The organism is Thomasclavelia saccharogumia DSM 17460 (genome assembly GCF_000686665.1).
GTDB classification, from domain to species: domain Bacteria; phylum Bacillota_I; class Bacilli_A; order Erysipelotrichales; family Coprobacillaceae; genus Thomasclavelia; species Thomasclavelia saccharogumia.
The window spans coordinates 1-57,671 of the sequence record NZ_JMLH01000007.1 but is presented as its reverse complement, the minus strand read 5'-3'; the positions used below and the strand labels follow the sequence as shown (position 1 = coordinate 57,671).

General features: G+C 31.4%; 54 protein-coding genes and 2 other annotated features. Of the genes, 46 read left to right on the top strand and 8 right to left on the bottom strand.

Translation table 11 applies throughout. The annotated features are described in order from the left end of the window. The first annotated feature begins 177 nt into the window (after positions 1 to 177). The 4 genes from eno (at position 178) to BR82_RS0103445 (ending at position 3,811) form a co-directional block, all read left to right on the top strand. Positions 178 to 1,467, top strand: coding sequence for a phosphopyruvate hydratase (gene eno / locus BR82_RS0103460; protein WP_027089039.1), 1,290 nt, complete (start codon positions 178 to 180; stop codon positions 1,465 to 1,467). 82 nt (positions 1,468 to 1,549) lie between these two features. Next, the gene (gene nrdI / locus BR82_RS0103455) at positions 1,550 to 1,897 is read left to right on the top strand and encodes a class Ib ribonucleoside-diphosphate reductase assembly flavoprotein NrdI (protein ID WP_027089038.1); all 348 of its coding nucleotides are present in this window, start codon (positions 1,550 to 1,552) and stop codon (positions 1,895 to 1,897) included. 429 nt (positions 1,898 to 2,326) lie between these two features. Next, positions 2,327 to 2,698, top strand: a complete 372-nt coding sequence (locus BR82_RS0103450) for a metal-dependent transcriptional regulator (RefSeq protein WP_027089037.1) — start codon at positions 2,327 to 2,329, stop codon at positions 2,696 to 2,698. A 114-nt stretch (positions 2,699 to 2,812) separates the two neighbouring features. Continuing rightward, the gene (locus tag BR82_RS0103445; protein ID WP_027089036.1) at positions 2,813 to 3,811 is read left to right on the top strand and encodes a C45 family autoproteolytic acyltransferase/hydolase; all 999 of its coding nucleotides are present in this window, start codon (positions 2,813 to 2,815) and stop codon (positions 3,809 to 3,811) included. Positions 3,812 to 4,188: 377 nt separating this feature from the next. On the opposite strand, the gene BR82_RS0103440 is transcribed toward BR82_RS0103445, so the two are convergent. Continuing rightward, the gene (locus tag BR82_RS0103440) at positions 4,189 to 5,487 is read right to left on the bottom strand and encodes an oligosaccharide flippase family protein (RefSeq protein WP_027089035.1); all 1,299 of its coding nucleotides are present in this window, start codon (positions 5,485 to 5,487) and stop codon (positions 4,189 to 4,191) included. A 67-nt stretch (positions 5,488 to 5,554) separates the two neighbouring features. On the opposite strand from BR82_RS0103440, the gene BR82_RS0103435 reads away from it, so the two are divergent. From BR82_RS0103435 to tyrS, 13 genes are all read left to right on the top strand, one after another. Further along, positions 5,555 to 5,845 (top strand): post-transcriptional regulator, encoded by a 291-nt coding sequence (locus BR82_RS0103435; RefSeq protein WP_027089034.1) that lies wholly within the window; start codon positions 5,555 to 5,557, stop codon positions 5,843 to 5,845. 38 nt (positions 5,846 to 5,883) lie between these two features. Continuing rightward, the gene (gene recJ, locus BR82_RS0103430) at positions 5,884 to 7,521 is read left to right on the top strand and encodes a single-stranded-DNA-specific exonuclease RecJ (RefSeq protein WP_027089033.1); all 1,638 of its coding nucleotides are present in this window, start codon (positions 5,884 to 5,886) and stop codon (positions 7,519 to 7,521) included. 71 nt (positions 7,522 to 7,592) lie between these two features. Continuing rightward, on the top strand, positions 7,593 to 8,111 hold the full coding sequence (locus BR82_RS0103425; RefSeq protein WP_027089032.1) for an adenine phosphoribosyltransferase: 519 nt from the start codon (positions 7,593 to 7,595) through the stop codon (positions 8,109 to 8,111). A gap of 43 nt (positions 8,112 to 8,154) precedes the next feature. Next, a complete protein-coding gene (locus BR82_RS0103420) occupies positions 8,155 to 10,380 on the top strand; it encodes a RelA/SpoT family protein (RefSeq protein WP_027089031.1) in 2,226 nt (741 codons plus the stop codon). Between the two features lie 303 nt (positions 10,381 to 10,683). Further along, positions 10,684 to 10,885: a binding site (T-box leader), on the top strand. Positions 10,886 to 10,922: 37 nt separating this feature from the next. Next, entirely contained in the window at positions 10,923 to 12,200 is a 1,278-nt protein-coding gene (gene hisS / locus BR82_RS0103415; RefSeq protein ID WP_027089030.1) for a histidine--tRNA ligase, read from the top strand. Further along, a complete protein-coding gene (aspS, locus tag BR82_RS0103410; RefSeq protein ID WP_027089029.1) occupies positions 12,193 to 13,944 on the top strand; it encodes an aspartate--tRNA ligase in 1,752 nt (583 codons plus the stop codon). Before hisS ends, aspS begins: the two co-directional genes overlap by 8 nt. Further along, positions 13,937 to 15,010 carry a M24 family metallopeptidase gene (locus BR82_RS0103405; protein WP_027089028.1) on the top strand — a complete coding sequence of 358 codons (1,074 nt, stop codon included), beginning with the start codon at positions 13,937 to 13,939 and terminating at the stop codon, positions 15,008 to 15,010. The genes aspS and BR82_RS0103405 overlap by 8 nt, the downstream gene beginning before the upstream one ends. Before the next feature lie 116 nt (positions 15,011 to 15,126). After that, entirely contained in the window at positions 15,127 to 16,437 is a 1,311-nt protein-coding gene (locus BR82_RS0103400) for a UDP-N-acetylmuramate--L-alanine ligase (RefSeq protein ID WP_027089027.1), read from the top strand. Between the two features lie 48 nt (positions 16,438 to 16,485). Beyond that, complete coding sequence (locus BR82_RS0103395; protein ID WP_027089026.1) at positions 16,486 to 16,776, top strand: DUF948 domain-containing protein; 291 nt, start codon at positions 16,486 to 16,488, stop codon at positions 16,774 to 16,776. A gap of 15 nt (positions 16,777 to 16,791) precedes the next feature. Continuing rightward, positions 16,792 to 17,268, top strand: a complete 477-nt coding sequence (locus BR82_RS0103390) for a YtxH domain-containing protein (RefSeq protein ID WP_027089025.1) — start codon at positions 16,792 to 16,794, stop codon at positions 17,266 to 17,268. Further along, a complete protein-coding gene (locus BR82_RS0103385) occupies positions 17,268 to 18,272 on the top strand; it encodes a LacI family DNA-binding transcriptional regulator (RefSeq protein ID WP_027089024.1) in 1,005 nt (334 codons plus the stop codon). The genes BR82_RS0103390 and BR82_RS0103385 overlap by 1 nt, the downstream gene beginning before the upstream one ends. Positions 18,273 to 18,523: 251 nt before the next feature. Beyond that, positions 18,524 to 18,754, top strand: coding sequence for a heavy metal-binding domain-containing protein (locus BR82_RS15065; RefSeq protein WP_471529592.1), 231 nt, complete (start codon positions 18,524 to 18,526; stop codon positions 18,752 to 18,754). Positions 18,755 to 18,802: 48 nt separating this feature from the next. Then, positions 18,803 to 18,997 (top strand) — a binding site (T-box leader). Positions 18,998 to 19,035: 38 nt separating this feature from the next. Next, entirely contained in the window at positions 19,036 to 20,262 is a 1,227-nt protein-coding gene (gene tyrS / locus BR82_RS0103375) for a tyrosine--tRNA ligase (RefSeq protein ID WP_027089023.1), read from the top strand. A gap of 48 nt (positions 20,263 to 20,310) precedes the next feature. Here the strand turns inward: tyrS and BR82_RS0103370 are convergent, their stop codons facing one another. Next, positions 20,311 to 21,051, bottom strand: coding sequence for a PP-loop family protein (locus BR82_RS0103370; RefSeq protein WP_027089022.1), 741 nt, complete (start codon positions 21,049 to 21,051; stop codon positions 20,311 to 20,313). Positions 21,052 to 21,149: 98 nt separating this feature from the next. On the opposite strand from BR82_RS0103370, the gene truB reads away from it, so the two are divergent. From truB to BR82_RS0103355, 3 genes are all read left to right on the top strand, one after another. Next, positions 21,150 to 21,992 (top strand): tRNA pseudouridine(55) synthase TruB, encoded by an 843-nt coding sequence (truB, locus tag BR82_RS0103365; protein ID WP_027089021.1) that lies wholly within the window; start codon positions 21,150 to 21,152, stop codon positions 21,990 to 21,992. Further along, on the top strand, positions 21,992 to 22,909 hold the full coding sequence (locus BR82_RS0103360) for a bifunctional riboflavin kinase/FAD synthetase (RefSeq protein ID WP_027089020.1): 918 nt from the start codon (positions 21,992 to 21,994) through the stop codon (positions 22,907 to 22,909). The genes truB and BR82_RS0103360 overlap by 1 nt, the downstream gene beginning before the upstream one ends. 69 nt (positions 22,910 to 22,978) lie before the next feature. After that, positions 22,979 to 23,836: a DMT family transporter gene (locus tag BR82_RS0103355; RefSeq protein ID WP_034864048.1), complete on the top strand. Its 858-nt coding sequence runs from the start codon at positions 22,979 to 22,981 to the stop codon at positions 23,834 to 23,836. Between the two features lies 1 nt (position 23,837). Here BR82_RS0103355 and BR82_RS0103350 read toward each other — a convergent pair whose 3' ends face one another. Then, positions 23,838 to 24,701 carry an NAD(P)-dependent oxidoreductase gene (locus BR82_RS0103350; RefSeq protein ID WP_027089018.1) on the bottom strand — a complete coding sequence of 288 codons (864 nt, stop codon included), beginning with the start codon at positions 24,699 to 24,701 and terminating at the stop codon, positions 23,838 to 23,840. Then, on the bottom strand, positions 24,702 to 25,370 hold the full coding sequence (locus BR82_RS0103345; protein WP_027089017.1) for a gamma-glutamyl-gamma-aminobutyrate hydrolase family protein: 669 nt from the start codon (positions 25,368 to 25,370) through the stop codon (positions 24,702 to 24,704). A 141-nt stretch (positions 25,371 to 25,511) separates the two neighbouring features. Here BR82_RS0103345 and BR82_RS0103340 point away from each other — a divergent pair, with 141 nt between their 5' ends. From BR82_RS0103340 to BR82_RS0103325, 4 genes are read left to right on the top strand one after another with little or no spacing between them, the layout of a single operon-like run. Next, positions 25,512 to 27,251 (top strand): septation ring formation regulator EzrA, encoded by a 1,740-nt coding sequence (locus BR82_RS0103340; RefSeq protein ID WP_027089016.1) that lies wholly within the window; start codon positions 25,512 to 25,514, stop codon positions 27,249 to 27,251. A 43-nt stretch (positions 27,252 to 27,294) separates the two neighbouring features. Next, positions 27,295 to 28,431 (top strand): cysteine desulfurase family protein, encoded by a 1,137-nt coding sequence (locus BR82_RS0103335; RefSeq protein ID WP_027089015.1) that lies wholly within the window; start codon positions 27,295 to 27,297, stop codon positions 28,429 to 28,431. A gap of 3 nt (positions 28,432 to 28,434) precedes the next feature. Next, a complete protein-coding gene (thiI, locus tag BR82_RS0103330) occupies positions 28,435 to 29,631 on the top strand; it encodes a tRNA uracil 4-sulfurtransferase ThiI (RefSeq protein ID WP_027089014.1) in 1,197 nt (398 codons plus the stop codon). A gap of 60 nt (positions 29,632 to 29,691) precedes the next feature. Continuing rightward, on the top strand, positions 29,692 to 29,910 hold the full coding sequence (locus BR82_RS0103325) for an alpha/beta-type small acid-soluble spore protein (RefSeq protein ID WP_024720830.1): 219 nt from the start codon (positions 29,692 to 29,694) through the stop codon (positions 29,908 to 29,910). A 95-nt stretch (positions 29,911 to 30,005) separates the two neighbouring features. Here BR82_RS0103325 and BR82_RS0103320 read toward each other — a convergent pair whose 3' ends face one another. Together BR82_RS0103320 and BR82_RS0103315 are read right to left on the bottom strand one after the other, a co-directional pair. After that, on the bottom strand, positions 30,006 to 30,314 hold the full coding sequence (locus BR82_RS0103320; RefSeq protein WP_024720829.1) for a hypothetical protein: 309 nt from the start codon (positions 30,312 to 30,314) through the stop codon (positions 30,006 to 30,008). Positions 30,315 to 30,327: 13 nt separating this feature from the next. Next, positions 30,328 to 30,777 carry a hypothetical protein gene (locus BR82_RS0103315; RefSeq protein ID WP_027089013.1) on the bottom strand — a complete coding sequence of 150 codons (450 nt, stop codon included), beginning with the start codon at positions 30,775 to 30,777 and terminating at the stop codon, positions 30,328 to 30,330. 617 nt (positions 30,778 to 31,394) lie between these two features. Between BR82_RS0103315 and BR82_RS0103310 the strand changes: the two genes are divergently transcribed. From BR82_RS0103310 to BR82_RS0103215, 20 genes are all read left to right on the top strand, one after another. Beyond that, a complete protein-coding gene (locus tag BR82_RS0103310; protein WP_024720827.1) occupies positions 31,395 to 31,613 on the top strand; it encodes an alpha/beta-type small acid-soluble spore protein in 219 nt (72 codons plus the stop codon). 150 nt (positions 31,614 to 31,763) lie between these two features. After that, a complete protein-coding gene (locus BR82_RS0103305) occupies positions 31,764 to 32,960 on the top strand; it encodes an acetate/propionate family kinase (protein ID WP_027089012.1) in 1,197 nt (398 codons plus the stop codon). 70 nt (positions 32,961 to 33,030) lie between these two features. Beyond that, on the top strand, positions 33,031 to 33,690 hold the full coding sequence (locus BR82_RS0103300; RefSeq protein WP_027089011.1) for a DNA alkylation repair protein: 660 nt from the start codon (positions 33,031 to 33,033) through the stop codon (positions 33,688 to 33,690). A 440-nt stretch (positions 33,691 to 34,130) separates the two neighbouring features. Beyond that, positions 34,131 to 35,069, top strand: a complete 939-nt coding sequence (locus BR82_RS0103295; RefSeq protein ID WP_027089010.1) for a DHH family phosphoesterase — start codon at positions 34,131 to 34,133, stop codon at positions 35,067 to 35,069. Further along, positions 35,062 to 36,726 carry a LysO family transporter gene (locus tag BR82_RS0103290; protein ID WP_027089009.1) on the top strand — a complete coding sequence of 555 codons (1,665 nt, stop codon included), beginning with the start codon at positions 35,062 to 35,064 and terminating at the stop codon, positions 36,724 to 36,726. The genes BR82_RS0103295 and BR82_RS0103290 overlap by 8 nt, the downstream gene beginning before the upstream one ends. Positions 36,727 to 36,822: 96 nt before the next feature. After that, complete coding sequence (locus BR82_RS0103285; protein WP_027089008.1) at positions 36,823 to 37,494, top strand: response regulator transcription factor; 672 nt, start codon at positions 36,823 to 36,825, stop codon at positions 37,492 to 37,494. Continuing rightward, complete coding sequence (locus BR82_RS0103280; protein ID WP_027089007.1) at positions 37,491 to 38,885, top strand: sensor histidine kinase; 1,395 nt, start codon at positions 37,491 to 37,493, stop codon at positions 38,883 to 38,885. Before BR82_RS0103285 ends, BR82_RS0103280 begins: the two co-directional genes overlap by 4 nt. A 2-nt stretch (positions 38,886 to 38,887) precedes the next feature. Beyond that, entirely contained in the window at positions 38,888 to 39,460 is a 573-nt protein-coding gene (locus BR82_RS0103275; protein ID WP_027089006.1) for a xanthine phosphoribosyltransferase, read from the top strand. A gap of 16 nt (positions 39,461 to 39,476) precedes the next feature. Continuing rightward, positions 39,477 to 42,422, top strand: a complete 2,946-nt coding sequence (locus BR82_RS0103270; RefSeq protein WP_027089005.1) for a chromosome segregation protein SMC — start codon at positions 39,477 to 39,479, stop codon at positions 42,420 to 42,422. 11 nt (positions 42,423 to 42,433) lie between these two features. After that, positions 42,434 to 43,417, top strand: a complete 984-nt coding sequence (gene ftsY / locus BR82_RS0103265; RefSeq protein ID WP_027089004.1) for a signal recognition particle-docking protein FtsY — start codon at positions 42,434 to 42,436, stop codon at positions 43,415 to 43,417. Positions 43,418 to 43,419: 2 nt separating this feature from the next. Continuing rightward, positions 43,420 to 43,749 (top strand): YlxM family DNA-binding protein, encoded by a 330-nt coding sequence (ylxM, locus tag BR82_RS0103260; RefSeq protein ID WP_027089003.1) that lies wholly within the window; start codon positions 43,420 to 43,422, stop codon positions 43,747 to 43,749. Between the two features lie 12 nt (positions 43,750 to 43,761). After that, positions 43,762 to 45,156 carry a signal recognition particle protein gene (gene ffh, locus BR82_RS0103255; protein WP_027089002.1) on the top strand — a complete coding sequence of 465 codons (1,395 nt, stop codon included), beginning with the start codon at positions 43,762 to 43,764 and terminating at the stop codon, positions 45,154 to 45,156. Between the two features lie 150 nt (positions 45,157 to 45,306). Then, on the top strand, positions 45,307 to 48,639 hold the full coding sequence (locus BR82_RS0103250; protein ID WP_051592727.1) for a glycoside hydrolase family 3 N-terminal domain-containing protein: 3,333 nt from the start codon (positions 45,307 to 45,309) through the stop codon (positions 48,637 to 48,639). Positions 48,640 to 48,762: 123 nt separating this feature from the next. Next, on the top strand, positions 48,763 to 49,035 hold the full coding sequence (gene rpsP / locus BR82_RS0103245) for a 30S ribosomal protein S16 (RefSeq protein ID WP_027089000.1): 273 nt from the start codon (positions 48,763 to 48,765) through the stop codon (positions 49,033 to 49,035). A gap of 2 nt (positions 49,036 to 49,037) precedes the next feature. Continuing rightward, on the top strand, positions 49,038 to 49,286 hold the full coding sequence (locus BR82_RS0103240; RefSeq protein WP_024720811.1) for a KH domain-containing protein: 249 nt from the start codon (positions 49,038 to 49,040) through the stop codon (positions 49,284 to 49,286). Positions 49,287 to 49,326: 40 nt separating this feature from the next. Continuing rightward, the gene (gene rimM / locus BR82_RS0103235) at positions 49,327 to 49,836 is read left to right on the top strand and encodes a ribosome maturation factor RimM (RefSeq protein ID WP_024720810.1); all 510 of its coding nucleotides are present in this window, start codon (positions 49,327 to 49,329) and stop codon (positions 49,834 to 49,836) included. After that, positions 49,826 to 50,545: a tRNA (guanosine(37)-N1)-methyltransferase TrmD gene (gene trmD, locus BR82_RS0103230; RefSeq protein ID WP_024720809.1), complete on the top strand. Its 720-nt coding sequence runs from the start codon at positions 49,826 to 49,828 to the stop codon at positions 50,543 to 50,545. The genes rimM and trmD overlap by 11 nt, the downstream gene beginning before the upstream one ends. Before the next feature lie 105 nt (positions 50,546 to 50,650). After that, positions 50,651 to 51,001 (top strand): 50S ribosomal protein L19, encoded by a 351-nt coding sequence (rplS, locus tag BR82_RS0103225; protein WP_027088999.1) that lies wholly within the window; start codon positions 50,651 to 50,653, stop codon positions 50,999 to 51,001. Between the two features lie 164 nt (positions 51,002 to 51,165). Beyond that, positions 51,166 to 52,236, top strand: coding sequence for a competence/damage-inducible protein A (locus tag BR82_RS0103220; RefSeq protein ID WP_027088998.1), 1,071 nt, complete (start codon positions 51,166 to 51,168; stop codon positions 52,234 to 52,236). A gap of 10 nt (positions 52,237 to 52,246) precedes the next feature. Beyond that, positions 52,247 to 52,498, top strand: coding sequence for a hypothetical protein (locus tag BR82_RS0103215; RefSeq protein WP_024720806.1), 252 nt, complete (start codon positions 52,247 to 52,249; stop codon positions 52,496 to 52,498). Between the two features lie 57 nt (positions 52,499 to 52,555). On the opposite strand, the gene BR82_RS0103210 is transcribed toward BR82_RS0103215, so the two are convergent. After that, on the bottom strand, positions 52,556 to 53,434 hold the full coding sequence (locus BR82_RS0103210; RefSeq protein WP_027088997.1) for a LysR family transcriptional regulator: 879 nt from the start codon (positions 53,432 to 53,434) through the stop codon (positions 52,556 to 52,558). A 159-nt stretch (positions 53,435 to 53,593) separates the two neighbouring features. Between BR82_RS0103210 and BR82_RS0103205 the strand changes: the two genes are divergently transcribed. Then, on the top strand, positions 53,594 to 54,871 hold the full coding sequence (locus tag BR82_RS0103205) for an adenylosuccinate synthase (protein WP_027088996.1): 1,278 nt from the start codon (positions 53,594 to 53,596) through the stop codon (positions 54,869 to 54,871). Between the two features lie 12 nt (positions 54,872 to 54,883). Continuing rightward, complete coding sequence (gene guaA, locus BR82_RS0103200) at positions 54,884 to 56,431, top strand: glutamine-hydrolyzing GMP synthase (RefSeq protein ID WP_027088995.1); 1,548 nt, start codon at positions 54,884 to 54,886, stop codon at positions 56,429 to 56,431. A 164-nt stretch (positions 56,432 to 56,595) separates the two neighbouring features. Here the strand turns inward: guaA and BR82_RS0103195 are convergent, their stop codons facing one another. Continuing rightward, complete coding sequence (locus BR82_RS0103195; RefSeq protein ID WP_027088994.1) at positions 56,596 to 57,174, bottom strand: helix-turn-helix domain-containing protein; 579 nt, start codon at positions 57,172 to 57,174, stop codon at positions 56,596 to 56,598. Between the last annotated feature and the right edge of the window lie 497 nt (positions 57,175 to 57,671).

Genomic DNA, 57,671 nt, shown 5'->3' with positions numbered 1-57,671 from the left:
AATATAGTTTATTATATGATTCTTGGGAGAAATTAAATTTTATCATATTTTGCTTGCAAAGAGGGTTAGATTGTGCTAACTTATTAGTAGTTAGATTGTTCTAACTTCATGTGAATAAATGATTTTTTCTATAGACTTAGTCACTCTATAAGAAAGAATCAAAGAGGAGGAAATTAGATGAGTAAAATTAAAACTATTTATGCTCGTGAAGTATTAGATTCACGTGGTAATCCTACTGTAGAGGTTGAAGTTACTACAGAAAAAGGTGCATTTGGTAGTGCAATCGTACCTAGTGGTGCATCTACTGGAATTTATGAAGCCGTTGAATTAAGAGACGGTGATAAATCTCGTTATTTAGGTAAAGGTGTTGCTAACGCTGTAAAAAATGCAAACGAGATCATTGCTCCGGCATTAGTAGGTGAAGATGTTTTTGAACAAAGAAAGATCGATCAAATGATGATTGATTTAGATGGTACTGATAATAAAGGGAAATTAGGAGCTAATGCTATTTTAGGTGTTTCTTTAGCTGTTGCTAAAGCTGCTGCTAATGAATTAGATGTACCTTTATATCGTTATATCGGTGGTTCTAATGCGCATGTTCTTCCAACCCCAATGATGAATATTATTAATGGTGGGGCTCATGCTGATAATAATGTGGATTTCCAGGAATTCATGATCATGCCAGTGAGTGCACCAACTTTTAAAGAAGCAATCAGAATGGGTGCAGAAGTTTTCCATTCTTTAAAAGCTGTTTTACATGGAAAAGGATTAAATACAGCTGTTGGTGATGAAGGTGGATTTGCGCCAAACTTAGCTTCAAATGAAGATGCAATCAAGACAATCATCGAAGCAATTGAAAAAGCTGGTTATAAACCTGGTGAAGATGTTAAATTAGCTATGGATGTTGCCAGCAGTGAATTTTATAAAGATGGTAAATATGTATTACCAGGTGAAAACAATAAATCATTTACTTCAAAAGAATTAGTTGATTTTTATGCTGAATTATGTTCTAAATATCCAATTATCTCAATCGAAGATGGTTTAGACCAAGATGATTGGGAAGGTTGGGATTACTTAACTGAAAAATTAGGTGATAAAGTACAATTAGTTGGAGATGATTTCTTTGTAACTAACACTAAACGTCTAGAACAAGGAATTGCTCGTGGTGTTGCTAATTCGATTTTGATCAAAGTCAACCAAATCGGTACTTTAACAGAAACATTAGAAGCAATTGAAATGGCTCAAAAAGCTAATTATACTGCTGTTGTTTCACATCGTTCTGGAGAAACAGAGGATACAACGATTGCTGATATTGCTGTGGCAACTAATGCTGGTCAAATTAAAACTGGTTCTGCATCAAGAACAGATCGTATTGCTAAATATAATCAGTTGATCAGAATTGAAGATCGTTTAGGTAAAGAAAGTAAATATTCTGGATTAGCTGGATTTTATCAATTAGATAAATAATAAAAAAATACTTGCATAATTGGTTAGTGTATGCTAACATATAGATAGTTAGTTAATGCTAACTAAAGAAAAGGAGAAGAGTATGAAAGTAGTATATGCCTCAAGAACAGGAAATGTGCAAAGTATCATCGATCAACTAGATAATGATTCTTTAGAAATCAGTTCTGGTGATGAAGTAGTAGAAGAACCATACATTTTATTTACTTATACTGATGGTTTTGGAGATGTACCTCCAGAAGTAGAATCATTCTTAGAAAACAATGGCCAAAATATTAAAGGTGTCGTTGTTAGTGGTGATCAAGGATATGGTGAAGCATACTGTAAAGCAGGTGATGTCATCGCTGAACAATACAACGTTCCTTGTCTATACAAAGTCGAGAATGCTGGAACAGATGAAGATATTGCAAAAATAAAAGAATTAGTTAAATAATATAATAAATCCATGTTTGATTAATATCCCAATGCCTACACAATAATTTCAAATCTTAGTAATATTAATCAGCTTAAATATATATCTAAAATATCTAAACTTACCTTTTTCTTGACATAAAAGATATATATATTCCCGTTGAAAATAGCATGAAATATTTGTGATATCAGTAGGCTTCTTGATTAACTTATTATGTTTTAACCTTCAAAAACATAATAGTAAAAAATAAATCATTTATAAATAACCTTCAAGTCTTATGATTTATTTTTAGTCAAATATGAACATAATTAGGATCCACATCCAATATATTGATATCAATAATTTAGCCATTATAATTATCAATTTCCTAATTGTTCATCGATAAAACCAGATCAATCTGGTTTTATTTTTTTCGATTTATTGGTATACTAATAATGGAGGTTGTTATTCATGCACGAATCAGGAGAAATGTATTTAGAAACAATATTAATTTTAAAAAATAAAAATGAATATGTTCGTTCAATAGATATTGCAAGACAATTAGGTTTTAGTAAACCTAGTGTTAGTCGTGGAATTGGTATTTTAAAAACTGATGGATATATTACAGTTAATGATAAAGGGTATATCGATTTAACAGACAAAGGAAGACAAAGAGCTGATTTTATTTATGAAAAGCATCAAATTTTAACTGAGTTTTTGATGAATACAGCAAGTGTTACTAAAGAAATTGCTGAAGGTGATGCTTGTAAGATCGAACATATTATCAGTGATGAGGTATTTGATGGAATCAAAAAATTTCTAAATACAGAGGATAAAACGTAAGAATTTTCTTACGTTTTATTGTGCTTAAATTAAATGATTGACAATAATTTTTTATTGATCTATTCTTGATTTATGAGTTACCAGCAGCTTTAAAAAAAGGAGTGAAAAATAACTATGTATCATGAAAGATTTAAAGGAACCCATTATGAAATAGGTATAAATTGGGGCAGCAGATTACTAAAAAATAATCATTGCTTTCTAGACAATGTTCCATTTGAAATAACAAAAGAAAGAAAAGAATTTGCTTTACAATGCTTGCCATTATATCAAAAATATTTTCCCGAAATCATTGAAGAAATCAAAGGGATCGTCGCTGGTCAGCAATGTTCATTTGAAGCAGTATGTGCAGTATTGTTCAGTATGTATTGTATCTTACCTGAAGCTCATTGTTCTTGTTTTGTAATAAAAAATGAACAGGAATTATTATTTGGACGAAATAGTGATTTTTTACCAGAAATCGAAAAATTATTTAGTAATTGTATTTATCGATTTAATGGTGATTCATATGCTTTTACTGGTAATACCACAGCATGTGTGGAGATGGAAGATGGCATCAATGAGCATGCTTTAGCAATCGGTCTGACTTCTGTTTATCCAACTGTTAAACAGCCTGGATTGAATGCGGGAATGTTATTGCGGTTATTTTTAGAAAAGTGTAAAACGATAGATGAAGTAATTGCATTGATCAAAACGTTACCCATTGCTTCAAGTCAAACTTTTACTTTGGCTGATGCCAGTGGAAAGATAGCTGTAATTGAATGTAATGCTGAAAAAATCGAGATTATTACCGATAGTAAGTATGTTTGGGCAACAAATTTATTTCATAGTGATAAAATGAAGCTTTATAATAATTATATTAATGATGATTGGGACGCTGAGCGTCGTTATTTAACGATAAGAAATGCTTTATTAAATGAACAAATTAAAACATTTAATGATGTTGCTGATCTATTGTCTGGAAAGTACGGTTTTATTTGTCAGTATGATCGTAGTATGAACAAAGATACAGTCTGGTCAGTAATATATGATTTAAAGAATAAAAAGATTTATCGCGTAGAAGGTAATCCATCACGTAAAAAATTTATTGAAGATAAAAGATTTAAATTGGATTAGAAACTACTCTATGCAGCTAGTATCATTTAAAACAGATAGTAATCTAGAAATAGATAGCTATCTGTTTTGATAAAAAGTGTTTATATTAAAAAAAGCTAAATTTGTCCTTTTTAAAAATACTACATATATGATGGTATTAAATAAAGATATATATAGGTAGTTTATTTACAATTACGCAGGTAGAAAAATCTTAATAATATTTTAATATGATTATTTATTATAAGTATAAAGATGATCAGATTAAAAATCGGTAAAGTAACATTGGGGATAAAATTCAAGACGCAAGGATAGTGATCAAATAAGCAATATTTTATTCATTTATCAGCGCTCTCAACTAATTTTAAATAATGATCGATATAAGCTAAATTATGCAGTTTTTAATTAGAGATAAATAAATATTTATAACAGGCAGCAGCACTAATGATCAAAGTAATCAATAACCCGACTAGTAAACTGATTGCGATACTGAAGACCCCTAAATAATGACTCAATACATATACTAATATTATTTCGCTGGTACATTCAATAATACTGCTGATAAACATTAGTTTATTACGATTTAGTGCTTGTAATAAAGCGCTAAGCGGGGTTTGAAGGTAAAAGATCGTAAAAGGAATAGCCATATATTTAAGATAATTAGCACCACTAGTCGTATTATATAAGAGCTTTAAACAGAATTCAGGAATAAAATAAAAAATCAAGGTAAAAGGGATACTGATCAAAAAACTTCCTATTAAAGCTAAAAATATATGTTTTCTAGCCAAAAATATTTTTTTATAGACAACATCATCAGTAATGATTGGTAAAAATAGCCGATAGACAACATTATTAAAAAAAGTCGGGGTAACCAATAAAGAAATAACATAACCACTAATAATTGCATATTGTTGATGAATAGTACTTTCACTTAGATTAAATTTAGTTAATACATAAACCAGGGTAATTGGCTCTAGAAAAGAAACAATACAGTGATATAGTCTGGAACCAGTTAACGGCATCGCAATATTCAACATATCTTTTATTTGTAAGTTATTAATAATGCTTTGTTTACTAAAAGTAGTGATTTTATGATTTTTTAAACGAGTTGAAAGATAAATAATCGAGCTTAATTCCCCCACTGACATAGCTAATGTGGCAAAACTTACTAAATAAGTATCTGCCAAAAAAGAGAATTGTTTGATCATTAAATAACTGAAGCTTAAACGGGCTATTTCTTCAATAAAACCAGCTTTTGCAACAAGGTAAACATTTTGCTGGGCTAAAAAATAATTTTTGATGATACCGCTTATTCCTACTAGAGGAATAAACAGGGCTAATGATAGTAAAGGATAAAAAGCATCTTCATTTTTTAATAAATTATGACTAATAAATTTTGAAGAAAATAACAGGGCACTCGTTACAATGACACATGTAAAAAGACAGATCGTAAAAGCAGAAATAACAATTTTTTTATTACTATATTTAGGATTAGCAACTAACCTAAATACAGCTGATGGGATACCTAACTGCCCTAAAGTAATACATAAAGATACTGTAGGCATAACTAAGATATATAGTGCCATAGCATCACTGCTTAATTGACGTGCTAAAACCATTCTATTAAGAATACTAAATAATTTTGCGATGGCAGAACTGGCGGAAAGAATGATAAATGAATTTATTAGTTTTCTTTTCATAAAGCACTTCCTTTCTGATGAAATTTGTCATATAATATGTAAGTGACTTTGAAATGGAGGGCTGTAAGTGGAATCGAGTAACGATTTTAAATTTAATAAACGTGATCTTAATTTTTTAATTAAATTAAAAGCCCGTGACTTTAAACAACAAAATATTCACAATATTTCTGAACAGCAAATAAAAGATTATTTGTTTGAACGAAAATGGAAACAAAGAGATGCTATTCCGATGTGTGAAATTATTGATGATATCATGAGTCTTGATTTTTCGGAAATATTTGATTATTTAAGTTTACAAGTAGTAAAAGAAGCATCTCATTTGAGTATAAATGATTTTTCGGATTTAATTTCAAAATAGTTGCTGATGCAACTATTTTTATTTGAGAGGAGAACTTTATGGAGTGGCAGGTCATAAATAATTTAGACTACAAACACTATATGCAGGAATATAATATAAATTCACTTTTAGCGAAGATTTTTGCTTATAAAAATTATTCTTCGCAGCAAATTGATGCAATGCTTTCAAATCGTTTGATATACCATGATTTTTCATTGTTTTCAGAAGCAGAGATGACATTAGAAAGAATTAATGAAGCAATTGCCAACAAAGAAAAAATTTGTATTTATGGCGATTATGACTGTGATGGTATTCTAGCGACATCAATTTTAGTAGATGCTTTTAGACAGTTAGGTATCGAAGTTGGTTTTCATATTCCTAGTCGTTTACAAGATGGATATGGTTTAAATAAACAGCGCGTTGAACAGATGGCAGCAAAAGGTTATACACTTATCATTACTGTTGATAATGGAATAAAAGCCTATGAGGCAATCGAAAGAGCCAATGAACTGGGGGTCGATGTAATCGTCACCGATCATCATAATTACGATGATCAATTACCAGATGCCTTTTCAATCATTCATGCTAAGATTTCCCCTGATTATCCTTATAAAGAAATATCCGGGGGATTTGTTGCTTACAAATTAGCTAGTGCGTTATTAAAAAAACATGATAAATATTTGTTTTGTTTAGCGGCAATAACAACTATTTCCGATATGATGCCTTTATTAGATGAAAATAGGTCTTTAGTTAAAAGAGCATTAGAATTTATGAAAGAAAATCAATATCCCCAATTAGAATTGTTACTTGGCAGTAATCAAAAATATAATGTAACTAGTATTGGCTTTATTTTAGCCCCTAAAATCAATTCGTTTGGACGCCTTAGTGAAATTATTAATCCTAATCATTTAGTTAAATATTTTCGCCAAGATGCATCAATTGGTATATTAAAAGCAGTAAGTTCGAAAGCTGTAGAAGTCAACGCAAAAAGACAAGAATTGACAAATAAGCAGTACCAGGAGGTTCTTGCCGCAGTTGATGTAAATGATAAATTTTTATATAGCTATCAAAATGAAGTTCATGAAGGCTTGATCGGTTTAGTGGCTGGCAAGTATACTCGTCAATATAATCGGCCAAGTTTTGTCATGAGTCTTGATAAGGAAAAAAATATGTATAAAGGCAGTGCTAGAGGAATCGAAGGCTTATCTTTAAGCAGTATTTTTAAGCAGGTTGAAGATGTTCTAGATAATTATGGCGGTCATGCTCTTGCGGGTGGTTTTAGTGTATCTGTTGATAATGTAGAAATTCTTAAATCTAAGCTAACAAGATATTTAGAAGAACAGTTAGAAAACTATCAGCCGCCGTTAGTTGAGGTATTAGAAGTTTCAGAAGATGAAATTAGTAAAAATGCTGTAAAACAGTTAGAACTTTTAGAACCCTTAGGTAATGGCAATGAAGAAGTCTGTTTCTATGCAAAGAACTTATCAGTTAAAAAAGTAACTCCTTTATCGAATGGGAAGCATCTTCGTTTTGATCTTGAATTACCAAAAGTACGGGGCCAAGCGTTATATTTTAATCATGGTGAATTGTATGAACAGTATAAAAATATTGAAAAAATTAATGTAGTTGGGAAGTTTAGTATCAATGTTTTTAATAATTTTGAATCTGTAAATATAATTATTGAGGGAATTAAATAGTTTTAATTAATGTATAAAAATGTTATAATTGAATATCATAAGGCATGGTTGTAAAGGAGAAGATATAAAAAATGGATTTAACTAAATATGTAGCTGATATAAAGGATTTTCCAGAAGAAGGAATTATTTTTAGAGATGTGACACCTTTAATGCAGGATAAAGATGCATTTAAAGAAACGATTGATAAATTTGTTGACTGGACTAATACTTTAAAGGCAAAAGTTGATGTTGTTGCGGGACCAGAAGCACGGGGATTTTTATTTGGCTGTCCGGTAGCTTATAAGATCAATGCAGGCTTTGTACCAGTTAGAAAACCTGGTAAGTTACCGCGAGAAACAATAAGTGAAACATATGCATTAGAATATGGAACAAACGAAGTTCATATTCATGCTGATAGTATCAAGCCAAATCAAAATGTTATTATTGTTGATGATTTGCTTGCAACCGGTGGAACTGTTGAAGCAACTGTTAAATTGGTCGAAAAATTAGGTGGTAAAGTAATTGGAATTGCATTTTTAATTGAACTGGAAGAATTAAAAGGACGTGAAAGATTGCAAGGTTATAATGTTTATTCATTATTGAAATATTAAAAAGAGCTTAGCTCTTTTTTAATAATTATGGGAGGTGTTATTTATGGCCGAATATAAAGGGGCAGGAGATGTTGTTTCAATAAAAGATGTTCTTGAGGTTTGTGGCAAATATATTACTAATCAAGAAAGTCTTACTTTGATTAATCAGGCTTATGATTATATTATGGAAAAGCATAAAGGGCAAAAAAGAAAGAGTGGGGAACCATATACTAATCATTTGATCTGGGTTGCTTATATTTTAGCAACTTTACAGACAGGACCTGCGACAATTACTGCTGGTTTGCTTCATGATGTTATGGAAGACTGTGATGTAAGTCGGGAAGAAATGGTAGAACGTTTTGGTGAAGAAATCACAACACTAGTTGAAGGAGTAACCAAGATCGGTAAGATGCCGTTTAAAGATGAAGCAGATGTTTATGCAGAAAATCACCGTAAAATTTATATTGCGATGGCAAAAGATATTCGTGTTATATTAATTAAATTTGCTGATCGTTTGCATAATATGCGAACATTGCAATATATGCCTGCTCATAAACAAAAAAGAATTGCTAGAGAGACGTTGGAAGTCTATACTCCAATTGCGCATCGTTTAGGAATCAATGATATCAAGACAGAATTAGAAGATTTAAGTCTTTCATATCTAGATCCTGTGGCTTTTAACGATATTTCTAATCTTTTAGCAGTAAAACAGGAAGAAAGAAAAGAATCGGTTGCTAAAATGATGGCATCAGTTGAAACAATGCTTAATGAAAATAAATATGAGTATCGAATCTTAGGCCGAGCTAAATCGATTTATAGTATTTATAAAAAAATGTTTGTTAAAAAGAAACGATTTGATGAATTGTATGATTTATATGCTTTACGGATCATTACTAAGGATAAGATGGATTGTTATAGTATTTTAGGATTGATTCATGATCATTATCGCCCAATTCCCGGACGGTTTAAAGATTATATTGCAATGCCTAAACCTAACATGTATCAATCTTTGCACACTTCGGTAATTGGTGAAGATGGTAATACTTTTGAAATTCAAATCAGAACTGAAGAAATGGATGAACTTGCAGAATTAGGAGTAGCTGCGCACTGGCGTTATAAAGAAAATAAAGGTTATTCATCGAAAAAAGAACAGCAGGAAATTGGTGAAAAGTTACAGTGGTTAAGAGAATTTATTTCTTTAAGTGAAGATATAAAAGATGGTGATGCTAAAGAATACTATGATTCTTTAAAAAGAGATATTTTTGAAGCTAATGTCTATGTTTTGACACCACAAGGAAAGATCGTTGAGTTACCTAATGGTTCGACCCCTATTGATTTTGCTTATCGGATCCATACCGAAGTTGGCCATAAGGCCGTTGGTGCGATAGTTAATAATGTGATGGTTCCGATCGATACAAAATTAAATACAGGTGATGTCGTAGAAATCAAGACAAATAAACAGTCACAGGGGCCTAGTGACGACTGGTTAAAATTTGTTCGTACTGCTGGTGCTCGTAATAAAATTAGACAGTTCATTGCTTCTAGAGAGGCTGAGACGAAAAAAGATGCAATCGAAGATGGGCGTAAGATTTTAAGAGATGAGCTTAGAAAAAGACAGTTAAATGAAAAGAAGTATCTTGATCCAGATACTTATAAGACTTTTTTAGGGTCATTTGGCGCACGTTCATTTGATGATATATTGTATTTTATTGGGAAAAAAAGTTTGCCGGCAATGACATTGATCGATCGTGTCGTTCCTAAAAAAAGCGGTTTTTTCGATAGTATTTCAAAAATGCTGCAAAGAAATAATCAGGTCAATGACCGTCAACAGGCAGCAAAGAGCAACTCTGGTGTAGTGGTTAAAGGAATCGATGGTTTAAAAATTCAGTTATCAAAATGCTGCAATCCTATTCCTGGCGATGAAATTTTAGGTTTTGTTTCTCAAGGGCAGGGAATTAAAGTGCATCGTAAAGATTGTCCAAATATCCAGGTTCCTGAAGTCAAAGCCCGATTGATTGATGTTTATTGGGATTTTGCTTCGATTTCAACGATGAAATTCCAGGCTGATTTAGAGATTACTGGTTTGGATCGAACTAATTTGTTAAACGATGTTATTACAGCTTTAGGACAGGCAAAGATCAATATTTTAAATATTCGTGCTGATGTGGTTGATATGAAAGCTATTATTAAGCTTAAGATTTCGGTTGAAGACGCATCTCGTTTACAACAGGCAATTGATAATATTGACCGGATTCAGGGTATTTTTGAAGTTAAAAGAGTTATTCATTAGTATTATTATTTATTGATAAAATATAAAAATGATTTATTTAAAGACATAAAAAGATCGTTTTCTATTAACTGATAATAGATGATGATCTTTTTGTTGTTTTAATGAAAGGGGAATGTTATTTGTGAATTTTCATGAGACAATATATAATATTTATACCATAGAATATTTAGTTTATATCTATATTTTATGCGTTTTTGAAAAAGCAAAGATAATAATAAAATTTTTAAAAAATCTTTTTTCATAAATAATCAATATTTATCCAATCAAATCATTGATTTTTTTTAAATAATCGAATATAATCATTTTAATCCAATGAACAAGATTAAACAGCTAAGTCTTTTCATAGAGAGAATACGGTTGGTGAAAGTATTTAAAAAGAAATGCTGTGGGACACTTGGGAGGAGTTACTTTGAAATTAGTAGGAGTAAACGTACGTCGCGTTAAGACAAGAGGGCATGTATAATTACATGAATTAAGGTGGTACCGCGTTTTTAACGTCCTTATTTTAAGGACGTTTTTATATTTTAAAGGAGGAAGAGAAAATGATGTATAAAGCCCCACGTGGAACAGTAGATATTTTGCCAGAAAATACTGCAAAATGGCAAATGCTGGAACAATTAATTAGAACGATTTGTGCTAACTATAATGTTAAAGAAGTGAGAACTCCAATTTTTGAGCATACTGAGTTATTTAACCGCGCAGTTGGTGATACAACTGATGTCGTTAGTAAAGAAATGTATACTTTTAATGATAAAAAAGGACGCTCAATTACCCTTAGACCAGAAGGGACAGCGGGAGTAGCTCGGGCATATGTTGAAAATAAGATGTTTGCTAGTCCTGATAAGATTTCTAAGTTATATTATATTGGACCGATGTTTAGATATGAACGTCCCCAAAATGGACGTCAGCGTCAATTTCATCAATTTGGAGTAGAAATGATTGGTTATGAATCACCATTTTTAGACGTTGAATGTATGACGATGGCAGTTACATTAGTTGAAGCATTAGGTTTAAAAGGGGTTAAATTACATATCAATACTTTAGGTGACGAAGCAAGTCGTGATGCTTATCGTAAGGCTTTAAAAGAACACTTTAGCGCCCATTTAGATGAATTATGCAGTGATTGTAAAAGCCGTTTTGAGACTAATCCATTACGTATTTTAGATTGTAAAGTTGATCATGATCATCCAGCGATGGCAAATGCGCCAAAAACAATTGATTATTTAAGTGATGAAGCTAAAGCCCACTTTATTAAAGTATGTGAGTTATTAGATGATTTAGAAATTGAATATGAGTTAGATACTAACTTAGTTAGAGGTTTAGATTATTATTGTCATACTGTTTTTGAAGTTATTTCTGATGATCCACGTTTAGGAGCCGGGGCAACCGTTGGCGGTGGTGGCCGTTATAACGGTTTAATTAGTGAATTAGGTGGTCCAGAAGCTCCAGGTGTTGGTTTTGCTTTTGGAATGGAACGGTTATTGATTGCGATGGATGATGAATTACAGGAAACAGAAGGCTTAGATGTATACGTTATGCCTTTAGGTGCTAAAGCTAAAGATTTAGCGTTACAAATTACGACGATGTTAAGAGCTAATGGTTTTAGTGTTGATATGGATTATCAAGATCGTTCTTTAAAAGCCCAATTTAAAACTGTTGATCGCATGAATAGTCATTTTGCGATGATTATTGGTGATCAAGAGGTAGAAGATGAAGTCGTAAATATTAAATGTACGCATTCTAAAACCCAGGATGTTGTACCAATTGAAAATATTGTTGCATATATTGAAAATCATATGGAGGGTCATAGCCATGAATAGAACTCATAATAATGGAGAATTAAGAATCAGTGATGTTAATAAAATTGTTGAATTAAAAGGCTGGGTAGCTAAAAAAAGAAATCTTGGCTCTTTAGTTTTTATTGATTTAAGAGATCGCTATGGAATTACACAGATCGTCTTAAGTGAAAGTATGGAAGCTTTAGCTAAAGACATTAAAAATGAATATGTAATTCATGTTGTTGGAAAAGTAATTGAACGAAGTTCAAAAAATCCTAATATGCCAACTGGTGAGATTGAAATCGAAGCTAGTCAAATCGATATTATTAATACAGCTAATGTAACACCGATCTATACTACTGATGATACTGATGCTAGTGAAGATGCTAGAATGCAATATCGTTATTTAGATCTTAGAAGGCCAGTGATGCAAAACAAGCTTATTATGCGTCATAAAATTACGCGCAGCATTCGTGAATTTTTAGATAATCATGACTTTATTGATATTGAAACGCCATATTTAAACCGTTCAACACCTGAAGGGGCAAGAGACTTTTTAGTACCTTCAAGAGTTCATAATGGATCTTTTTATGCTTTGCCACAATCACCACAATTGTTTAAACAATTATTAATGGTTTCTGGATTTGAACGTTATTATCAAATTGCCCGTTGTTTTAGAGATGAAGATCTACGTTTGGATCGACAGCCTGAATTTACACAAGTTGATGTGGAAATGAGTTTTATGACTACTGATGAAATCATTTCTATTGGTGAGGGATTGATTGCTAAAGTCATGAAAGATGTTAAGGGAATTGATCTGCAATTGCCACTGCCAAGAATGACTTGGCATGAAGCTATGGAAAAATATGGAATTGATAAACCAGATATACGTTTTGGTTTAGAATTGGTTAATTTAAATGAAGTCGTTAAAGATGTTGATTTTATGGTTTTTAAAAGTGCTTTAGAAGCTAATGGTCATGTTAAAGGAATTAATGTTAAAGGTAAAGCAAATGATTTTTCGCGTAAAGCTATCGATAAATTAACGGATATCGTTAAAACATATAAAGCTAAAGGATTAGCCTGGTTAAAAGTTAAAGATGGTAAAGGTGAAGGACCAATTGCAAAGTTCTTTAGCGACGAACAAATGAGTCGTTTATTAACAGCAATGGATGCTAATAATGATGATCTATTGTTATTTGTAAGTGATGTTAAATATAATGTTGTTTGTGATGCTTTAGCAGCACTTAGAAATCATTTAGGTAAAGAATTAAAATTATATAATAATGATGAGTATGCATTTTTATGGGTCGTAGATTTCCCAATGTTTGAATATGACGATGAAACAGAACGTTATTATGCTGTTCATCATCCATTTACGCGTCCAAAAGATAGCGATATTGATAAAATTGAAAATGATCCTGCAAATTGTTTAGCGGATGCTTATGATATCGTCTTAAATGGATTTGAATTAGGTGGTGGATCACAGCGTATTTATGAACAGGATCTACAAGAAAGAGCTTTTAAAGCGTTAGGATTCACTCAAGAAAGAATCGATAGTCAGTTTGGCTGGTTTGTTGAAGCCTTCCAATATGGAACACCACCTCATGGCGGATTTGCCTTAGGATTAGACCGTTTAGCGATGCTGCTTACTAATAGTGATAATATTCGTGAAGTAATTGCGTTTCCTAAAAATGCAAGTGCTGTTTGTCCGATGTCAAAAGCACCTGGAAATGTTGATAAAGTGCAGTTAGATGAACTAGGAATTGCGGTGATCGAAGATGAATAAAAAGCGAATCGATGGTGTAATTGCGAGAATGAAGGAAGCTGATCTTGATTATTTACTGATCAGTGAACCTTCATCAATTGATTATTTGATTGATTACGTTAATCATCCTGGGGAAAGAATGTATGTATTGATGTTATCAGCAAAAGGAGATCATAAATTATTTTTCAATGATTTATTCTTTGTTGAAAAAGATTTAGGGATTGAAATAGTTTGGCATAGTGATGTCGATGATGCGATCCAAACGATCGTTGATAATCTTGATAACGCTAAAAAAATTGGTGTAGATAAACATTGGACAGCTAATTTTTTACTTGATTTAATGAATAGAATACCGGATGTTAAAATAGTAAATGGGTCAAAATGTGTTGATTATCAAAGAATGGTAAAAGATGAAGATGAACAAAAACTAATGATCGAAGCAAGCATTATTAATGATAAGGCAATGGATGAAGTGATTAAACAAGTTGCTCTTGGGTTGAGTGAAATCGAAGTGGCTGCTAAGTTAAATGATATTTATAGTAATCTTGGTGCTGATGGAAATAGTTTTGATGCTATTATTGCCTATGGTGCTAATGGCGCAAATCCCCATCATGAAAATGATGATAGTACTTTAGTACCTGGTGATAGTGTCATTATTGATATGGGCTGCAAATACCATGGTTATTGTTCAGATATGACAAGAACTGTTTTTTATCAAGAGGTTAGTGAAGAAGCTAAAAAAGTATATGAACTGGTAAGAAGTGCTAATCAGGCAGCTGAAGCGATAATCAAACCTGGTGTTAGATTATGTGATATTGATAAAACAGCTCGGGATATTATTAGTGAAGCTGGTTATGGAAAGGAATTCAATCATCGTTTAGGACATTTTATTGGTAAAGATGTTCATGAATATGGCGATGTTTCAATAAATTTTGATTTAGAAGTTCAAGAAGGAATGATTTTTTCAATTGAGCCAGGTGTTTATTTACCAGGCAAATTTGGAGTTCGAATTGAAGATTTAGTGATGGTGACAAAAGACGGCTGTAAAGTGTTAAATAGTTATTCTAAAGATCTAATAGTAATTTAATGATTAAGAGAATTACTCTTAATCATTTTATTTGTCGATAAAAAATTATACTTTTTGGGATACGTTAAACACATTTATCTTAATTTGTGCTAAAATGGTGGAGTGAGGTGACAGAAATGTATTATTTTATAGGAATTAAAGGTTCAGGGATGGCGCCACTTGCTGAAATCCTATATGAACTTGGAAATGAAGTATGTGGAAGTGATATTGATAAATATATTTTCATAGAAGATGAGTTAAGAAAGAGAAATATTCCAATTTACTCATTTAATGCTGATAATATTAAAGATGGTTATACGGTTATTATTGGTAATGCTTTTAATGATGATCATGTCGAAGTTAAAGCAGCATTAGCTAATCCTAATGTCAAATGTTATCGTTATTTTGAATTTTTAGGAAAATTTATGAAAAATTTTATTTCTATTAGTGTTGCCGGTACTCATGGTAAAACAACGACGACAGGAATGGCATATCATTTGTTTGAAGATTTTGATAAAACTTCTGTATTGATAGGTGATGGAACTGGTCATGCGACTAAAGATAGTAAATATTTTATTGCTGAATCATGTGAGTTCCAGGATCATTTTTTACATTATTATCCTGATTATGCAATAATCAATAATATTGAATTAGATCATGTTGATTATTTTAAGACGTTAGACCGTTATATAGAATCATTTGAAAAATTTGCTAATCAAGTCAAAGATACGGTTATTGTTTGGGGTGATGATCCGAACATAAAAAAAATTAAATTTGAAAAAAGAGTTATGAGATTTGGTTTAAATGACTATAATGACGTTAGGGCGGTAAATGTAATTGAAAACAATTTAGGTTTTTCATTTGATGTATATATTCATGATGAATTATTTGGACATTTTAATTTACCATTCTTTGGTATGCATATGTTATATAATTCACTTGCAATTATTACTCTTGGCTATTTAGAAAATATGAGTAGTGAATATATTCAAGATAAGCTTGCAACTTTTGAGGGTACAAAACGCCGTTATAGTGTTACTGAGGTGGGAAATAATGTTTATGTTGATGATTATGCCCATCATCCTACAGCAATCAAATATGTTATTGAAGCTACTCGAGTTAAATATCCGGGAAAAAAGATCGTGGCGGTATTTAAACCGGATCGCTATTCTCGGGGGGCTAGATTTGCAGTTGAATTTGCTCGAGCTATGGATTTAGCCGACTATCCATATTTTTGTCCATTCCCTGAAAATGCTGTGAAAGAAGAAGGAATCGATATTGATATTTATGATATTGCTAAAAATTTACCAAGGGCAAAAGTTATTGGAGAAGATGAAGAAGCAGCTAAGGAATTAGCTAAATATGATGGTGTTGTATTTTTGTTTATGTCAAGTAAAGATATTTATAAACTTGAAGAAAAAGTTATCACGATAAAAAAATCTATGTAAGTATTTAAATTTGTGATATAATATTTTTTAGAAAGTCGAGGTAAAGTTATGGCTGCTATAGATATTTGTTACTGTGTTTTGATTTTATCAGGAGCATTTGCTTTAGTTTGTTTAGGAATTTTACTGCTTCGCAGTTCAACGACAATAAAGCAGGTAGGCAGCACAGTTGAAAGGGCTCAAACTACGATTAATAAAGCAGAAAAAATTATGGATGATATAACTTATAAATTGGATCTTTTAAATGCTCCGGTGGAAACAATTGCCCGTTTCTTTGATCCAAATCGACCTAAGTTTAATCCGATTAGTGCTATTATTAGTTTGTTTAAAAAGAAATTTTAGAAAGGTGAGATTATTATGAAATTTGGAAAATTTATAGCTGGTATTGGTATTGGTACAGTAGTTGGAATGTTATTTGCACCAAAAAAAGGTAGTGAGTTAAGAGGAAATCTTAAAGAAAAATCACAGGAATTATATGATAAAGCACAGAATATGACAAAAGAAGATGTTAAGACGTTAGTTAATAATACAATTGAAGAAATAAAACTTGCTATTGATGAATTTGATATGGAAGAATTTAAAGATACTACAAGTACTAAATTATCTGAAGTTAAAGAAAAATTAGAAGAGCTGGCAAATTCTGTTAAATCAAGTGAAGAATATGAAAATTTTAAAGCGTCAGTTACAAAGATCAGTGATGAAATGACAAGTAAATTAAATGAGATCAAGGACAAGATTCAAGACAAAGATTTTGATGCATTAAAGGAATTAGATGATGCAATGGATGATATTGAAGATGAATTAGATGTCATCATTGAAGATCTAAAAGATTAATGAAAAAAGTTACGATATATGATGTTGCAAGGGAAGCTGGCGTTTCTCTTGCGACAGTTTCTCGAGTAATTAATGGTTCAAATGTTGTTCGAGAAAAAACTAAACAAAAAGTCTTGGATGTTATTGAGCGTTTAGATTTCAAACCGAATGATATAGCTAGAGGACTAGCAACTAGTAAAACAACAACTATTGCAATTGTTTTTCCCCAGTCATTATTCGCTCATGTTAAAGACATGATTGGCGGTATCGGTGATACAGGAAGACATTTAGATTATAATATCAATATGTATACTACTGATGATATTGGTGATGAAAATACAGTCGCTGATGTAACAGAACGTTTGGTTAAATCAAGAGTAGATGGAGTAATTTTATTTAATAATGATAATCTTGATGAAACAATTGAAGCAATTGTTAAGTATAAATTACCAATAGTTGTCATAGGTAAGAAATTATCGGGTGACAACATCGGTTCTATTTATATTGATGTTAAAAAGGCGGCAGAAGAGATTGTTGATAAATATCTAGCTGAGGGTAAAGATGATATAATTTATATTTTACCTAAACAAAATTTAATTAAAAGTGATGAAATAATTGAAGGTATTAAAGATACATATAAAAAATATGAAAAAGTTTTTACAACTAATCAGATTTTAACCAGCTCAAGCCATTATGAGAATACGTACCCTAATTTTGTAGAGTATTTTAAAAATCATAAACATGATTTAGTGTTTTGTGGATATGATAAAGATGGTGTAGCAGTTATCAATGCGGCTCAGGAAAATGGAATTAAAATTCCTGAAGAGATGGAAGTTGTGGGAATGTTGAATACAAGTTATTCAATTATGTGTAAGCCAACGCTATCTTCGACGAATGTTCCTGTTTATGATATGGGAGCGCTTGCAGTTCGTTTGTTGACAAAATTTTTGCATGAAGAAAAGATTGAGTCAAAGGAAATCGTTGTTCAGCACATGTTTATAAAGCGTAATTCAACAAATGAATAAAAGTATTACAGCATAAATAATTATGCTGTTTTTTTGTTGAGTATATTAAAAGGGAAATATTTTTAAAATGGGCAATGTTTTTTTAGAATTATTATATTATAAGTAGCATATATTTGATAGATAGGTTAAAATTAAATTATCAAATAGATGGAGGAAAATAATATGATCATTACAACAACAAATCAAATTGAAGGGAAAAAAGTAGTTGATATAGGGGAATCGTTTTTGGTGAAGTAATTTCTGGAGTCAATATGTTTAAAGATATTGGAGCTGGAATTAGAAATATTTTTGGTGGCCGCAGTGCTGGATACGAAGAAGAATTAATGGCTTGTCGCCAGGAAGCTTTGAAAGAAATGGAAGAAAGAGCTAAGGCGGCGGGTGCTAATGCAGTAATTGGAGTTGATATTGACTATGAAATGTTAGGTACTGGTAATGATATGATGATGGTTACAGCAAGTGGTACAGCTGTTATTGTAGAATAATATCAAATAATGAAGGTTGACTTATCCTTTGTTTTAGAATATAATTCAATTACGACGTTGAAGGAAAATAGTAATCAAAATAGGCATTTAAGAGACCTTGTGGCTGGTGAAAACAAGGATGTACTACTGATGAATACACTCTGGAGTTTCTAGATGCAAAGTCTAGACGGGTCATCCCGTTATCGATTTAAGAGCATGTAGTAATCATGAATAAAGGTGGTACCGCGAGATTTCGTCCTTTAGGATGAAATCTTTTTTATTTTATAGATGGAGGATAGAAGATGAAGATTTATGATGAATTAGTATGGCGGGGATTGATCAAAGATGTCAGTTCGCCGGATCTAGAAGAAAAATTAAATAATGGTGGAATGACTTTTTATATTGGAACTGATCCAACTGGAGACAGTTTACATATTGGACATTTTTCATCATTTTTAATTTCAAAACGTTTAAAGGATGCCGGACATAATCCGATTTTATTAGTTGGTGGAGCTACAGGATTGATCGGTGATCCAAAACCAGATACTGAAAGACCAATGATTACGAAAGAAACAGTTGAACATAACTTTGCTTGTTTAAAAAAACAGGCTCAGGACTTATTTGGGTTTGAAGTAGTTAATAACTATGACTGGTCTAAAGATTTAAATTTTATTGATTTTCTTAGAGATTATGGTAAATACTTTAATGTCAATTATATGTTGAATAAAGATATTGTTAAACGGCGTTTAGATGCTGGGATTACATATACTGAATTTTCTTATATGATCATGCAGGCAATGGATTTTGAATGGTTATATAATAATAAAAACTGTGTTATGCAGGTTGCAGGCCAAGATCAATGGGGCAATATTACAGCAGGAATTGAATTGATCAGAAAAAAAGACGGTAAAGAAGCTTATGGTTTTACAATGCCGCTTTTAACTAAAAGTGATGGAACAAAGTTTGGTAAGACAAATGGCAAAGCTATTTGGTTAGATAAAGAAAAAACATCACCTTATGAAATGTATCAGTTCTTTATTAACTCAGAGGATGATAAAGTAATCGATTATTTAAAATTCTTAACTTTCTTAACACCTGAAGAAATTATGGAATTAGAAGAAAAGAATAAAACCCAGCCTCATTTACGAGAAGCCCACCAGGCGCTAGCTCGTGAAGTAATCACTTTCTTACATGGTAAAGAGGCTTATGAAGAAGCTGTAAATATTTCTAAAATGTTATTTTCAGGTCAAATTCAATCTTTGACTTTAGAACAAGTTAAAGTATGTTTTGAAGGAGTGCCAAGTGTTGAAATAAATGAAGATTTAAATATTTTAGATGCTTTGATTACTTGTGGGGCAGCTAAAAGTAAACGCGAAGCACGTGAATTTGTTAATGGTGGATCCATTTTAATTAATGGTGAAAGAATCAAAGATGTTGAATTTACTGTTTGCAAAGCTAATGCTTTTGGCAGCGAAGCAACGGTAATTCGTCGTGGTAAAAAGAACTATTTTGTAATTAAACATGCTTAAAAGTGGACGTTATGTCCACTTTTTCACACTTTATTCACAATTGTGAATTTATTTTTCTTTAGGTGTTTTTTTCCAAAGTAATGTATTTTTCTCGTTCGATAAACTAGTCAATAAATTACTTTTGGCTTGAGGGTATTTTTGGTACAGCTCATTTAATAACTGTTTAAATTCTTCGCGCTTAGTATGTTTATCCGCTGGGCAGGTTGATGTCACAACAGGAATATGAGCTTCTTCTACAGCTGAAATGATATCTGATTCATAAGCATAAACTAAAGGCCGAATGAAATTCATTTCGGTTCGCGTTAGATACATTTTAGGGGTAAAAGTAGCAATTTTACCACCGTAGACCATATTCATAAATAAAGTTTCTACAGCATCATCACCATGATGAGCAAAAGCAACTTTGTTACAACCATACTTTTTTGCGCCATCAATAACTAAAGCTTTTTTAAACTTTGAACAAAGCGAGCATTGTAAACGACCATCTTCAGTTTTATTTAACTTTAAGATTTCATAAACATCGCTAGGTTCATGATATAATTCAATCTGATTTTTTTTACAAAAAGCATCTACTTTACTAAAATCCATATCTGGAAATCCCATTTCAATATGAACACCAACTACCTCAAATTTAACACGAGCAAATTTTTGATATAGCGATAAACAGTATAAAAGTAACGTTGAATCTTTTCCACCTGATACACCAACACAAATTTTATCACCATCTTGAATTAAATCAAATTCTTCATCAGCTTTTCTTATACAGCCTAATACTTTTTTCATTGTCATTTATAATCACCGTTTTCTATTTTAACAAAATTATGAATATATGCAAAGATATTTGCATTTTATTACAAACCTTTGTAAAATGATAAGCGGTGATAAAAATGGATGGAATCATATTAATAAATAAACCTGCAGGGATGACGAGTCATGATGTCGTTAATAAACTTCGTAAAATATTACATACTAAAAAAGTAGGGCATTGTGGAACTTTGGACCCTGATGCAACTGGGGTCTTAGTTGTATGTATTAATAAGGCAACTAAAGTATTACAGTTTTTAACTAGTGAAAGTAAAGAATATGTCGCAACTTTAAATTTAGGTGTAAGTACGGATACTTATGATGCTAGTGGTAAAGTCTTAGAAACTAAAGAATATCAAAAAATAGATGATGATAAAATTATTGCTTGTTTAAAGAGTTTTATAGGAAAACAGGAACAAAAACCGCCTTTATATTCAGCAATCAAAATTAAGGGCAAAAAATTATATGAATATGCAAGAAGTGGTGAAAATGTAGAAGTTCCTACTAGAGTTGTTACAATTGATTATATCGATGTTTTAGAAATCAAAGAAAATTTGATTAAATTTAAAGTTGGCTGTTCTAAAGGAACTTATATTCGTTCATTATGTTTTGATATAGCTGCTAAATTAGGCTATCCTGGACATATGCAGGATCTGATCAGAACGAAATCCGGTAAGTTTGCTTTAAATGACTGTTTTACTTTAGAAGAAATTGAAGCTGGTAAGTTCAATTGTTTGAGTATTGAAACTGCCTTAAGTGACTTTAAACAATTAGAAGTAGAAGATGAAAATATCGTTTATCATGGTAAGAAGATCAAATCTGATATCAATGAGCAGGTCGTAATCGTAAATAGAAATAAGAAGGTTTTAGCAGTGTATGGCCCTGATGGTAATGGTTATTTAAAGAATATAAGAGGATTATGGTAATGGAAATAATATATTTAAATGAACAAAATGATTTGAAGATGGAACCTAGTTGTGTTGCGCTTGGCTTTTTTGATGGTTTTCACTTAGGACATTTAAAGTTAGTTAATGAAGTTATTAAGGTTTCAAAAAGAGATAATTTAAAAAAGGCGCTGTTGACATTCGATGTTCACCCTCGAGCTTATTTAACTAATCAGCCGTTTAAGTATTTAATGAGTTTAGAAGATAAAATTAATTTATTAAAATCATATGATTTTGATTATTTATTTATTTTACGTTTTAATCATGATATTGCTAAATTGATGCCAGAAAAATTTATTCAAGAATTTATTATCAAATCTAAAATCAAACATGTTGTTTGTGGTTATGATTTCCGTTTTGGTGATCGGGGTCGTGGTAATAGTGAAATTTTACAAGCTTATGGACATAATGATTATCAAGTAACTGTAATTGAAAAACTGGAATACGATCATCATAAAGTATCTTCAAGTTACTTAAGAGAGCTTCTAACTAAGGGTGATGTCGAGATGGCAGCTAAATTATTAAGTCGTCCTTATTGTATAAGTGGTAAAGTAATATATGGACGGCAAAATGGACGTAAGATCGGTTTTCCAACTGCTAATATCGATGCTAAAGATTATTTGTTACCTGAAAATGGGGTGTATGGTGCAAAAGTCTATTTTAAAGATAAAGTTTATTTAGGAATGGTCAATATTGGTTATAATCCTACTTTTACAGCATTACCAGGATTATCTTTAGAAGTAAATATTTTTGATTTTGATGAAAATATTTATGGACAAGTTTTAACAGTTGCTTTTATTAAGAAAATTAGAATGGAAAAGAAGTTTGCTAGTGTTGAAGGGTTGATTGAACAGTTAAAGCATGATCGTCAACAGATCAAAAATGAAATAATTTTGTAGATACAGTTAATGTATCTACATTTTTAGTTTTAAAGTTTTTTAGATGGATATACTAATAGTGGTGATATAATGTATGTCTGGTTGATTTTTGCAAGTTTTTTATGGGGAACTAATGTTTTAGTAATGAGATATATGCTGGAATATATGTCAACATATGATCTGGCGACACTTAAGGTTTTTCTTTCGATCGTAGCGATTTTTTTAGTGATGAAATATAAGAAAGTGAAATTTAAGCGTCGTCATGATTTTTTAGGCTTTAAAGTTGCCTTATTTTCAATAACAATAAATTTTATTTTAACTTTTGAGGGCTTAAATTTAATTAGCGGCAGTGCTAATGCAATCATGAATTCACTGGCTCCGTTAGTAACGATTCTTTTAGCTTTATTGATATATAAAAATAAGATCGTTAAAAATCAATTGCTTGCTATGATGATAGCTTTTGTTGCTTTTTTTGTTTCGATTGATTTTAAATTGAATCAGCTTTCTTGGGGGCATTTGATGCTGCTTGGGGGAATTGTTTTTTATAGTTATGGTAATCTATTGATGCAGCATAATTGTAAAAAAGAAGAGAATCTGTCGTTTACATTAGAGTATTTGAGTTATGGTTTTATCCAGTTATTAGTGATATCGTTATTTTTTCCGCAACATAACGATATCGAAAATATTTCGTTAATGTTATGGCTCGTTTTTATCCTTTTTTCTGGGATTGGATTTGCCATCATCCAGTTGATTTATTTTAATGCTGTTCATGAAATCGGTAGTATAAAAACTAGTTTTTTACTGGGATTAAATCCAATCTTTACGTATCTTGGCTCTTTGCTGCTGCAAGAAGAGTTTGCTTTTAATAAGATGTTAGCGATGATCTTGATGGTTATAGCAATGTTGATTGCCAATAAACATAATTTATTTGTAAAAAAAGATAGCTGAGCTATCTTTGATAATATTTAATTAAAGCCTGCGTTCCTAAATCTTCATCACCATTAACTTGTAAAGTCTCAAACATTTTTAAAACAGCATTAAGTACTTCAAGGTCAAGGCTGTTGCTATCATTTACATCCTTGGCTATTTTCATATCTTTGATATAGTGTTTGATGTAAAAACCAGGGTCGAAATCATTTGTCAGCATTTTAGGACCATTGTTACTTAACTGCCAAGAACCAGCAGCCCCACTAGAGATGCACTGTAACATTAATTCAGGATCTAGGTCAACGCTTTTAGCGTATGTGATGGCTTCACAGGTACTGGCTAATGCACCAGCTAGGGCAATTTGATTAGCCATTTTAGTATGCTGACCGTTTCCAGGAGCTCCAACATAATTGAGATTAGTTCCTAAAACTTTTAAGACAGGTCTTACTTTTTCAAAAACTTCTTTGTCACCGCCGACCATAATAGATAAGGTTCCTTTGATGGCTCCAATATCGCCACCAGAAACTGGACAATCTAAACTAACAGCACCTTTTTTTATTGCTTCAGTATATATTTTTTTAGCTAATAGGGGACTTGACGTCGTAAAATCAATTAAAATAGTATTTTCTTTTACACTATTAATGATTCCTTTTTCACTAAAATATACTTCTTCAACATCATTAGGGAAACCAACCATCGTCATAATAATATCTTTATCTTTGCAGCATTCTTCAATACTATCACACCATTTGATTTTATCACTTATAATATCTTCAACTTTATGTTTGCTTCGAGTAAATATGGAGATATCATAATCTGCTTTACATAGATTCAATACCATCGCTTTACCCATTACTCCAACACCGATAAATCCAATTTTTTTCATCTATTTTTCCTCCAGTAAATCATTAAATAATTTTAAAAGTCTTTGCTGTATTTTATCATTATTCTTTTCTGGATGCCACTGTACCGCGATAATTTTATCTTTTTCGATTCCTTCGATTATATTGTCAATACTTTTAGCGCTAATGATAAAACCATCGGCAACTTTATCGAGAGCTTGGTGATGAAAAGAATTTGTCATAAATTTATCACCTAAATACTTTGATAGTAAAGAATTTTTACAGGTGGTAACTAAATGGCGATAGCCCTGCATTTCTTTTTGCATGTGCAAATTTGAGTCAAGGTCTTGAATCAAGGTTCCGCCAAAAGCAACGTTAATAGTTTGGATGCCGCGGCAAATTCCTAAAATCGGTTTGTTTTGCTGGAAAAACATTTTAATTAACGTAAATTCTAGTTCTTCAAGTTCGAAAAGCTCTTTTTTAGTTTTGGGATGTAAACTTTCGTGATAGTAAGCAGGGTCGACATCGAGACCGCCTGTAAGTAATAGACCATCACAATTATCAACTAAAAACTGTAAGGTTGTAAAACTTGCAGGAGCAATTGTAATGATATCAAGATCTGCTTTTTTGAACATTTTAATATATTCATGATAGATATAAAAAACTCTGTTTGGATTATATGAACGCAACGGTGCTAAGATTTTTTTATTCATCTATTATACCTCCTGTTAATATATATTATTGAGAAAAAAAATAATGTAAATGATTATGAAAAATTGTCGATTCTGTTTAGACATGACAAGTATGTTGTGGTATACTCTATAAGTAAGCTTTATGTAAAGAGGGATGTACAGATGGAATTTTTAGATAATATATTAAAAAAATTTGGTAGTCAAAGTGTAATCATAGCTTGTGTCTGTGTGTTAGTGATAATTATTGGTACGATAGTTTATCGTGCAATTAAGTTAAAGATGTATCGTAAAGAAATAATTGAACTTGAAAATCGCATGAATGCAATAAAAACATTACCGATTCAGTATCGTTTGGGTAGAGTAAAAGGAATTGGAAAAAATATGCCTGAAGTACTTGAAAAATATGAATTATATGAATCTGAATTTAATAAATTAAATGTTTTTCAAAATAATGATATCATGCCTTTAATAAACGAAATAGATGAACAGCTTTTTTATCGTAAATTAACAGGTGCTCATAAGAAAATAGTTAAATTGAAAAATGAAATTGATGATTATGAAAGCAAAGCTCAAGATTTGTTGAAAAAAATCGAAGTTATTACGGAAATTGAAAATGTTCAACGAGTCGCAATTATTAAGATCAAAGAAAAATATCGAGCTGCAAGTGATAATTTTGCAGCCGTTAGATTTAAAATCGAGGATTTCGTTCCGGCGATTCCCGCTATTTTTGATGATATTGATAGTCGTTTTGTTACTTTGGAAGATATGATGAATAATCAGCGTTTTGATGAAGCACAATCATTTGCTGCTAAAATTGAAAAAGATATTGATCTATTGGCAGCTAATCTTAGAGATTTACCAACTTATATTTCAATTGTCCGGAAATATATTCCTAAGCGTTTAGAAGAGTTATATGCAATTATCGAAGATATGAAGGAAAAGGATTTTTCAATTGAAAAATTAAACGCTTCAGTGCGCTATAATAAGATTCATGCTGATTTAGAAAATACGATTCAAGCTATTAAAGATCTAAGATTAGAGAACGTTGGTTCTTCGATTGAAGTAATGACTGATGAATTAAATGGATTGGGAGCTGATTTAGAAAAAGAACAGGCTGCTTTTAATCAGTATGAAGAAGCTCGTAATAATTGTTATCGACATATTGGTCGTTTAGACGATGGGCTTAAACGAACAGTAAGTTCTTTAGCTGAATTACAACGTAATTATTTATTGAGTGATTATAATATTACAATTGATGAAGATTATAAGAATTTTAAACCAATTATAGATGATTTAGAAGAAATAACGACAGTAATTGAGTCAAAAGATTTTTCGTATAGTACGTTGATTGAAGAATTCGATCAATTAGTAAAGCGTTGTCAGCCATTTGATGATGCGTTAGTAAAATACAATGAATTAGAAAATTCATTAAGATTACAGGAAAAAAGAGCTTTAGATGAATTGGATAATATTAATATCGTTCTCTTAGAAATAAAATCAGAAATTAAAAATAAACACTTACCAATGATCAATGAATCGTATAAAGATTATATCGATGATTCTTATCAAAAAGCTGATGAAATCTTAAAGTTTATTCGTCATCGGCCAATTGACTTAGAAAGATTGTCACTTCAAGTTGATGCAGCTCGTGATGTGATTTATAAATTATATGATAATGTTCATAATTTGATCGTTACTGCAGAAATGGTTGAAGAGGCAATTATTTATGGTAATCGGTATCGTAGTTCTTTTTTAGAAGTTAATACCGAGTTGACTAAAGCGGAGTTATTATTTAGAAATGGTGAGTATACAAAAGCTTTATCTACAGCTGTTGATATAATTGAAAAGATAAATCCGGGGTCATATGAGATGTTGATTAATAAAAACACAAAGTCGGTGTAGGACTTTGTGTTTTAATTGCATATAATAAAATAGGGGGTTATTTATGATATATTTAGATTATGTAGCAACGACACCGTTAAATCCTGAGGTTTTAACGACTTACCATAATTTATTAGAAAAATATTTTTATAATGCTGATTCAATTTATGATAAAGGAATCGAAGTTAATCGCTTGATGGAACATTCCCGCAAGTTAGTAAGTGAAATGCTTAAGGTTAAAGAAGATGAAGTTATTTTTACCAGCTGTGGCAGTGAGGCTAATAATATGGCAATTAAAGGGACAGCGTTCCAATATCAAAATCGCGGTAAGCATATTATTACAACGGCAATTGAACATTCATCGGTATATGAAACTTGTAAAGAATTAGAAAAGGTTTTTGGTTTTGAAGTCACATATTTAGATGTTGATCAAAAAGGCTGTATTTCTTTACAACAGTTACAAGACAGCATTAGAGATGATACGATTCTTGTTTCGATCATGTATGTAAATAATGAGATCGGGGTAATTAATCCGATTGAAGAAATTAAAAAAATTGTAAAAAAACATGATAAAGTTAAACTTCATTTTGATATGGTTCAGGCTTTAGGAAAATTGCCGATTAATTTAGAAGATGTAGATCTGGCCTCATTTTCGGCTCATAAAATTTATGGGTTAAAAGGAAGCGGACTATTATTTAAACGGCGTTCCACAACCATCGTACCATTGATAAGCGGTGGTCAGCAGGAATTTGGGCTTCGTGGAGGTACTTCAAATGCCTGCAGTAATATTGTTTTAGCAAAAACATTGCGCTTAGCATTAGAAAATTTTGATGCTAAAACTAAACATATTGATATCATTAACAAATATGCTAGAGAATGTTTACAACAAATACCAGGAATTGTCATTAATAGTGATGAATCGTGTTGTATTTCATCAATATTAAATTTTTCTTGTCCGGGATATAAACCAGAGGTTATTTTACATGATCTAGAGACTAAAGAAATATATTTATCGACCCGCAGTGCCTGCTCTTCAAAAACGAGCAATGTTTCTAGAATCATGGCGCAACTGCATCTTGATGATGCCATTGCTTCAAGTGCACTTAGAATTAGTTTTAGTGAACATACAACAAAAGAAGATATTGACCAGTTTTGTTATTATTTACAAGACAGTTTAGGAAAATTAAAGAAACAGAGGTAGAAAATGGAAGCAAATTATATATTAGTTCGCTTTGGTGAACTTACTACAAAAGGTAAAAATCGAAAATTATTTACAAATCGTCTTTTAAAAAATACAAAAGAAATATTGAATGATTTTAAACAGTTAAGCTATGATTTACAGCATGATCGCATGTATGTGATTCTAAATGGTGCTGATCATCAAGCTGTTTGTGATAAGTTAAAAACAGTTTTTGGAATCTATTCTTTTTCTGTTGCATATAAAATTGATAAAGATCTAGAAATGACAAAAAAAGCTGTAATGCAAATAATTGAAAAAAATGATGGGAATACTTTTAAGATCAATACCAAGCGTTCTGATAAGAATTTTCCTGGTTCTTCTCAAGAAATAAACCGAGAAATTGCAGGATATGTTTTTCATCATACGACCAAAAAGTTAAAAGTTGATGTTCATCATCCGGAAATCTTAGTTACGGTTGAGATTCGTTATGATGCAATTTATGTAATGGATAATATTATTAAAGGTGCTGGTGGATATCCAGTTGGCGTTGGTGGTAAAGCCTTGTTAATGATGTCTGGGGGAATTGATTCGCCAGTAGCGGGGTATTTGACTTTAAAACGTGGCGTCGATCTTGAATGTATTCATTTTGCAGCACCACCATATACAAATGAATTGGCACGAGAAAAAGTTTTTGATTTAGTAGATAAATTACGTCATTATACCCATGGAAAAATCAAAGTTCATGTTGTTAATTTTACTAAATTGCAATTAGCAGTTTATGATAACTGTGATGAAAGTTATGCTATGACAGTAATGCGTAGAATGATGTATCGTATTAGTGAAATGATCGCTAATAAAAATAATTGTCTGGCTTTGGTTAATGGTGAAAGTATTGGGCAAGTAGCTTCACAAACTTTAAATAGCATGCAGGTTATCAATGAGGTTGTTAAAATTCCTGTATTAAGACCAGTTTTATGTTTAGATAAATTGGAAATTATTGATATTGCAAATAAAATCGATACTTATGAAATATCGATTCGGCCTCATGAAGATTGTTGTACGATCTTTACCCCGAAAGCTCCTGCAACTAAACCAAAAAGTTATAAAGCAGAAGCTTTTGAAGAAAATTTTGATTTTAAAAAATTAATTGATGAATGTGTTGATAATGTTGAGGAAATTGTCGTAGATAATAGCTATAAACAAAATAATGAAATTTTTTAAAAAATGATGTATATATTTTTAGCTTTGACACAAGATATATGTGTCAGGAGGTGAAGATATATGTCACAAAACTCTAGTAGAAACAAATTAGTTGTCCCTGGAGCTCAAAATGCAATCGATCAAATGAAATACGAAATTGCAAACGAATTTGGCGTTAATTTAGGTCCTGATACAACTGCTCGTGAAAACGGTTCTGTCGGTGGCGAAATTACGAAAAGATTAGTCGAGATGGGACAAAAACAAATGAGTTCATCAAATCGTTATAATCAATCTAAATAGTTGATAAAACCCTAGTTAAGCTAGGGTTTTAACGTGTTTTTTGCATTTAATAAAAAGGTTAAGACATTAATCTTAACCTTCATTTTATATTAAAATCATTCTTCATCGGGATTGATTTCAACTGATAAATGATAATGGTTTTGATTGAAATTTTCCATAATTGCATCCCAATCTCCGTTTTCATAAAGTTCTTTATTTTCTGAAATAAAAGAATCTGTAACATCTTCTCCTTTATCTGAATCGATGATTTTTACACCATATTCATTTTTATTAAAAGCATCTTTAAGATATTTAGTTGTATTAGGATAAGAATTTGAATTCCCATCAATAATCGCACATACTATAACTGAAACCATTGAAATCACAAAAATTGCTACAATAATAGTTCCTTTTGATATTTTCATAAACTACTCTCTTTCAATTAAAAGTTAAACTATCTGGAATTGTGAATTTATCATAATATAGACCCATTCCACTGTTATTGCCAAATTGTTCATCATAAACTAGAAATGAAAAATTACTATAAGCGACTTTTCTTTTATTAGTTGCAACAGTTTTACTATATGTTAATTTAATATCACTTACGTTTCCAGAGGTAAGGGATATATATGGATTACCAATGTTAGTATATTGTCCGATTGCATCATTAAATGTACAGACAGCTTTTACTTTTCCACCAAACTCATTTGCTGTTTTTCTACCATTATATTCTAAAATTTTATAAATCCAGCCGGTTTCTTTGGAAACTGATTGAAAAACATATGGTGTTAGCTTTGTTGCATTAACACTACTTACAGATAGAAGTAAAACTACTAAAATTAATAATGTACTATAAAAATTCTTATTCAATTGTTTTAAAGTTTTCATTTTTTCTCCATCCCGTAACTTCCACTTGCCACCTTTTATTATTTTGCAAAACAAATTATAAAGAAAGTACTCTCTATTATTAGAATACTGATACGAAGTACAAAAGTCAAGCAATACAATATTTTGGTATTTTTTTACCCATTAGATTCATAAATTTATTTTTAACAAATTTACAAAAATAGAAATAATTTATGTGGTAGGAAGTAGAAATATTATAACTTATAAGTCATCTATAAGAGCTTTATTTATCAGGAAAATTAATAAATATAAGTAGCTTAAAAATTAGATGCTTTATTTATATTACATATAAAAAAGAAGTAAATTTTATTTTTTAGGATAATATATAATAAAAGATATAAGAATTTATTTACTTTTAAAAATTTCCCAAAAAAGTTATAAAATGTATAATTTTCACAGACAAAAGTATAACTTTTTCATTATAATTTGCACATTTTATCCGTATTTAATAATTAATATTTTTGATGAACTTATTTGAGTTCATCAAATCGTTATAGTTAATTTAGCTAAGCTTTTAGTTAGTTTAGTTAAAATTTTAAATTAAAATGCATAATTTAAAATTAATAACACAAAATAATTGTGTCAGGAGGTGAAAATATATGTCACAAAGTAACTCTAGCAGAAACAAATTAGTTGTTCCTGGAGCTCAAAATGCAATTGATCAAATGAAGTATGAAATTGCAAACGAATTTGGCGTTAATTTAGGTCCTGATACAACTGCTCGTGCGAATGGTTCTGTTGGTGGCGAAATCACAAAAAGATTAGTTGCCATGGGACAATCTCAAATGAGTTCATCTAATTACAATCAATCAAAATAATTATTTTAAAACCCTAGCAAGACTAGGGTTTTAAATTGTCAAGAAAAATAAAATAAATTTAAAATTTGAAAGCGCTTCTAAAAAAATGTTGAGTTTGCTCAATAATTTAGGTACAATATAAAAGATGACAGAACTAAGGAGGAATTATAGATGGTAAAAGTAATGGCTATAAATGCAGGAAGTTCTTCTTTGAAATTCCAGTTAATTAATATGCCAAGTGAAGAAGTTATTACTTCTGGAATAGTTGAAAGAATAGGTCTAGAACAAGGTAACTTTGAAATGAAATATAATGGTGAAAAATACACTAAAGAATGCCCAATCAAAGATCATAGTGTGGCAGTACAGTTATTATTAGAAGCATTAGTAGATCAAAAAGTAGTAAATAGTTTAGATGAAATCGATGCTTGTGGACATCGAATCGTTCACGGTGGTGAATATTTTAGTGACTCGGTAAAAGTAGATGATGATGTTGTTCGTAAGGTTGAAGAATTAGCTGAATTAGCACCGCTTCACAATCCAGCTCATATCATTGGTTATAATGCTTTTAAAGAAGCTTTACCAGGCGTAGAACATGTTTTTGTTTTTGATACAGCATTCCATCAAACATTAGATCGAGAAAGATATTTATATCCTTTACCTTTAGAGTATTATGAAGATTTAAAAGTGCGTAAATATGGAGCTCATGGTACGAGCCATAAATATGTTTCTCAAGTCGCTAATGAGATGTTAGGTAATCCTAAACATTCAAGAATTATTGTTTGTCACTTAGGAAATGGCGCTAGTATTTCAGCTGTTCAAGATGGCGTATGTATTGATACTTCAATGGGCTTTACACCTTTAGCTGGAGTTATGATGGGAACTCGCTGTGGTGATGTGGATCCTTCAATCATGCCTTATTTATGTAAAAAATTAAATAAGACACCTGATGAAGTATTAGATATTTATAATAAGAAATCAGGAATGTTAGGTATTTCTGGAATCTCTTCAGATTCACGGGATATTGAAAATGCTTTATTTAAAGATGGTGATGAACGTGCTTTATTAACTAGTTTATTATATGCAAGAATCGTTTCAAAATATATTGGAAGCTATTTTGTCGAAATGGGTGGTGTTGATGCGATTGCATTTACAGCTGGAGTTGGCGAAAATGCTGCTTATTTGCGTCGTTTGATCATTGATAATATTTCACGTGCTTTAGGAGTTTTCTTGGATGAAAAAGCAAATGAAGTAAGAAGCAAAGAAAATCGTGTGATTTCAAATCAATTTTCTCAGGTGGAAGTGTACGTAATTCCAACTAATGAAGAAGTGATGATTGCTCGAGATACAGTAAATATTTTAGGACTATAGTCAATAAAGGTTATTGAAATTGTTCAATAACCTTTTATAATAGCGATGATATTTTATAGGGAGGCTGATCATGGATAAATATTTAGAAATAAGGGCAATGTTTGAAAATAGGGAAGATAAAGAAAATGCTCTTATAATGGCAAAATATATGCGTAACAAGTTCAAGTTTTATGGACTTCCAACGCCTAAAAGAAAAGAAATATATAAAAGTTTTCTCAAAGATGAAAAGAAAAATAAAATAATAGATTGGGATTTTTTAGATAAATGTTATGAAGATGAACATCGCGAATTTCAATATCTTGTATGTGATTATTTAAATGCTATGATAAGATATTTAACTTATGAAGATATTTTTAAAATAAAGAAATATCTTAAATCAAAACAGTGGTGGGATACGATAGATTTTTTAGATAAAGTTATTGGAAAAATAGGTTTGCGAGATAATCGCGTTGATGATCTAATGTTAAAATGGTCTAAGGATGAGGATTTTTGGATCAGAAGACTGGCAATCGATCATCAATTGTGTCGAAAAGAAAAAACAAATATAGAATTATTAGAACAAATAATAGTTAATAATTTTGGTAGTGATGAATTTTTTATTAATAAGGCTATTGGCTGGAGTTTAAGGGATTATTCTAAAACAAATCCTGATTGGGTCAGAAATTTTATTAGTAAATATAAAGATAAAATGGATAAGTTAAGTATAAAAGAAGCAAGTAAATATATTTAGTAAAGTAGACGAAAAAAGAGGCATTGAACAGTTCAATGCTTCCTTTTTGTAATTCTAACTAGTGTTCGTTTATAAAATCTATAATAATTTTGCAGTTTCTTTAATATTAGTACAAATGGCAGGATGTTTGCTGGTTTGAAAAAATATATTCAGTAGTTAGAGACAAGTTGATTTATTTGATTGAATTCATCTTTAAGATTTTATTTATCTTTCTAATCTGATTTTTGATCTGCAAGGCAAAATAACAGTTTTATTTCTTACTGTTATTCTAAAGTCCAAATTCCCATAACTTTCTTATTTAACTGTATTTTTAAACAAAGAATGATAATAATATTATACTGTAGTCAAACATCCATCATAATAAAATAAGGCAAAAAATCCTTTTTGTTTATCTTTATATAAAAATGTGTTATAGTCATATGTAATTAAGGAGTGAGAAAATGGATAAAGAAATTATTGAGAAGATAGAAGCGTATGATTATATTGCTATCTACCGCCATGTAAATCCTGACTTTGATGCTTTTGGAAGTCAGTTTGGTATGTATGATATAATTAAAACCACATATCCAGATAAAAAAATTTATGTTTGTGGTGATTTTAGCTCAGAATTAGTAGGAAAGTATACCGTTGCTGTTAATTATAATGAAGTTGATTATAATAATGCTGTATTAGGAATAGTTTTAGATACTGCTAATAGGGAAAGAATCGATGATGAAAATTATCAAAGATGTAAAGAACTTATTAAAATCGATCATCACATCGTTGTTGATAGCTATGGTGTTATAAACTATGAAGATAGTACAGCTAGTTCAGCGAGTCAATTAGTGAGTCGCTTATATAAAGATAATGATGTTTTAAAAATATCTCAAGATGGCGCTGCCGCTTTGTATTTGGGAATCGTTGGCGATACAGCAAGATTTTTATATCAAAATACTGATGTTAGAACTTTTGAAGCTGCTAGTGCGCTGTTAAAGACGGGAATCGATATTGTAGAATTATATAATCGCATTTATTTAAAAAATGCTAAAGAATTAGAAGTTAATAAGTTTATTTTAAATAATTATAAATTTGATGGCGGTGTTGCTTATTATGTTTTAACAAATGATGATTTGAAAAAACTAGGAATCAGTAGAGAACGAGGATCAGATTTTGTTAATGTTTTATCAGGTGTTATCGAATATAAAATTTGGCTAGCAATAACGGAAAATGTCGCTGATAATAATTGGCGAGTTAGTATTCGATCTCGAGATTTTGCTGTTAATGAAGTAGCTAAAAAGTATAATGGTGGTGGTCATGCTCTAGCCAGTGGAGCAAAATTAAATTCTATCGAGATGCTGCCAAAATTAATTGAAGATTTAAAGGAGCTTATAAATGAATAAATTAAATGAAATATTTGCCAATTTTGTTGAGGGATTTACAACTCATCGACAACAAAATATTGTCAATGAACCGAGTAAAGGAGCTTTTATTAAAGCCTTGATCATAACATTAATAGTAGGATTGATCAGTGAATATCTATTATTGATTCCCTTAAATTTTCGTTCTTTGCAGTTTATTATTTATTTTTGTTTTTTATTACTTATTTTTATTGGAATCTATTCTGTTTTAAGTCGCGGTTTTAATAAAATTATTAAGTATAGTTTAATTTTAGTGGGTATTTTAGTAATTTATGTAGCTGGAGGAACCTTTGTTAGTTCACCAGTCTTTAACGCTAAAAGTTATCAAAAACAGTTGACCCTTGATAAAAAAGCAGATTTTTACGATGATAATAAGACGATTTCTTATCAGTCGATTCCCGTTGTTGATCGTGATAGTGCCATTAAATTGGGCGATCGTAAAATGGGTGAGATGGTAGATTATGTTTCCCAATTTGATGTCGATGAATCATATGAACAGATTAATTATGATGATAATCCTTATCGGGTTACACCACTTGAATATAGTGATTTAATTAAATGGTTTACTAATCGCAGTGATGGCTTGCCTGCTTATATTAGAGTTAATATGGTTAGTCAGGAATCTGAAGTTGTTAAGTTAAAAGAAGGAATGAAATATTCTAAATCAGAGCATTTTGGTAGAAAGATCGAGCGTCATTTACGAGCTAATTATCCTACTTTGATGTTCGATACACTGGCTTTTGAAATTGATGATGATGGCATACCATATTGGATTGCTCCAGTATATGAGTATAAGATCGGTGTTTTTGGTGGTAAGGATATTACTGGGGCTGTACTTGTTAATGCAATCGATGGCGATCATAAATATTATGATATTAAAAAGGTTCCAGAATGGGTCGATCGTGTTTATCCTGCTGATCTCGTATTGACGCAGTTAGAAAATTATGGAAAATACACTAATGGTTATTTTAATACTTTGCTTTCTCAAAAAGGCGTTTTACAGCCTACTGATGGTTATAACTATGTAGCTATCAATGATGATGTTTATTTATATACAGGCTTGACTTCAGTATCTAAAGATGCTTCAAATGTCGGCTTTGCAATGATCAATTTAAGAACTAAAGAAAGTAAATATTATAATATTTCTGGAGCTGAAGAATATTCGGCAATGTCATCGGCTGAGGGCCAAGTCCAAAATCTTAAGTATAAAGCTACTTTCCCGATCTTGATCAATGCTGGAGGGCAGCCAACATACTTCTTATCATTAAAAGATGATGCTAATTTAGTTAAAAAATACGCTTTTGTTAGTGTTGAAAATTATCAGATCGTTGCTACTGGCGATAGTGTAGCTCAGGCTGAACAGGCATATTATGCTTTGCTTGAATCTAATGGAAAAAAAGCCGATACTGGTGATTTTGAAACAAATAAATTAACGGGTGCTATTAGTGCAATAAGTGAGGCTGTAGTTGATGGAAATAGTACGTATTATTTTAAGATTGAAGGTAGTGAGACGGTTTTTATTGGTGATATTAGTTTAAGTGATCGTTTTCCTCTTGCTAAAACAGGTGATATCGTAACGATTGAGTTTGTTAATAGTAAAGATGACAGCGAAGTAATTACTTCAATTGATTTTAATTAGGCAGAAAACTGTAGTTTTCTGCTTTTTTGCTGGGGGTTTGACTATATTTACAAAATAAATTATGTTATAATCTTACAATGAATCGAGGTGTTGATGATGAAACCAAGAGTACTGGTAGTTGATGATGAAAAAGATATTAGGGAATTAATTGGTTTTTATTTAAATAAAGAAGGTTTTGAAATGCTGGAAGCTAGTAATGGTGAAGAAGCTTTAGAAATCTTTGAAAATGAATATATTGATTTAGGAATTATTGATGTGATGATGCCGGTAATGGATGGCTTTGAGTTAGTTGAAAACTTAAAGGAGTTTAAAGATGTTCCGGTAATTATGTTGACTGCTAAGGGTGAAAGTAAAGATAAACTGAGAGGCTTTTCAGTTGGGGCTGATGATTATGTAGTTAAACCATTTGATCCAACGGAATTGATGGCGCGTGTAAGAGCGGTATTGAAAAGATATAGTGTCAATACATCAAATATTATTAAATTGAATGATGTCGAATTTGATGGTGAAAAATATGAAATTCGTTATCTTGATGAAACGATTCATTTGCCATTGAAACAATTTGAATTAGTTTTTGAATTAGCTAAACATCCTGATCAAATATTTAGTAGAGAGCAGTTGATTGAAAAAATATGGGGAATGGACTACGATGGCTTTGATCGAACGGTAGATGTTCATATTAAGCGGATTCGTGAAAACTTAGGACATTTACCAGGATTTAAAGTTGTCACGGTAAGAGGTCTAGGGTATAAGGTAGAAGTTGAATGATGAAATCAATTTATGGAAAGTTGATTTGCGGCTTTTTAATTACGATCATTTTTAGTTTTTCAGTTGCTGGATATGTTGCTTTGAGAAGTAATTATGATCAAATTGAAGATATGGCTAAAAGTGAACTTAATGCGACGAGTGAATATGTAGTAGGAATTTTAAATAGTTTAGATGATGATAATATTAATGATATTATGAATCAATATGCGATTAGTTCCGAGGTCAATATTACATTGTTCTCACCAAACTATGGCTATTATGCATATGGTGATGGTAAATATTCACCCTCTAAAGAAACGATGACAAAATATTATTATGATAATAGTAAAAATGGTTATTACGATGTCCGTAAAAATATCCAATCGTATGGCAGTAAAACTAATATAAAAGATATGGATGTATATGTATATGTCCAAAAAGATACGAGTTATGAAAAGGGAATTTTTGCAAATTCGGCAGTATTGATTTTAGGATGTGTGTTTTTATCAGGAAATATTGTTTTTATCGCTATTGCTGATATTATAGTTAAACCGATTACTCGTTTAACTAATGCGACTAAAGAATTATCAAAAGGGAATTATAATGTTAGAGTGAATTACGTTGGTGATGACGAGATTTCGCGTTTAAACCAGGGATTTAATCAAATGGCACAGCAGCTTGCTAAACAGGAAGAGACGCGACAAAAATTCATCTCAGATATTTCTCATGAATTTCAGACGCCTTTAACGGCCATTCAGGGCTTTGCCAATATCTTAAAAGAAGAAGATCTGCCCAAAGAGCAGCGACAAAAATATGCTGATATTATTTTATTTCATTCTAAACGTCTTTCGACATTATCTAAAAATATGTTGCAGTTGACGTTGTTGGAACGAGAAGAAGTTGATTTGGAATTTACAACTTTTTCAATTGTTGATCAATTGACAAGAGTTATTTCAACTCAAGAAAATCAGGCTATTTTAAAAGATATTGAAATTGTATTTGAAAAACCCCGGAAAAATATTATGGTATACGGTGATGAGCAGCGTTTAGAGCAGGTTTGGATCAATATTATATCTAATGCTATTAAATATACCGATAAAGGCGGGTTGATTACGATCGGAATCAAAAAGACATCTCGTGATGTTGAAGTCTCTATTGAAGATACTGGTCATGGAATGTCAAAAGAAGTTATTTCACATATTTTTGAACGTTTTTATCGTGAAGAAAAAGCTCGTTCTGTTGAAGGTAATGGTCTAGGGCTTTCCATCGTTAAATCAATAATTGATTTGCATCATGGTAAGATAGATGTTATCTCACAGGTTGATGTTGGATCTACTTTTATTGTTAAATTACCAAGTGAGAGAAAATCTTTTGATCTAAAAGAAAAATTATCGTTAAATAGGAAGGATTAAAGATGGATTTATTAAAACAGAGAATTTTAAAAGATGGAAATGTGATTATGCCGGATATTTTAAGAGTTGATAGTTTTTTGAATCATCAAATAGACTGTTCGTTATATCGGAAAATTGCTAAAGAGTTTAAAGAACGTTTTAAAGATGTCAAGATAAATAAAATTTTAACAATTGAAGCTTCAGGAATCGGAATTGCTTTAGCTACTGCTTTTGAATTTGATGATGTGCCAGTAGTCTTTGCTAAAAAAGGTACAGCTAAAACAACTAGTACCCACTTATACACAGCTAAAGTTCATTCATTTACCAAAGGAATCGATTATGATGCAATCGTTAGTAAAAAATATCTTAGTGAAGATGATAATATTTTAATCATTGATGATTTCTTGGCAAATGGACAAGCTGTTTTAGGATTGATCAATATTATTGATCAGGCAAAGGCAAACGTTGCTGGAGTTGGAATCGTAATTGAAAAAGGGTTTCAGGATGGTCGTAAATTAATTGAAGAAAAAGGATATCGGATAGAATCTTTGGCAATCGTTGATGCTTTTAAAGATGGAACGGTAATTTTAAGATAATGAAAAGAGGGTATAAATGTATTTAAAAAGAATTGAATTGCATGGTTTTAAATCATTTGCCGATAAAGTTAATATAGAATTTCAGCCAGGAATCACGGGAATCGTAGGGCCTAATGGCTGTGGTAAATCAAATATTTCAGATGCCGTTAGATGGGTACTGGGAGAACAATCAGTAAAATCATTGCGGGGATCAAATATGACAGATGTTATTTTTGCTGGAAGTGAAGATCGTCGAGCCCAAAATTTAGCTGAAGTAACTTTAGTCTTTGATAATAGTGATCGTTTTATGAAATATGATTATAATGAAGTTGAAATTACCAGACGACTTTATCGTCAAAATAATGAAGCTGAATATTTGATCAATAAACAGCAGTGTCGTTTAAAAGATATTGTGGATTTGATCATGGATACCGGTTTAGGAAGAGATTCTTTATCAATTATTTCGCAAGGAAATATTTCGAGTTTTGCTGATAGTAAACCAGAAGAAAGAAGGGGCATTTTTGAAGAAGCAGCTGGTGTTTCTAAATATAAAAAGCGGAAGTTAGAATCGATTCGTAAATTAGAAAGAACTAAAGAGAATCTTGAAAGAATTGGTGATATTGTTGTCGAATTGGAAAAACAGGTTGGTCCTTTAAAGAGACAAAAAGAAAAAGCTGAAAAGTATTTGACTTTAAAAGAGCGCTTAACTTCGATCGAGGTAAATGTTTTGATCCGTGAGATAAGTAATGCTAAAAAATCATTAGATGAATTTAGTAAAAGTATTAAAGATTTAAATGAACGACAAGTATCATTAGAAACAGATATCCAGTTAAAAGAGGATAGTAATGATAAGATCAAAAAGAAAATGTTTGTTTTAGATCAAGAAATAAATGTTTTACAAACAAAGCTGTTAGAGGCTGTATCTAATGTTTCTAAGTTAGAAACAGCTAAAGTAGAAATTGATCAAAAAAGAAAGCATGCTTTAGAAACATTAAGTAAAGAAAATCTCCAAGAAAGCATTGCTAATATGAAAGCTATTTTAAGTGATATTGTCAATGAATATAACGATCGTGTTGAACGATTAGAAAATACTGAAAAAGAATTAAACGAGATCATTGAAAATCAGGAAAATCGCAATAATCGATTGACTAAATTAAAGGAAGATATTGATTATCTTACTAGTGAGATCAACAAAAATAAATCAAAAAAAGAGATCTTGATCGATGCGGTTGAAAACAAATCTAATTATCATCACGGCATCAAAACAGTACTATCACTTGCCAAAAGCAATAAAAATATTATTGGTGTTTTAGGTGATTTAATTACTACAAATGAAGGATACGAACTGGCGATTTCTTCAGCATTAGCTGGAGCAATTGAATTCATTGTCACAACTGATGATCTAACAGCTCGTGATACAATCAAGTTTTTACGTGATAACAAAGCTGGACGAGCAACATTTTTACCAGTAAATACAATGAAACCGCGCAGTGTTCGGGAAGAACATTTGATCGTTAGTAAGACGATGGATGGTTATCTTGGTCTAGCAAGTGATTTTGTTAGTTATGATGATAAAATTGAAAGTGTTGTTTTAAATCAGTTAGGTAATATTATCATTGCTAAAGACATTGATTGTGCTAATGAAATCAGTAAAGCAACTTTTGCTCGATATAAAATCGTGTCACTTGACGGTGATATCGTCAATGTTGGTGGATCTTTGACAGGAGGGAGTTTTAATCGTCAAAAATCATCATTGGTGCAAAAAAGAGAACTTGAAGAAGTTGCTATTACTTTAGAAAATCAAGAAAAAGATTATGCTAAAAAAAGAAATGAATATAATGTTTTAGATAATGAGATCAAAGAAATTTCACATGCTTTGTTACAAAAACAGATGGCCTATGCTAAATTGGAAGTAGTTGTTCAAGGTAAACGCGAAGAGCTGATCAAAGCAAAATCTGAATATGAGTCATTAGCTGATCAAAGCGTTGAATTAGAAGATTTTGCTACTGGTAAGACAGAAAGTAAATTGATCAATCAGTTAAATGAAGCTGTTAAATATCGTGATGATTTGACTGAAGAAATTAAATCAAAGCGGGAACTTAGAATGTCTTATGTAAATCAAAATGAAGCTTTAGAAGTAGAACTTCGCGAATATCGTAAAGATTTAAAAGAGGTGCAAAGTGAAGTTAACGCTAATGCTATTAAAGCGACAAAATTGGAAACATTGCTTAGTAATCATTTAACACGGTTGAATGATGAATATCGGATGACTTATGAATATGCCGTTGAACAGTATCAAGAAGAAATTGATGTTGAACAGGCAAAATTAGAAGTATACGAATTAAGAACTAAGATCAGTAGATTAGGGAATGTTAATATTGATGCCATCGAAGAGTATAAAACTGTAAGTGAACGTTATGAAAACATGAATCGTCAGCGAATTGATTTATTACAGGCTCAAGATAGTATTTTAGAGGCTATAAAAGAGATGGATGAGATCATGATCGAACGTTTTTCAGAAACTTTTGAAAAAATTAATGAAGAATTTAATACTGTATTTAGAAGTTTATTTGGAGGCGGAAAGGCTAAAATAAAATATAGTGATCCGACTAATATTTTAGAAACAGGAATTGATATCGATGTTCAGCCACCTGGTAAGGCAGTCCAAAATATTTCACTATTTTCAGGTGGTGAGAAAGCTTTGATCGCTATTTCGTGTCTATTTGCAATTTTGCGAGTTAGACCGATACCAATGTGTATTTTAGATGAGGTTGAAGCAGCATTAGATATTGCAAACGTTGAAAGATTTGCGAAATATCTAAAAGAATTTTCTGGAACAACGCAATTTATTGTTGTAACGCATCGTGAAGGAACGATGGAAGAATGTGATCTTTTATATGGTGCAACGATGCAGCAAAAAGGAGTTACGAAGTTGGTTAGTGTTAAATTAGAAGAAGCGATCGATTTATCTGATCCAAGTTAGGAGGGTTTGAAATGGGATTTTTTAGTAAAGTTAAAGAAAAATTTGTCGGAAAATCAGCTAAACAAAATGAAAAATATGTCGCTGGGCTAGATCGGTCTAATACAACTTTTTCCGATCGAATCAATGAACTGGCTGCAAGATTTAGGGAAATCAATGATGAATATTTTGAAGAATTAGAAAATATTTTGATTATGTCAGACGTTGGGGTTTCGATGGTGATGAAAATTGTTGAAGAAATTAAGAACGAAGTCCGCATTCAAAATATTACGGATCCTAAAGAAATCAATGAGATCATTGTTGATAAAATGTTTGTTATTTATGCTAATGATAGTGTCATGACAACAAAGATAAACTATGCTGATGACGGTTTAACGGTTATTTTAATGGTTGGTGTCAATGGCGCTGGAAAGACGACAACGATTGGCAAATTGGCAAATCGGATAGTTAAAGATGAGGGTAAAAAAGTTATGGTTGCTGCTGGCGATACATTTAGAGCAGGAGCCATTGATCAATTGGCGGTATGGGCTAGTCGAGTTGGTGTTGAAATCGTTAAAGGGCGTGAAGGTGGTGACCCTTCAGCAGTTGTTTTTGATGCTTTAAAACAAGCTAAAGAAAAAAATATCGATGTTTTGATCTGCGATACGGCAGGGCGCTTACAAAATAAGGTCAATTTAATGAAAGAACTAGAGAAAATGAATCGTATTATTAAACGTGAAGTACCTAATGCACCACATGAAACTTTATTAGTTATTGATGCTACCACAGGACAAAATGGTGTTAGTCAGGCAGTTGAATTTTCAAAGATCACTGATATAACGGGTCTAGTTTTAACAAAGATGGATGGAACGGCTAAAGGTGGAATTGTTTTATCAATCAAAGATCAATTAAATATACCGGTTAAATTTATTGGTTTAGGTGAAAAGGTTGATGATTTGCAAGAATTTGATCTAGATCAGTATATTTATGGATTATGTAAGAATCTAGTTGAGGAATAATGATGGAGTCTAGTTTAGAGAAAAAGCAGCGGGTAAATTTGTTGATGGATTGTTATAGTGATTTATTAACAGAGAAGCAACAGATGTATTTAGATTACTATTATCATGATGATTATTCACTTTCGGAGATTGCGGAGGCTTTGAATGTTAGCCGTAATGCAGTTTTTGATAATTTGAAAAAGACAGTGCATTTATTAGAAAATTATGAAGAAAAGTTACAATTATTGAAAAAACATCAAGAAAGACTTGACTTAATTCAAAGAATTGAAGATGATATGTCTTGTGAACATAAAAAAATAGAAGAATACTTAGATTTGTTAAGGAAGATATAGAAAGGGGTATTTATGGCTTTTGATTCATTATCAGAACGTCTGCAGAGTACTTTAAAGAAAGTTTCTGGACAAGGGCGTTTAACAGAAAAAAATATGGAAGAGATGCTAACCGAGATTCGTTTAGCATTATTGGAAGCAGATGTTAACTTTCAAGTTGTCAAAGAGTTTATTGCTTCAACTAAAGAGAAGGCTTTAGGACAAGACGTTTTAGGGTCATTAAAACCAGGTCAAGTTGTTGTAAAGATCGTCCATGATGAATTAGTAGAATTATTAGGGACAACAGTAGCGACAATTGATTTTGATAAAAAACCAACAGTTATCATGATGGTTGGTTTACAGGGGTCTGGTAAAACCACTACAGCTGGTAAGATTGCTAATTTAATTAGTAAAAAGCATGGTAAAAAACCATTATTGGTAGCTGCTGATATTTATCGTCCTGCAGCTGTCGATCAGTTGAAAACATTAGGAGAACAGCTAAATGTTCCAGTATATGAAAAAGGAACTTCACAGTCAGCTGAGTCAATCGTACAAGAAGCAATGCGCTTTGCGCGGGAAAATAATAATGATGTAATTATTATTGATACGGCTGGTCGTTTACATATTGACGAGCCATTAATGAAAGAGTTATCAAATATTAAAGAAATTGCTCATCCTCATGAAATTTTATTAGTAGTTGATGCTCTTACTGGGCAAGATATCGTTAACGTTGCTAGTTCATTCAATGAACAGTTAAATATTACTGGGGCAGTATTGACAAAATTAGATGGGGACTCTCGTGGTGGGGGTGCTTTATCGATTAGACATATTACGCATGTACCAATCAAGTTCATTGGTACTGGTGAAAAATTAGATGCAATCGATTTATTCTATCCTGATCGTATGGCGGATCGTATTTTAGGGATGGGAGATGTTGTTTCATTAGTAGAAAAAGTTCAAGACGTATACGATGAAAAAGATACGATGAAAGCATATAAAAGAATGCAGTCTGGTCAATTTGGCCTTGATGATATGCTTTCACAAATGCAGCAGTTAAGAAAACTAGGGCCACTTTCTGGGGTCTTAAAAATGATTCCTGGAATGCCTAAGATTCCTAAATTAAATGACGAAGATTCTGACCGTAAATTAAAAGAAACTGAATCAATTATTTTTTCGATGACCAAACAGGAACGTCGCGATCCTAGTATTATTACTTTATCGCGTAAAGAAAGAATTGCGAAAGGATGCGGTAAAGATGTTGCGGCAATTAATCGTTTATTGAAGCAGTTTGAAGAATCTAAGAAAATGATGAAGATGCTAGGTAACTTTGATCCTAATACAGGGATGCCAATGCATGGTAAACCTAAAAATCCTAATACGTTTAACCCTAATCGTAAAAAAGTACGTCATAAAAAGAAAAAGAAAAAATAAAATATTTGTTGTTAATAGCCTTTTAAGGCTATTTTTTGTTGGATAAATTTTTATTTGTATTTAGCTTATTTTTTTGACTATTGATTGAAGAGTTGGTAAAATATATGTACAGGCCCTTTTAAATTTGCTTGTAGAATGGAGGAGATAAGGATGAAAAAGGGAAAGATTTTAGCTAGTATTCTATCACTGACGATGATTTTATCCATTGTGGTACCGGTTAATGCTGCTTCTTCGAGAGTGGAAGAGTTACTAGCTAAAATGACATTGCGACAAAAAGTGACGCAAATGTTGATGGTTGATTTTAGATATTGGGATACGGATCTATCTGATGGTGAGCAGACAACAGGTAATGAATTTACTAAAATGAATTCACAGGTCCAAAAAGTTGTTGAAGATTATGATTTTGGAGCAGTTATTTATTTTGCTCAAAACATCGTTGAAACACAACAATCTTTTGAGTTATCACAGGCTTTACAAGAAGCTGCTACTAAAGATGGCGGAATTCCATTAATCATTAGTGCGGATCAAGAAGGGGGTTCTGTTTATCGTTTAGGTTCAGGAACTGCTTTACCTGGCAATATGGCTTTAGGAGCTACAGGAAGTGTTGAATATGCACAGGCAGCTGGAGAAATTATTGGTAGTGAATTGAGTGTTTTAGGAATCAATACAAATTTGGCTCCTGTTGTTGATGTTAATAATAATGCCAATAATCCTGTTATCGGACTTCGCTCATATAGTGATGATGCTGAGTTAGTAGGAACATTAGCTTCAGCAACGATCAAAGGATTAGCGGATTATAATGTTATTGGCTGTGCTAAACATTTCCCTGGACATGGTGATACAGCAACAGATTCTCATTATGGATTACCTGTAGTTGATAAGTCTAAAGAGGAATTAATGGAGAATGAATTAAAACCATATGAAGTTGCAATTGATCAAGGTATTGAAATGATCATGACAGCTCATATTTTATATCCACAATTAGATGATACTAAGATTTATTCAAATAAAACAGGTCAAGAAGAATCTCTACCTGCAACAATGTCTAAAAAGATCTTGACGGATTTATTAAAAGGTGAAATGGGATTTGAAGGAATTGTATGTACTGATGCAATGAATATGGCTGGTGTTTCAGCTATCTATGATCAAGTACAGGCTGTTAAAGTTGCAATTGCAGCTGGTGTTGATATGATTTGTATGCCATGTACATTATACAATTTAGACGATTTAAAAGATTTAGATGCAATAATTGATGGTGTCGTTGCGGCTGTTGAAAGTGGTGAGATTCCTGAATCGCGACTTGATGATGCTGTTACAAGAATTTTAACAGTTAAAGAAAACAGAGGAATTTTAGACTATGATGCTAATGATTATTCATTAGATAAAGCCTTGGCTACAGTTGGTTCTGATGCAAATAGAGAATTAGAACGAGAAATTGCAGCAGCGGCTGTTACAGTTATCAAAAATGAAAATGATATATTACCTTTAAGTATTACTGAAAATTCAAAAGTTTTAATGTTATGTCCTTATAACAATGAAAAAGCACAAATGGTAATGGCATGGAATCGGGCAAAAGAAGCAGGTTTGGTTCCTGATGGTGCTGAGTGTAAAGTTTATCGATTTGCAAATGCCACAATCAATGATGAACTTCAAGAATTATTAGATTGGGCTGATACAGTTATCATTAATTCTGAAGTATCGTCAGCGGCGAGAATGGCTTATGATCACTGGTTATCAGCAGCACCAAATAATTATGTAAACTATTGTCATGAAAATAATAAAACTTCTATTATCATGTCTGTTGATAAACCATATGATGTGCAGTTATATCCAAATGCTGATGCAATATTAGCTGTTTATGGATGTAAAGGTTCTTCTGTTGATGTAACTGAAGCATTAGTTGGTGGAATTACTTCAGATAAGGCAGCATATGGTCCTAATATTATTGCAGGAATCGAAGTTGCTTTAGGAACATTTGGAGCATCAGGAAAATTACCTGTTAATATTCCAGAATTTGATAATTCTAATAACACATATACTGATAATATTGTTTATCCTAGAGGATATGGATTAACTTATGATTCACTTTTGGATAAAGAAGAAATAAATAAAAAGTCATTATCGATTGCAGTGGAGATGGCTAATAACGTGACTGAAGAACAATTAGCAGCTGTTGTACCAGTTGTTGTTGATGAATTCAAAGCTGCATTACAAGAGGCAACTTTGATTTTGGCAGATGACAGTGTGGATCAAGCAACTGTTGATGCTTCGTTTACACGTTTATCAAAAGTAATGCAAATGTTAGAATTTGTAAAAGGTGATAAGAGTGAATTAGAGGCATTGATTAGTTCGACAGAAAATTATGTAAAAGAAAATTATACTGCTGATTCATGGGCAGCATATGAATCAGCATTAGAGACAGCTAAAGAAGTTGTAGCAAATGAAAATGCTTTACAAGAAGATGTTGATGAAGCATATAACAATTTGCAAACTATGATTGAAGGTTTGGTTAAAGTAATCAAAGTAGATAAAACAGCTTTACAAATTGCCGTTGAGATGGCTAATGAATTAAAAGAACAAGGTGCATTAGATAATGTAATTCCTGTAGTAGTAACTGAATTCAATGAAGCATTGGCAGAAGCTGAAATTGTTTTAGCTGATCCAAATGCAGATCAAACAACAGTTAATACATCATTCTATCGTTTAGCTGAAGCTATGCATATGTTAGAATTTGTAAAAGGTGATAAAACAGCATTAAATGAATTAATTGAAGAAGCAGAAAAATATCAAGAAGATAATTTTACAGCTGATTCATGGGCAGGATTACAGGAAGCTTTAGAAGCCGCAAAAGAAGTGGCAGCAGATGAAAATGCTTTAGAAGCTGATGTAGTCGAAGCGTTAAATAACTTAAAAGATGCGATGAATAATTTAGTAATCAAAGTAGATAAAACAAAATTACAAGAAGCATATGATATGGTAAATAATTTAGATAAGAGTCCATATACAGAAGGAAGTGTTGCCAACTTAGCTAAGCCAATGGCAAATGCTAAAGCGGTATTAGATGATGCAGAAGCAACACAGGCAGAAGTAGATGCAGCATATAAGACATTGATTGAAGCATACTTAGACTTGAGATTGATACCAAATAAGGATTTATTACAAGGATTGATCAATAAAGCTGAGACATTAAGTGCCGTAAATTATAGTGCAAAAACATGGAATGTATTAGCAGATGCCTTAGAAGAAGCTAAAGCGGTATTAGATGATCCAGAAGCAACGCAAGAAGAAGTAGATAATGCAAAAGATGTATTAGCAAAAGCGATGGCAGGATTAGAAGAAGTTAAAACAAGTAATTCAGTCAAAGCAGGCGATACAACAGCAAGTATCAAGACCGGAGATGATAGTATGATCGGTGTATTTGCGGGAGTTGGATTGTTAAGTATGGCTGCAGCTTTAGTAAGCTATAGAAGAAAAGAAGATTAATAGGATGTTTAGATATTTTCTTCTAAAAAACAATTAAATATATAAGGTGTCAAGTAAAAAAGCTTGACACCTTTAAAATGTTATGTTAAAGTGTACAAGTAAATTAATTAGGAGGAAATATAAATGGCAGTAAAATTAAGATTAATCAGAATGGGTGCTAAAAAAGCTCCTTTCTATAGAATTGTAGCAGCAGATTCAAGAGCTCCAAGAGATGGACGTTTTATTGAATTATTAGGAACTTATAATCCTTGTACTGATCCTGCACAAGTTACAATCAAAGAAGAAGAAGTATTAAAATGGTTAAATAATGGTGCGCAACCATCTGATACAGTTAGAAACTTATTATCTAAACAAGGAATTATGAAAAAATTTGCTGATTCAAAATTAGGTAAGTAATTATGGATTATGCTAAGATTCTTAAGGATATTGCAATTGAATTAGTTGAGGATAAGGAACATCTAGAAGTTCGTGAATTGCCTTCGTTAGAAGAAAATGTTGTTGTTTTACATGTTTATTCTGCACAGAGTGATATTGCTAGATTAATCGGACGTAAAGGAGCAATGGCTAATTCAATTAGACAATTAATGTCAGTTGCTGGTCGTAAGACTAATAAGAAACTAGATATTAAGTTTGAATCGTATGAATAATGATAGATGTGCTGAGCACATCTATTTTTTTGGAGGTAAGATGGAGAAAGTTAAGGTTGGAAAAATTATTGGAAAACATGGCTTAAAAGGTGAATTGAAAATAAGGTCAAATAGTGATTTTGGTGCGGTGAGATTTAAAAAAGGTAATTCTCTTTATATTCGTTATCAAGGCGTGGATCTAGAGTTTGTGATCGTTTCATCTAGAATTCATAAAGGTAATTATTTGGTGGCGTTTAAAGATAATCAAGATATAAATTTAGTTGAAAAATATGTTGGTTCATTTGTTTATGGATTAAAAGATGATGAATTGTTAGATGAGGATGAATATTTTTATAGTGATTTGATTGGTTTGCAAGTAGTAAGTTTGGAAGGTAAATTAATTGGTAATGTTACTTCTATTTATGATAATGGACGTCATGATATATTGAATGTTGATCACCATGGTAAAAATGTGGCTATTCCTTATGTCGATGCTTTTATTAAAGATGTTGATTTAGATAATCAAATAATTAGAGTTCAGTTAATTAAAGGGTTAATTGATGAAGATTGATATTTTGACGTTGTTTCCTGAAATGTTTACAGGTTTTCTAAATACATCAATTATAAAAAGAGCTATTGATAAAGAGCTTGTTAAAGTAACGTTACATGATTTTAGAGAATTTTCTAATGATAAACACAAACATGTTGATGACTACCCTTATGGTGGTGGTCAAGGGATGGTGTTGATGTGTGAACCAATAGTTGAGTGTTTAAAGACAATTTGCAGTGATAAAAGTATGGTTATTTTAATGTCGCCCCAGGGATCAACTTTAAATCATGGCTTAGCGGTTGATTTGTCGCATCAGGAACATCTAGTTATTATTTGTGGACATTATGAAGGTTTTGATGAAAGAATTAGAAATTATGTTGATATGGAAATATCTATAGGTGATTATGTTTTAACTGGTGGCGAGCTTGGCAGCATGGTCGTAAGTGATGCTGTTATTAGATTACTAGATGGTGCAATCAAAGAAGATAGTCATCAGGATGATTCTTTTAGTCAGGGGCTTTTAGAGTATCCTCAGTATACTAGACCACAATGTTATGATGGTAATGAAGTACCAGCTGTTTTATTAAGTGGGCATCATGAAAATATTCGTAAATGGCGAAAATATCAGGCTCTTAAAAAAACTTATTTAAAAAGACCAGATTTATTACGATCATATCAATTTGATGAAGAAAGTTTAGAAATGATGAAAAAAATTGAAAAAAATGATTGATTTTTACTAGTGTTTTCTTTATAATGAAAAAGTCGTGAGACTGCAGATGTTCCGCTGGTTAATCGAATGAACATTCAAGACAATTTTTGGAGAAGGAGAAGAGAAATGAATTTACAATTAGTAGAACAAATTACTAAAAAACAATTAAGAAATGATATTCCTCAATTCAAAGCAGGGGATACATTAAAAGTATTTGTAAAAATTAAAGAAGGTGACAAATTCCGTGTCCAATTATTTGAAGGGGTTTGTATTGCAAGAAAAGGTAGGGGTATTTCTGAAACATTTACAGTAAGAAAAATCTCATACCAAGTAGGTGTTGAAAGAACTTTCCCAGTTCATACACCAATCATTGATCATATTGAAGTAGTTAAAGTTGGTAAAGTACGTCGTGCTAAATTACATTACTTACGTGGATTATCAGGTAAAGCTGCTAGAATTAAAGAAGTTAGAAAATAAGAAATGGTTCGCCATTTCTTTTTTGTTATAAATATTTAAATTTAGGTTAAAGATATGTAATATTAGTATTTGAAAATAACATCATCTTATATAAAATGATTATTTGACTGGAAAAATGGTTAAAATTATTTATAATATAGATATCGTTTTAGGAGGAATAATGCATGAATGTAGAAATTATTAATGTTGGTACAGAATTATTACTTGGTGAAATTGTTAATACCAATGCCGCATATATTCAAAAGATGTGTAAAGATTTAGGTTTTAATGTTTATTTTCAAACTACTGTTGGTGATAATCCTGAGCGCTTTAAACAGTGTTTAGATATTGCTTTTAAACGAGGGGCTGATTGTGTTATTACAACAGGTGGTTTAGGACCAACGCAGGATGATTTAACTAAAGAACTATCAGCTCAATATTTAGGATTGGAGTTAGTATATTTAGAAGATGAAGCAAAAAAGGTTGCAGAGAAATGTCGATTTGTAACTACATGGGGTGAAATTCCTGAAAACAATTTTAAACAGGCCTATTTTCCTAAAGGATGCTATGTCTTAGAAAATGAAGTTGGAACTGCTAATGGTTGTGTAATGTCTCAAGATGATAAAATGATCGTTAATTTACCTGGTCCCCCTAAAGAGATGAAATATGTTGTTGATCATGTGTTAAAAGCTTATTTAAGTCAGTATAAAAAAGATATTATCTATACTTATGATTTTTTAACTATGGGAATTGGCGAAAGTAAGGTTGATGAAGTGTTAGAAGATTTAATCAATCAGCAAAGCGAAGTAAGTATTGCTTTATATGCTTCAGAAGAAACGGTGCGTATCCGTCTTGGGTGTAAAGCTGGTTCAAAGGAAGCTGCTGATGAAAAAATGCTACCGATTAAAAAAAGGATCGAAGCTGTAATTGGTAAATACATTATTAGAGAGCCTAATCTAAAAGAGGCTTTGGCTAAGATCATGCCAACATATTTTATTATTTATAATTGTGATAAATTTAAATTACGTGATGGTTTTAGTTTAGGTGAAAATCATAGTGAAGAAGTACTGACAATGACAATTGATTGTTTAGATCATCGCTTAGGTGTGATCGTTAAAATCAAACTTGAATATTTAGATCGTAAAGATTATTTTGAAGTACCGTTATTAAAAGATCCGACTTTATCATACAGTAAGTTAGAATCAAGGATCATTAGTCGGGTATATCAGTTTTTAACACAACAGAGTTATAATTAAGGAGAAATGAATGCTTGAATTTAGATATGATACTCAATTATTAATTGAAGGTGAAAATCTTGATGAAGATGTAATTAATGATTATATTACAAAAAATTTTAAAGGTGATTGTTTATTAGCGGTTGGTGATGATGAGTTGATTAAAATTCATTTTCATACTAATGAACCATGGTTGATCTTAGAGTACTGTGCTACTCTTGGAGAAATTTATGATATTGTTATTGAGGATATGGATCGTCAGTCAAGAGGATTAAAGGGTTAAAAAATAGTTTTTTTGAGTCGCATTATATTAAATAATGCGGCTTTTTTGAACTTATAGTTAATCGTTATTTTTAGCAATTAATTCAATAAACTTATTAGTAGCAATAGACCGGCTGCGTCTTTTAGGATAAGCATAGCCAATACTGCGTTTAGGCAAGGGCTGAATAGTCTTGATTTCATGAACGATCCCTTGATTTAGTAGATCTTGTGAGAATTCTTTAATGACACAAGAAATGCCTAAGCCGGCTCGAGCGAAGTCTAATAATAGGTTATGAGCACCTAATTCAATAGTTGGTTTTAAAAGCAGACCTTTTTCAGCAAAATAGTTATCGATACGGTTTCTTGTATTTGATGATTTTTCTAATAAGATCAGGGGCTGATTAGCTAATTCAGCAAATGAATAAATATGATCATCTAAGTTTTTAGAGACGAAAATATCATGAACTTGAAAACATTCTTTGATTACAAGGGAATCATCTTTAATTGGCAGATTTAAAAAGCCAATATCAATTTGATCGGATTTTAATAATTCGCGTGTTTCTAAACTAGTACGATTAATAACTTTAATTTTGACACCAGGATATAACTGCTTAAATTTGACGATATGAGCAGTTAAAAAATATTCACTAAAAGTGTCACCAGCCCCAATGATCAATTCACCTTCTTTTAATTCATGATAGTTAGAAAGCTGGTTTTCAACTCCAGTAATTAAGGCCAGAGCCTGATCGATTTGCTGATGCAGTAATTTTCCTTCTTTGGTTAAAGTAACTCCTTTAGAATTGCGGACAAATAGTTGAATTTGTAATTCTTTTTCAATGCTGCTAATAGTTTGGGATACTGCAGATTGAGAGATAAATAAGTTTCTAGCTGCTGTGGAAAAGGATAAAGTTGTAGCAGCTTCATTAAATATTTTGTATTGTTCTAGTTTGATATACATATAAGCACTCCTTATATCATAATTGTGATATATTAATTTTACTAATGACTAACTCTATAATATAATGATTAAGGAAGTTAGTCAAACTGTTATATTATTGATGCAATTTGTTGTTTAATTGTATATAATGTAATAGTAAATAAGAAAGGTGTGAATTTGATGGCTGGAGTAGTCGTAGTAGGAAGTATGTGGGGAGATGAAGGTAAAGGAAAGGTTACTGATTATCTTGCTCAAAAAGCTGATGTTGTAGTTCGTTATGCTGGTGGAAATAATGCTGGGCATACGATTGTTTATGATGGCAAGAAATTTGCTTTGAAATTGATTCCTTCTGGTATTTTTAGTGGTCATGAAGTTATTATGGGTAATGGAATGGTTGTTAATCCTAAAGCCTTTTTAGAAGAAGTTAAGTATTTAGAGGATGCGGGAATTGATACTAGTAAAATTAAAATAAGTGATCGTTGTCATGTGATTTTACCATATCATTTGGAAATCGATGCTATTCAAGAAACGCGTAAAGGGGCTAATAGCATTGGTACAACAAAAAGAGGAATTGGACCTACTTATATTGATAAATATAGTCGTATTGGTATTCGGATGGGTGAGTTTATTGATGAAGAATTGTTTTTAGAAAGATTGAAAGAAACTTTCCCAATGAAAGTGATGGAATATCCTGAATTAGAAGGGAAATTTACAGTTGAAGGTATTTTTGAAGAATATAAAGAATACGCTAAAGTTATTGCACCGATGGTTTGTGATACCGGAATGTTGATCGATGAATATTTACAAGCCGATAAAAAAGTTTTATTTGAAGGGGCTCAAGGAGCAATGCTTGATATTGATTATGGAACATATCCATATGTTACAAGTTCTCATCCAGGCGCTAATGGTGTATGTGAAGGGGCAGGAATTGGACCTTTATATATTAAAGAAGCAATTGGAATTATTAAATCATATACAACAAGAGTTGGTGCCGGACCTTTTCCAACAGAATTGTTTGATGAAACTGGTGATTTAATTCGTGAACGTGGTCATGAATATGGAACAGTAACCCAAAGAGCAAGAAGAACAGGATGGTTTGATGCGGTTGTAGTAAATCAATCAAGAAGAATGTCTTCTTTAACAGGAATTAGTTTGATGTTATTAGATGTTTTAAGTGGTTTTGAAACCCTTAAGATCTGTACTGCTTATAAATATAATGGTAAGATCATTCATGGTTTACCAGCGACTGTAAAAGGAATTGAATCAGTAGAACCAGTATATGAAGAAATGCCAGGATGGCAGGAAGATATTACAAATGTTAAATCATTTGAAGAATTACCTGTAAATTGTCAAAAATATATTAGAAGAATTGAAGAGTTGGTTCATTGTCCAGTTGTCATGTTTTCAGTAGGACCTGATCGTGAACAGACTGTTGTTTTAAAAGATATTGAATTTTAAGGAGGAAGATGCGTGAAAAGAGAGTTGGTCATTGTTATTGATTTTGGTGGTCAATATAATCAATTAGTAGCTCGTAGGGTTCGTGAATGTAATGTTTATTGTGAAATCTATTCTTATAAAACGAATATTGAAAAGATCAAAGAAATGAATCCTAAAGGAATTATCTTAACTGGTGGTCCTAACAGCTGTTATTTGGAAGATTCTCCAACATATAAAAAGGAATTATTTGAATTAGGAATTCCAGTATTAGGTTTATGTTATGGGGCGCAGTTGATGCAGCATATTTTGGGTGGTAAAGTTGAAAGAGCTGATGTTAGAGAATATGGTAAATCTAATTTAATCATAAGTGATAAAGATTCTAAGTTATTTAAAGGGGTTCCTGAAGAATCGATTTGCTGGATGAGTCATTTCGATTATATTTCTAAGATTGGACCAGGTTTTAAAATCACTTCTTATACAAAAGATTGTCCGGTAGCTTCTTGTGAAAATGCTGATCAAAAGTTATATGCAATTCAGTTCCATCCAGAAGTATTACATACTGAATATGGAAAAAATATTTTATCTAACTTTGTTTTAGATGTATGTAATTGTAGTGGTGACTGGCGCATGGATTCATTTGTTGAAGAGCAAATCAAAGCGATTAGAGAAAGAGTCGGTAATGGTAAAGTATTATGTGCTTTATCTGGTGGTGTTGATTCTTCTGTTGCAGCAGTATTATTATCTAAAGCAATTGGGAATCAATTAACTTGCGTTTTTGTTGATCATGGATTACTTCGTAAAAATGAAGGTGATGAGGTAGAAGCTGTATTTGGACCAGAAGGGCAATATGATTTAAACTTTATTCGTGTTAATGCTCAAGAAAGATATTATGCAAAATTAAAAGGCGTTACAGAACCAGAAGCTAAACGTAAAATTATTGGTGAAGAATTTATTCGTGTTTTTGAAGAAGAAGCTAAAAAGATCGGAGCTGTAGATTTCTTAGTTCAAGGAACTATTTATCCAGATGTTGTTGAAAGCGGCTTAGGTGGAGAATCAGCAGTAATTAAATCTCATCATAATGTGGGCGGATTACCTGATGCTGTAGATTTTAAAGAAATCATTGAACCATTACGTGATCTTTTCAAAGACGAAGTTCGTAAAGTTGGGTTAGAATTAGGTATTCCTGAATATTTAGTCTTTAGACAACCTTTCCCAGGACCGGGACTTGGAATCAGAATTATTGGTGAAGTTACTGGTGAAAAAGTTAAAATCGTTCAAGATGCTGATGCAATCTATAGAGAAGAGATTGCTAAAGCTGGTTTAGATAGATCGATTGGTCAATATTTTGCAGCCTTAACAAATATGCGTTCTGTAGGTGTTATGGGTGATGAAAGAACGTATGATTATGCTGTTGCATTACGTGCAGTTAATACAATTGATTTCATGACTGCTGAAGCAGCTCAAATCCCATATGAAGTATTAAATAAAGTTATGTCTAGAATTATAAATGAGGTTCGTGGGGTAAACAGAGTAATGTATGATATTACTTCAAAACCACCAGGGACAATAGAGTTTGAATAGTATAGTAAATAGAGAAAAGTTCGATTAAATCGAGCTTTTTTTGTTTATTGAAGTTTAAATGATACACTTTTGATACACACTATAACATCACTTGACTATTTATCTTAAATAAATTGATATTTATAAAATATCAAGTATGGTAAGGAGGTAAGAAAAAAGGAAGATTAATCTTTATCTTCCACTTTGATCTCAGAACTATATTTTTTATGTAATGCTTTGTAATATGCTTTTTCAAGTTCTTCAATTGTATCAAATTCAAATTCGTTAAGTTCTTTTGAAATAAAATTGTTCTCTGTGATTGGATAACTTAACATCCAGTCATAAAGTTTTACAGTTGCAAAAAGTCCTGTTCTCTCTTTCTTTGCAATTTCTAGCCAATCTTGCAATTGATCCTGTAGGACATCATTTTGCACAACACCGAATTTGTTTTGATTAAAACGAAAAATAGGTTGACCGTCTAATTCATCAATTTCCAAACCGTAAGTTATTGCAAGCCAAAATAAAGTATGTATGACTTTTTCTCCATGTTCTATATCAGGTTCTTCTAACATAAATGGAGATACACCTAATGCATCAGCAAGCTTATAAATTGTTTCTTTATTTCTGGGTTTCTTGGCTCCACGTTCGTATTGTGAAATTGTTGCATATGCAGACTTATCAGATAAACCAATACGTTTACCAAGTTCTGCTTGGTCTAACCCTTTGAACTTACGTATACGTCTTAATTGAGATCCAAATGACATAAGCTCACACCTCCTTGTATAATCTAAAATTATGAATAATGCAATATGATTATATCAAATATAGTTCAAAAAGTATATAAAAATGAACTAAAATAAGTTCAAAAATATTGATATTATAGAAAAGTGATGTTATAATACATGTAAATTGACCGATAAATAGGTCAATAGGAAGGAGGGATAAAATGAAAGATAACTTATTTATGACTGTTGATTAGCATTTTATTTTAACAAATTTTTGGCAAATTAAATTGGATAACAGAAGTAAAAGATATGAGCTAATTAGTAAAAAATAGCAAAATATAATGGCACAAACAATCAAATTAATTTATTCCAATTTCCTTATTTACAGTGGAGCCAAATTCCTAAGAACCGTTAAAACCAAGCAAAATCAAGAAGATTTTGCTTATGAAAAAGTATAACTTAGGAATATCCACTATAAATAAGTTTTCTCGGCATAAAATAATTTGAATAAAATATTATCAAATTAAATTAGTTAT

Bases quoted from the DNA above. Each gene is read 5' to 3' on its own strand.
- eno (WP_027089039.1), top strand. From the start codon at position 178: ATGAGTAAAATTAAAACTATTTATGCTCGTGAAGTATTAGATTCACGT.
- nrdI (WP_027089038.1), top strand. From the start codon at position 1,550: ATGAAAGTAGTATATGCCTCAAGAACAGGAAATGTGCAAAGTATCATC.
- BR82_RS0103450 (WP_027089037.1), top strand. From the start codon at position 2,327: ATGCACGAATCAGGAGAAATGTATTTAGAAACAATATTAATTTTAAAA.
- BR82_RS0103445 (WP_027089036.1), top strand. From the start codon at position 2,813: ATGTATCATGAAAGATTTAAAGGAACCCATTATGAAATAGGTATAAAT.
- BR82_RS0103440 (WP_027089035.1), bottom strand. From the start codon at position 5,487: ATGAAAAGAAAACTAATAAATTCATTTATCATTCTTTCCGCCAGTTCT.
- recJ (WP_027089033.1), top strand. From the start codon at position 5,884: ATGGAGTGGCAGGTCATAAATAATTTAGACTACAAACACTATATGCAG.
- BR82_RS0103425 (WP_027089032.1), top strand. From the start codon at position 7,593: ATGGATTTAACTAAATATGTAGCTGATATAAAGGATTTTCCAGAAGAA.
- BR82_RS0103420 (WP_027089031.1), top strand. From the start codon at position 8,155: ATGGCCGAATATAAAGGGGCAGGAGATGTTGTTTCAATAAAAGATGTT.
- hisS (WP_027089030.1), top strand. From the start codon at position 10,923: ATGATGTATAAAGCCCCACGTGGAACAGTAGATATTTTGCCAGAAAAT.
- aspS (WP_027089029.1), top strand. From the start codon at position 12,193: ATGAATAGAACTCATAATAATGGAGAATTAAGAATCAGTGATGTTAAT.
- BR82_RS0103405 (WP_027089028.1), top strand. From the start codon at position 13,937: ATGAATAAAAAGCGAATCGATGGTGTAATTGCGAGAATGAAGGAAGCT.
- BR82_RS0103400 (WP_027089027.1), top strand. From the start codon at position 15,127: ATGTATTATTTTATAGGAATTAAAGGTTCAGGGATGGCGCCACTTGCT.
- BR82_RS0103395 (WP_027089026.1), top strand. From the start codon at position 16,486: ATGGCTGCTATAGATATTTGTTACTGTGTTTTGATTTTATCAGGAGCA.
- BR82_RS0103390 (WP_027089025.1), top strand. From the start codon at position 16,792: ATGAAATTTGGAAAATTTATAGCTGGTATTGGTATTGGTACAGTAGTT.
- BR82_RS0103385 (WP_027089024.1), top strand. From the start codon at position 17,268: ATGAAAAAAGTTACGATATATGATGTTGCAAGGGAAGCTGGCGTTTCT.
- BR82_RS15065 (WP_471529592.1), top strand. From the start codon at position 18,524: ATGTTTAAAGATATTGGAGCTGGAATTAGAAATATTTTTGGTGGCCGC.
- tyrS (WP_027089023.1), top strand. From the start codon at position 19,036: ATGAAGATTTATGATGAATTAGTATGGCGGGGATTGATCAAAGATGTC.
- BR82_RS0103370 (WP_027089022.1), bottom strand. From the start codon at position 21,051: ATGACAATGAAAAAAGTATTAGGCTGTATAAGAAAAGCTGATGAAGAA.
- truB (WP_027089021.1), top strand. From the start codon at position 21,150: ATGGATGGAATCATATTAATAAATAAACCTGCAGGGATGACGAGTCAT.
- BR82_RS0103360 (WP_027089020.1), top strand. From the start codon at position 21,992: ATGGAAATAATATATTTAAATGAACAAAATGATTTGAAGATGGAACCT.
- BR82_RS0103355 (WP_034864048.1), top strand. From the start codon at position 22,979: ATGTATGTCTGGTTGATTTTTGCAAGTTTTTTATGGGGAACTAATGTT.
- BR82_RS0103350 (WP_027089018.1), bottom strand. From the start codon at position 24,701: ATGAAAAAAATTGGATTTATCGGTGTTGGAGTAATGGGTAAAGCGATG.
- BR82_RS0103345 (WP_027089017.1), bottom strand. From the start codon at position 25,370: ATGAATAAAAAAATCTTAGCACCGTTGCGTTCATATAATCCAAACAGA.
- BR82_RS0103340 (WP_027089016.1), top strand. From the start codon at position 25,512: ATGGAATTTTTAGATAATATATTAAAAAAATTTGGTAGTCAAAGTGTA.
- BR82_RS0103335 (WP_027089015.1), top strand. From the start codon at position 27,295: ATGATATATTTAGATTATGTAGCAACGACACCGTTAAATCCTGAGGTT.
- thiI (WP_027089014.1), top strand. From the start codon at position 28,435: ATGGAAGCAAATTATATATTAGTTCGCTTTGGTGAACTTACTACAAAA.
- BR82_RS0103325 (WP_024720830.1), top strand. From the start codon at position 29,692: ATGTCACAAAACTCTAGTAGAAACAAATTAGTTGTCCCTGGAGCTCAA.
- BR82_RS0103320 (WP_024720829.1), bottom strand. From the start codon at position 30,314: ATGAAAATATCAAAAGGAACTATTATTGTAGCAATTTTTGTGATTTCA.
- BR82_RS0103315 (WP_027089013.1), bottom strand. From the start codon at position 30,777: ATGAAAACTTTAAAACAATTGAATAAGAATTTTTATAGTACATTATTA.
- BR82_RS0103310 (WP_024720827.1), top strand. From the start codon at position 31,395: ATGTCACAAAGTAACTCTAGCAGAAACAAATTAGTTGTTCCTGGAGCT.
- BR82_RS0103305 (WP_027089012.1), top strand. From the start codon at position 31,764: ATGGTAAAAGTAATGGCTATAAATGCAGGAAGTTCTTCTTTGAAATTC.
- BR82_RS0103300 (WP_027089011.1), top strand. From the start codon at position 33,031: ATGGATAAATATTTAGAAATAAGGGCAATGTTTGAAAATAGGGAAGAT.
- BR82_RS0103295 (WP_027089010.1), top strand. From the start codon at position 34,131: ATGGATAAAGAAATTATTGAGAAGATAGAAGCGTATGATTATATTGCT.
- BR82_RS0103290 (WP_027089009.1), top strand. From the start codon at position 35,062: ATGAATAAATTAAATGAAATATTTGCCAATTTTGTTGAGGGATTTACA.
- BR82_RS0103285 (WP_027089008.1), top strand. From the start codon at position 36,823: ATGAAACCAAGAGTACTGGTAGTTGATGATGAAAAAGATATTAGGGAA.
- BR82_RS0103280 (WP_027089007.1), top strand. From the start codon at position 37,491: ATGATGAAATCAATTTATGGAAAGTTGATTTGCGGCTTTTTAATTACG.
- BR82_RS0103275 (WP_027089006.1), top strand. From the start codon at position 38,888: ATGGATTTATTAAAACAGAGAATTTTAAAAGATGGAAATGTGATTATG.
- BR82_RS0103270 (WP_027089005.1), top strand. From the start codon at position 39,477: ATGTATTTAAAAAGAATTGAATTGCATGGTTTTAAATCATTTGCCGAT.
- ftsY (WP_027089004.1), top strand. From the start codon at position 42,434: ATGGGATTTTTTAGTAAAGTTAAAGAAAAATTTGTCGGAAAATCAGCT.
- ylxM (WP_027089003.1), top strand. From the start codon at position 43,420: ATGGAGTCTAGTTTAGAGAAAAAGCAGCGGGTAAATTTGTTGATGGAT.
- ffh (WP_027089002.1), top strand. From the start codon at position 43,762: ATGGCTTTTGATTCATTATCAGAACGTCTGCAGAGTACTTTAAAGAAA.
- BR82_RS0103250 (WP_051592727.1), top strand. From the start codon at position 45,307: ATGAAAAAGGGAAAGATTTTAGCTAGTATTCTATCACTGACGATGATT.
- rpsP (WP_027089000.1), top strand. From the start codon at position 48,763: ATGGCAGTAAAATTAAGATTAATCAGAATGGGTGCTAAAAAAGCTCCT.
- BR82_RS0103240 (WP_024720811.1), top strand. From the start codon at position 49,038: ATGGATTATGCTAAGATTCTTAAGGATATTGCAATTGAATTAGTTGAG.
- rimM (WP_024720810.1), top strand. From the start codon at position 49,327: ATGGAGAAAGTTAAGGTTGGAAAAATTATTGGAAAACATGGCTTAAAA.
- trmD (WP_024720809.1), top strand. From the start codon at position 49,826: ATGAAGATTGATATTTTGACGTTGTTTCCTGAAATGTTTACAGGTTTT.
- rplS (WP_027088999.1), top strand. From the start codon at position 50,651: ATGAATTTACAATTAGTAGAACAAATTACTAAAAAACAATTAAGAAAT.
- BR82_RS0103220 (WP_027088998.1), top strand. From the start codon at position 51,166: ATGAATGTAGAAATTATTAATGTTGGTACAGAATTATTACTTGGTGAA.
- BR82_RS0103215 (WP_024720806.1), top strand. From the start codon at position 52,247: ATGCTTGAATTTAGATATGATACTCAATTATTAATTGAAGGTGAAAAT.
- BR82_RS0103210 (WP_027088997.1), bottom strand. From the start codon at position 53,434: ATGTATATCAAACTAGAACAATACAAAATATTTAATGAAGCTGCTACA.
- BR82_RS0103205 (WP_027088996.1), top strand. From the start codon at position 53,594: ATGGCTGGAGTAGTCGTAGTAGGAAGTATGTGGGGAGATGAAGGTAAA.
- BR82_RS0103195 (WP_027088994.1), bottom strand. From the start codon at position 57,174: ATGTCATTTGGATCTCAATTAAGACGTATACGTAAGTTCAAAGGGTTA.